This is a genomic window from Pseudarthrobacter sp. efr-133-R2A-89, assembly GCF_030209315.1.
In the GTDB taxonomy this organism is placed as follows: Bacteria; Actinomycetota; Actinomycetes; order Actinomycetales; family Micrococcaceae; genus Arthrobacter.
This window is the reverse complement of the sequence record NZ_JARVSE010000005.1, coordinates 229326-286672: the sequence shown is the minus strand read 5'-3', so window position 1 is coordinate 286672 and position 57347 is coordinate 229326. Positions and strand designations below refer to the sequence as shown.

The 57347-nt window shown below is 63.5% G+C and carries 54 protein-coding genes, 2 pseudogenes and 1 riboswitch (2 of these 57 cut by a window edge); of the genes and pseudogenes, 22 read left to right on the top strand and 34 right to left on the bottom strand.

What is annotated here, in order from left to right; genetic code table 11:
- Positions 1–626 carry the 3' portion of a cation:proton antiporter gene (locus tag QRM95_RS10515; protein ID WP_285247693.1) on the top strand. The gene continues 568 nt to the left of window position 1, outside the view, so 626 of the gene's 1194 nt are visible here — the last part of the coding sequence; its start codon lies off the left edge, out of view; its stop codon occupies positions 624–626.
- Positions 627–865: 239 nt separating this feature from the next.
- On the opposite strand, the pseudogene QRM95_RS10510 reads toward QRM95_RS10515, so the two are convergent.
- From QRM95_RS10510 to QRM95_RS10485, 6 genes and pseudogenes are all read right to left on the bottom strand, one after another.
- Positions 866–1948 (bottom strand): annotated as a pseudogene (locus QRM95_RS10510) (YihY/virulence factor BrkB family protein).
- 133 nt (positions 1949–2081) lie between these two features.
- Positions 2082–2897 (bottom strand): nitroreductase family protein, encoded by an 816-nt coding sequence (locus tag QRM95_RS10505; protein ID WP_285247692.1) that lies wholly within the window; start codon positions 2895–2897, stop codon positions 2082–2084.
- 834 nt (positions 2898–3731) lie between these two features.
- Positions 3732–4601 (bottom strand): S1C family serine protease, encoded by an 870-nt coding sequence (locus QRM95_RS10500; protein ID WP_285247691.1) that lies wholly within the window; start codon positions 4599–4601, stop codon positions 3732–3734.
- Between the two features lie 571 nt (positions 4602–5172).
- Entirely contained in the window at positions 5173–5643 is a 471-nt protein-coding gene (locus QRM95_RS10495) for a hypothetical protein (RefSeq protein ID WP_285247690.1), read from the bottom strand.
- Positions 5644–6007: 364 nt separating this feature from the next.
- Positions 6008–6175, bottom strand: a complete 168-nt coding sequence (locus QRM95_RS10490; protein WP_285247689.1) for a hypothetical protein — start codon at positions 6173–6175, stop codon at positions 6008–6010.
- Between the two features lie 142 nt (positions 6176–6317).
- Positions 6318–6701, bottom strand: a complete 384-nt coding sequence (locus QRM95_RS10485; RefSeq protein WP_285247688.1) for a DUF1622 domain-containing protein — start codon at positions 6699–6701, stop codon at positions 6318–6320.
- A gap of 353 nt (positions 6702–7054) precedes the next feature.
- Between QRM95_RS10485 and QRM95_RS10480 the strand changes: the two genes are divergently transcribed.
- Positions 7055–9163 carry a transglycosylase domain-containing protein gene (locus QRM95_RS10480; protein ID WP_285247687.1) on the top strand — a complete coding sequence of 703 codons (2109 nt, stop codon included), beginning with the start codon at positions 7055–7057 and terminating at the stop codon, positions 9161–9163.
- A 56-nt stretch (positions 9164–9219) separates the two neighbouring features.
- Here the strand turns inward: QRM95_RS10480 and QRM95_RS10475 are convergent, their stop codons facing one another.
- Complete coding sequence (locus tag QRM95_RS10475; protein WP_350223884.1) at positions 9220–9933, bottom strand: DUF6789 family protein; 714 nt, start codon at positions 9931–9933, stop codon at positions 9220–9222.
- Between the two features lie 363 nt (positions 9934–10296).
- Here QRM95_RS10475 and QRM95_RS10470 point away from each other — a divergent pair, with 363 nt between their 5' ends.
- The 7 genes from QRM95_RS10470 (at position 10297) to QRM95_RS10440 (ending at position 15540) form a co-directional block, all read left to right on the top strand.
- On the top strand, positions 10297–10746 hold the full coding sequence (locus tag QRM95_RS10470; RefSeq protein ID WP_285247685.1) for a hypothetical protein: 450 nt from the start codon (positions 10297–10299) through the stop codon (positions 10744–10746).
- Positions 10743–11177 carry a low affinity iron permease family protein gene (locus QRM95_RS10465; RefSeq protein WP_285247684.1) on the top strand — a complete coding sequence of 145 codons (435 nt, stop codon included), beginning with the start codon at positions 10743–10745 and terminating at the stop codon, positions 11175–11177. Before QRM95_RS10470 ends, QRM95_RS10465 begins: the two co-directional genes overlap by 4 nt.
- A gap of 9 nt (positions 11178–11186) precedes the next feature.
- Positions 11187–11486, top strand: coding sequence for a DUF4193 domain-containing protein (locus QRM95_RS10460; RefSeq protein ID WP_285247683.1), 300 nt, complete (start codon positions 11187–11189; stop codon positions 11484–11486).
- Between the two features lie 90 nt (positions 11487–11576).
- Positions 11577–12317: a phosphatase PAP2 family protein gene (locus tag QRM95_RS10455; RefSeq protein WP_285247682.1), complete on the top strand. Its 741-nt coding sequence runs from the start codon at positions 11577–11579 to the stop codon at positions 12315–12317.
- A 276-nt stretch (positions 12318–12593) separates the two neighbouring features.
- Positions 12594–12860, top strand: a complete 267-nt coding sequence (locus tag QRM95_RS10450; RefSeq protein WP_285247681.1) for a hypothetical protein — start codon at positions 12594–12596, stop codon at positions 12858–12860.
- A gap of 648 nt (positions 12861–13508) precedes the next feature.
- Positions 13509–14582 carry a glucose 1-dehydrogenase gene (locus QRM95_RS10445; protein WP_285247680.1) on the top strand — a complete coding sequence of 358 codons (1074 nt, stop codon included), beginning with the start codon at positions 13509–13511 and terminating at the stop codon, positions 14580–14582.
- The gene (locus QRM95_RS10440) at positions 14575–15540 is read left to right on the top strand and encodes an aldose 1-epimerase family protein (protein ID WP_285247679.1); all 966 of its coding nucleotides are present in this window, start codon (positions 14575–14577) and stop codon (positions 15538–15540) included. The genes QRM95_RS10445 and QRM95_RS10440 overlap by 8 nt, the downstream gene beginning before the upstream one ends.
- A 121-nt stretch (positions 15541–15661) precedes the next feature.
- On the opposite strand, the gene QRM95_RS10435 is transcribed toward QRM95_RS10440, so the two are convergent.
- The gene (locus QRM95_RS10435; protein ID WP_285247678.1) at positions 15662–16099 is read right to left on the bottom strand and encodes a MarR family transcriptional regulator; all 438 of its coding nucleotides are present in this window, start codon (positions 16097–16099) and stop codon (positions 15662–15664) included.
- A 502-nt stretch (positions 16100–16601) separates the two neighbouring features.
- Between QRM95_RS10435 and QRM95_RS10430 the strand changes: the two genes are divergently transcribed.
- The 6 genes from QRM95_RS10430 to QRM95_RS10405 all read left to right on the top strand — a co-directional run bounded on the left by QRM95_RS10430 (position 16602) and on the right by QRM95_RS10405 (position 25354).
- A complete protein-coding gene (locus tag QRM95_RS10430) occupies positions 16602–17357 on the top strand; it encodes a ZIP family metal transporter (protein WP_285247677.1) in 756 nt (251 codons plus the stop codon).
- 21 nt (positions 17358–17378) lie between these two features.
- The gene (locus QRM95_RS10425; protein WP_285247676.1) at positions 17379–18002 is read left to right on the top strand and encodes a hypothetical protein; all 624 of its coding nucleotides are present in this window, start codon (positions 17379–17381) and stop codon (positions 18000–18002) included.
- A 2-nt stretch (positions 18003–18004) separates the two neighbouring features.
- Positions 18005–19858, top strand: coding sequence for a glycoside hydrolase family 15 protein (locus tag QRM95_RS10420; protein ID WP_285247675.1), 1854 nt, complete (start codon positions 18005–18007; stop codon positions 19856–19858).
- On the top strand, positions 19855–21351 hold the full coding sequence (locus tag QRM95_RS10415; protein ID WP_285247674.1) for a phytoene desaturase family protein: 1497 nt from the start codon (positions 19855–19857) through the stop codon (positions 21349–21351). Before QRM95_RS10420 ends, QRM95_RS10415 begins: the two co-directional genes overlap by 4 nt.
- 502 nt (positions 21352–21853) lie before the next feature.
- Entirely contained in the window at positions 21854–23689 is a 1836-nt protein-coding gene (locus QRM95_RS10410; protein WP_285247673.1) for a thiamine pyrophosphate-requiring protein, read from the top strand.
- A gap of 330 nt (positions 23690–24019) precedes the next feature.
- The gene (locus QRM95_RS10405) at positions 24020–25354 is read left to right on the top strand and encodes an MFS transporter (protein WP_285247672.1); all 1335 of its coding nucleotides are present in this window, start codon (positions 24020–24022) and stop codon (positions 25352–25354) included.
- A 392-nt stretch (positions 25355–25746) separates the two neighbouring features.
- On the opposite strand, the gene QRM95_RS10400 is transcribed toward QRM95_RS10405, so the two are convergent.
- From QRM95_RS10400 to QRM95_RS21160, 7 genes are all read right to left on the bottom strand, one after another.
- Complete coding sequence (locus QRM95_RS10400) at positions 25747–26868, bottom strand: enolase C-terminal domain-like protein (RefSeq protein ID WP_285247671.1); 1122 nt, start codon at positions 26866–26868, stop codon at positions 25747–25749.
- Positions 26869–27089: 221 nt separating this feature from the next.
- Positions 27090–28727 carry a GMC family oxidoreductase gene (locus QRM95_RS10395; protein ID WP_285247670.1) on the bottom strand — a complete coding sequence of 546 codons (1638 nt, stop codon included), beginning with the start codon at positions 28725–28727 and terminating at the stop codon, positions 27090–27092.
- Positions 28727–29383, bottom strand: coding sequence for a gluconate 2-dehydrogenase subunit 3 family protein (locus QRM95_RS10390; protein ID WP_285247669.1), 657 nt, complete (start codon positions 29381–29383; stop codon positions 28727–28729). Before QRM95_RS10390 ends, QRM95_RS10395 begins: the two co-directional genes overlap by 1 nt.
- Positions 29380–29838, bottom strand: coding sequence for a hypothetical protein (locus QRM95_RS10385; protein ID WP_285247668.1), 459 nt, complete (start codon positions 29836–29838; stop codon positions 29380–29382). The genes QRM95_RS10390 and QRM95_RS10385 overlap by 4 nt, the downstream gene beginning before the upstream one ends.
- Positions 29839–29937: 99 nt before the next feature.
- Complete coding sequence (locus QRM95_RS10380) at positions 29938–30315, bottom strand: hypothetical protein (RefSeq protein WP_285247667.1); 378 nt, start codon at positions 30313–30315, stop codon at positions 29938–29940.
- Complete coding sequence (locus tag QRM95_RS10375; protein ID WP_285247666.1) at positions 30315–31337, bottom strand: SDR family oxidoreductase; 1023 nt, start codon at positions 31335–31337, stop codon at positions 30315–30317. The genes QRM95_RS10380 and QRM95_RS10375 overlap by 1 nt, the downstream gene beginning before the upstream one ends.
- A 60-nt stretch (positions 31338–31397) precedes the next feature.
- Positions 31398–33116 (bottom strand): glycoside hydrolase family 15 protein, encoded by a 1719-nt coding sequence (locus tag QRM95_RS21160; protein WP_502934958.1) that lies wholly within the window; start codon positions 33114–33116, stop codon positions 31398–31400.
- A gap of 430 nt (positions 33117–33546) precedes the next feature.
- Here QRM95_RS21160 and QRM95_RS10365 point away from each other — a divergent pair, with 430 nt between their 5' ends.
- The 4 genes from QRM95_RS10365 (at position 33547) to QRM95_RS10350 (ending at position 38061) form a co-directional block, all read left to right on the top strand.
- Entirely contained in the window at positions 33547–34935 is a 1389-nt protein-coding gene (locus QRM95_RS10365; protein WP_285247664.1) for a sugar porter family MFS transporter, read from the top strand.
- Positions 34936–35044: 109 nt separating this feature from the next.
- The gene (locus tag QRM95_RS10360; RefSeq protein ID WP_285247663.1) at positions 35045–35335 is read left to right on the top strand and encodes a YrhK family protein; all 291 of its coding nucleotides are present in this window, start codon (positions 35045–35047) and stop codon (positions 35333–35335) included.
- Between the two features lie 521 nt (positions 35336–35856).
- Positions 35857–37347 carry a molybdopterin-dependent oxidoreductase gene (locus QRM95_RS10355; protein WP_285247662.1) on the top strand — a complete coding sequence of 497 codons (1491 nt, stop codon included), beginning with the start codon at positions 35857–35859 and terminating at the stop codon, positions 37345–37347.
- 159 nt (positions 37348–37506) lie between these two features.
- Positions 37507–38061: an SDR family oxidoreductase gene (locus QRM95_RS10350; protein WP_285247759.1), complete on the top strand. Its 555-nt coding sequence runs from the start codon at positions 37507–37509 to the stop codon at positions 38059–38061.
- A 105-nt stretch (positions 38062–38166) separates the two neighbouring features.
- Here QRM95_RS10350 and QRM95_RS10345 read toward each other — a convergent pair.
- From QRM95_RS10345 to QRM95_RS10280, 14 genes and pseudogenes are all read right to left on the bottom strand, one after another.
- Positions 38167–38850: pseudogene (locus tag QRM95_RS10345) on the bottom strand (magnesium chelatase domain-containing protein); the annotation flags it as partial.
- Positions 38850–39206 (bottom strand): YraN family protein, encoded by a 357-nt coding sequence (locus tag QRM95_RS10340; protein ID WP_285247661.1) that lies wholly within the window; start codon positions 39204–39206, stop codon positions 38850–38852. The pseudogene QRM95_RS10345 and the gene QRM95_RS10340, both read right to left, overlap by 1 nt.
- Before the next feature lie 102 nt (positions 39207–39308).
- A complete protein-coding gene (locus QRM95_RS10335; RefSeq protein WP_018759992.1) occupies positions 39309–39635 on the bottom strand; it encodes a DUF2469 domain-containing protein in 327 nt (108 codons plus the stop codon).
- A 48-nt stretch (positions 39636–39683) separates the two neighbouring features.
- Positions 39684–40472 (bottom strand): ribonuclease HII, encoded by a 789-nt coding sequence (gene rnhB / locus QRM95_RS10330; protein WP_285247660.1) that lies wholly within the window; start codon positions 40470–40472, stop codon positions 39684–39686.
- Positions 40473–40474: 2 nt separating this feature from the next.
- Positions 40475–41302, bottom strand: a complete 828-nt coding sequence (gene lepB, locus QRM95_RS10325; RefSeq protein WP_285247659.1) for a signal peptidase I — start codon at positions 41300–41302, stop codon at positions 40475–40477.
- On the bottom strand, positions 41303–41980 hold the full coding sequence (lepB, locus tag QRM95_RS10320; RefSeq protein ID WP_285247658.1) for a signal peptidase I: 678 nt from the start codon (positions 41978–41980) through the stop codon (positions 41303–41305).
- A gap of 84 nt (positions 41981–42064) precedes the next feature.
- Positions 42065–42424, bottom strand: a complete 360-nt coding sequence (gene rplS, locus QRM95_RS10315; protein ID WP_018759996.1) for a 50S ribosomal protein L19 — start codon at positions 42422–42424, stop codon at positions 42065–42067.
- A gap of 244 nt (positions 42425–42668) precedes the next feature.
- Positions 42669–43481: a tRNA (guanosine(37)-N1)-methyltransferase TrmD gene (trmD, locus tag QRM95_RS10310; protein ID WP_285247657.1), complete on the bottom strand. Its 813-nt coding sequence runs from the start codon at positions 43479–43481 to the stop codon at positions 42669–42671.
- Positions 43482–44027, bottom strand: a complete 546-nt coding sequence (gene rimM / locus QRM95_RS10305; RefSeq protein ID WP_285247656.1) for a ribosome maturation factor RimM — start codon at positions 44025–44027, stop codon at positions 43482–43484.
- Between the two features lie 119 nt (positions 44028–44146).
- Positions 44147–44389: an RNA-binding protein gene (locus tag QRM95_RS10300; protein WP_018759999.1), complete on the bottom strand. Its 243-nt coding sequence runs from the start codon at positions 44387–44389 to the stop codon at positions 44147–44149.
- Position 44390: 1 nt separating this feature from the next.
- On the bottom strand, positions 44391–44813 hold the full coding sequence (gene rpsP / locus QRM95_RS10295; RefSeq protein WP_018760000.1) for a 30S ribosomal protein S16: 423 nt from the start codon (positions 44811–44813) through the stop codon (positions 44391–44393).
- Between the two features lie 219 nt (positions 44814–45032).
- Positions 45033–45488 (bottom strand): hypothetical protein, encoded by a 456-nt coding sequence (locus QRM95_RS10290; RefSeq protein WP_285247655.1) that lies wholly within the window; start codon positions 45486–45488, stop codon positions 45033–45035.
- Between the two features lie 163 nt (positions 45489–45651).
- A complete protein-coding gene (locus QRM95_RS10285) occupies positions 45652–46527 on the bottom strand; it encodes a VOC family protein (protein WP_133830845.1) in 876 nt (291 codons plus the stop codon).
- Between the two features lie 99 nt (positions 46528–46626).
- Positions 46627–47709 carry an amidohydrolase family protein gene (locus tag QRM95_RS10280; protein ID WP_285247654.1) on the bottom strand — a complete coding sequence of 361 codons (1083 nt, stop codon included), beginning with the start codon at positions 47707–47709 and terminating at the stop codon, positions 46627–46629.
- 80 nt (positions 47710–47789) lie between these two features.
- Positions 47790–47897: riboswitch (TPP riboswitch) on the top strand.
- Between QRM95_RS10280 and thiC the strand changes: the two genes are divergently transcribed.
- Positions 47893–49743, top strand: a complete 1851-nt coding sequence (gene thiC, locus QRM95_RS10275; RefSeq protein WP_285247653.1) for a phosphomethylpyrimidine synthase ThiC — start codon at positions 47893–47895, stop codon at positions 49741–49743. (Overlaps the previous riboswitch by 5 nt.)
- On the opposite strand, the gene QRM95_RS10270 is transcribed toward thiC, so the two are convergent.
- On the bottom strand, positions 49740–50474 hold the full coding sequence (locus QRM95_RS10270) for an alpha/beta hydrolase (protein ID WP_285247652.1): 735 nt from the start codon (positions 50472–50474) through the stop codon (positions 49740–49742). The two genes, thiC and QRM95_RS10270, sit on opposite strands and share 4 nt — an antisense overlap.
- Before the next feature lie 42 nt (positions 50475–50516).
- Entirely contained in the window at positions 50517–52100 is a 1584-nt protein-coding gene (ffh, locus tag QRM95_RS10265) for a signal recognition particle protein (protein ID WP_285247651.1), read from the bottom strand.
- Positions 52101–52184: 84 nt separating this feature from the next.
- Between ffh and QRM95_RS10260 the strand changes: the two genes are divergently transcribed.
- On the top strand, positions 52185–53603 hold the full coding sequence (locus tag QRM95_RS10260; protein ID WP_285247650.1) for a glucose-6-phosphate dehydrogenase: 1419 nt from the start codon (positions 52185–52187) through the stop codon (positions 53601–53603).
- 112 nt (positions 53604–53715) lie between these two features.
- Here QRM95_RS10260 and QRM95_RS10255 read toward each other — a convergent pair whose 3' ends face one another.
- Together QRM95_RS10255 and QRM95_RS10250 are read right to left on the bottom strand one after the other, a co-directional pair.
- Positions 53716–54054 carry a P-II family nitrogen regulator gene (locus tag QRM95_RS10255; RefSeq protein ID WP_018760008.1) on the bottom strand — a complete coding sequence of 113 codons (339 nt, stop codon included), beginning with the start codon at positions 54052–54054 and terminating at the stop codon, positions 53716–53718.
- Positions 54051–55406: an ammonium transporter gene (locus QRM95_RS10250; RefSeq protein WP_285247649.1), complete on the bottom strand. Its 1356-nt coding sequence runs from the start codon at positions 55404–55406 to the stop codon at positions 54051–54053. Before QRM95_RS10250 ends, QRM95_RS10255 begins: the two co-directional genes overlap by 4 nt.
- 225 nt (positions 55407–55631) lie before the next feature.
- On the opposite strand from QRM95_RS10250, the gene QRM95_RS10245 reads away from it, so the two are divergent.
- Complete coding sequence (locus QRM95_RS10245; protein WP_285247648.1) at positions 55632–56873, top strand: MFS transporter; 1242 nt, start codon at positions 55632–55634, stop codon at positions 56871–56873.
- Between the two features lie 64 nt (positions 56874–56937).
- On the opposite strand, the gene ftsY is transcribed toward QRM95_RS10245, so the two are convergent.
- Positions 56938–57347: the 3' portion of a signal recognition particle-docking protein FtsY gene (gene ftsY / locus QRM95_RS10240; RefSeq protein WP_285247647.1), read on the bottom strand. The gene runs 796 nt beyond the window's last position; the window shows 410 of its 1206 coding nt (coding positions 797–1206); the start codon falls outside the window, past its right edge; the stop codon is at positions 56938–56940.

The following is a 57347-nucleotide window of genomic DNA, read 5'->3' as shown; positions in this document are numbered from 1 at the left end:
GCGTCGCGGTTGGAATCGTCGTCCCGATCATCGTGCTTGGACTCGAACGCCTGCCCTTCCTGCAGGCCATCCAGTCCCTGCAGCCCTTGCTCGCGGTATCCATCGGGCTGCTGGTCCTGGCGATCTGCCAGGCGACCCATGCGAACCTCTTTCTGGGCGCTTTCGCCGCCGGCATCACCGTGGCCACCTTTGGCACCGCACTCCGCCACGAGTTTGAGCAGTTCGGAGAACTCGTCACCGAACTGCTCAAACTGGCCGCCATCATGGTTTTCGGGGCCTTGATTACGCCAACCTTCCTGTTCAGCGAGATCTCCTTCGCCGGCTGGGTTTTCGCCCTGCTCGCCCTGATCGTGGCCAGGCCCCTGGCTCTGCTGGTGGCCTTCATCGGCGCCAAACTCAGTCTCGGGGAACAAGTCACTGCGATGTGGTTCGGCCCCAAGGGTTTTGCCTCGGTCGTCTATGGCCTGATCATCCTCGAATCAGGCATCGCACGTGCCGACCAGATCTACCATCTCGTCGCCCTGGTCATCGTCCTTTCCATCTTGTCCCACTCCTCCACCGACGTCCTCATCGCCCGCCGGTTCGCCCGCAATCAAAAGGCAACGCCAGTTGCCGCCAAGGATTGATGAAAGCGGGCCTCATGCTCCGGAACGAACAGTTCCGTCCGGAGCACGGATTCTCTCCCCTGACACTCTTCGCCAGGACGCACTCGATGGGTCCACCCTCGCCGCCGCAGCACCCAAATTTCGCGACTGCGGACAATTTACGCCCTGCCGTGGCAGCCCCCACCAGCGTCAGCGCAACATCGTGTCTATCGAGATGGATGTCCGCTAGAAATTCGGGGCATCATTGCGCGTGAAAGCTGTTATTCGCGTCCGTCCTGCCTTTTGATGGGCATGTGGTTCTCCCGTAGTCTTCGTCCCCGCCGAATGTCCTCTTTCTCCTGCTCATGGAGCTTCTCGCTCTTCTCGGTGTCCCTAGGTGGCAACTGAATGCTCTCCTCGGCTTTGATGCCTGCCTGAAGTTCCCGGCCGCGCTCAATCTCAGCGTCGAACTCTGCTCCAAAAAGCAGCGAGAGGTTAAGGATCCAGAGCTACAGCAGCATAATGATCACACCGCCGATCGCTCCGTAGGTCTTGTTGTAACTACCGAAGTTGGCGACATAAAAGCCGAACGCAAGAGATGCCAGCACGAAGACCATCAGTGCTATGAAGGAGCCGGGGCTCAACCAGCGGAACCTGGGCTGTCGGACGTTGGGGGTGGCGTAGTACAGGACGGCGATCACCACAATGACCAAGATAGTAATGACTGGCCACTTAGCGATGTTCCACACCATCACGAACAGCGCGCCAAGTCCCAGTACCTCGCCTATCCCTTTGGCCAAAGGGCCGGTGATCACCAGCATGGCCGCAAGCAGGGCCACGATCACGATGGCAAGGACCGTCACGCCCAGCATCGTCGCGCGGAACTCGACGAAGCCGCGGCCTTCATCTATTTCGTAAATGCGGTTCATGGCACGGCCAAAGGCGCTGACGTATCCTGAGGCCGTCCAAAGAGCGGTTAGGACACCGATAATGAGGGTAAAGCCTGCCGCCGGTGATGTGGTCAGCTCCTCGAGGGGCTGACGGATCATGTCCCCCGTCGAACCGGGGGCTATGTTCCTCACGACGGCCAGGAGGGCGCCCGTCGTTTTCTCAGCCTGACCAAAGATTCCCAGTAGGGACACCAGGGCGAGCAGCGCCGGGAAGAGAGACAAAACGGAGTAGTAGGTCAAAGCGGCCGCAAGGTCGGGACATTGGTCTTCACTGAACTCCCGAAAGGTTCTCCTGAGGATATATTTCCAAAACAGCCGGGTCAGGTCCGTAGGGCTGTCGGGTTTGCGGTCATCATCCGGAGCCGGCGCGGCCGCCTTTGCTGTGCTCGATTCTGGATGCTCACGAGTTGCCATGCCAATCCTTCCTCGATAAGCAGGTTAATATCAACCCGCAGGGAAACTTCATCAAGAGATCGAACCGTTCGTGCGGCTGCCATCGGGACAGCACGTAATTCGAGCCCCACAACAACGCATCCCGGAAACGCCTTTAGCTGCCGGCACCTGTGCCGGAGGGCCCGTCCCAGCCTGTCTGGGCCGTGGTGCACTTCTCACGAAAGACGTATTGGGAGGGCTCCTTGCGTTCGCGGCTGGACCAGTCGATGACGGGCCGGCGCTGCTCCGGCGGGAGGTAACCCAGCCGATACACGGCCATCAGTTGGAGGTCCTGGGGAACCTGCAGCAATTCCTCGATGCGCTTCCAGTTCTCGGGAACTTCCATCGGGAAGGAAACGAACTGGATGCCCATGCCGAGTTGCACCGTAGCCAGCCACAGATTTTCCACCGCTGCACCCATGCTGAAGACGGAATAGAATGCCGAGAGTTGGCCCACTTGGTATTCGGCCCGCTCCAGCATCACACCCAACAGCAGTGGCGATCCGGCGACCAGTTTGCGGTTCTCCTGGCCTAATGTTTGGGGAACGCGCAGCAGATTCATCAGGGCTTGCCCGGACGAGGTCAGAGCTGTTTTGGCGAACGGGCGCAGCAGGGCTGGTAACTGGTCGAAGAGCATCCCGCTGCGGTGTTCGTCCATTTCTTCGCGACTGAACCGAAAGTACTTTTTGTAGCGTCGGAAGAAGCTCCCCTCGGCCATCACTTTGGTCATGCTGGTGCCGCTGATCCGGGCTATGTGGTCAATTGTGTTCCTGTCCTCGATCAGGACGAATCGCCACGGCTGGCTGTTGAACTGTGATGGCGCTGCCGCGCCGGCTCTAACAAGCAGCTGCTGGTGTTCTTCGCTGACCTTGTCCGGCAGAAACGGCCCGTTTGTAGTTTTTCGGTTGAATACCACATCCAGGAATTCCATAGCTTTACCTCCACGCGTTGAGATACTGATCAAATACAAGAGGGGACGCAGCCAGTGCGATGAGTGCGTGCCGGAGGGTGCTACAGGATCCGGCCACCGGCAGAGCAGCAAGCGGCACGGCCGCCGGAAGCAGAAACCATCCAGCCCGAGAGGAGGACCAGTGGACTGACCGCCACGGCCGCGAGGACACAGGTGGCGATGAACGGAATTGTGATGCACTCGGCGGGCACGGGCAGAACGGCGCCTCGCCGGACAGTCACTACTCCCCACCCGCAGCTCCCCACGTAACTGGCTTCGGCGAGCCCAAAACAGGCTTGAACGCCCGTCACCAGCTTCCCCTCTCGGTTCCAGCGCACCTGAGGCCCTCGGTCCTGTCCCGGGGGTGCCCCGGAAGGGGATAATGCCATGCCAAGGACGCGGCGTCCTGTCCTTCGAAACCACCCGGACTCCGAAATCGGTCCCTGGCCTGAAAATTCCCAGTCAACACCTTCGGTGATGGCAGGGTAGGCAAGGTACGCATCCACCAGCGCCTGGACATCGTCGGGCAGGTATCGGACATGGACCCCGTGCTCCTGATCGGCGGCTGATTCTTCCAGCACCGGCAGGACGGCCTGCCTGAATGTTGGGTCTTTGTCGGTGAGGAACTGGATGTAGGAGTCGGGCAGACGTGACAGGACGCCCTGTCGTTTTTCTGTAACCGAGGAACCGGCCCCTTCCTCAAAATTGTCGGGTCCAAGAGGAGCAGGTGCCAGCCACTCAAACGTCTCGCCGAGTACGCCTCCGTAGAGTTGCTGCCAGGTAAGGTTGCGGCCCGTTGCCGCAGGGAGCAGCTGCTCAGGGTGCGGTGGCCAGGTTCCCGAGGGTGACGTGCAGGGTCTGTGGTGTTGAGTCGCGCTGCACCACGATGTCGACCTGCTGTCCGGGATCCTGCTTCCTGAGGGCCACGAGCAGGTCCGTAACGTTTCCAACCTGGGTTTCGGCGAATTTGGTGATGATGTCACCAGCTTTCATGCCGGCGCTCTCCGCGGGACCGCCTGGGGAAACGTTGACGATCAACGCTCCGGCCGTAGCAGGCAGAGAGAACCGTTGGGCCAGTTGCGGTGTGATATCCGTGGGCACGACACCAAGCGCAGCGTGTTTGACCGCTCCACGGGCCAGGAGTTGGTCGGCAACGACGGTAACCGTGGAAGATGGGGTGACAAACCCGATTGCAACCGCGCCGGAGCTGGGTGGCAGGTACGCCTCGGATAGTCCGATGACCTGTCCGGAGGAGTCTGCTACTGCCCCGCCGGAGTTACCGGGAGAAATGGGGGCATCGGTTTGCAGTAGGTCGATGGCTCCGTGTGGAGATTCCTTGGAAGGCGGCATGTTCCGGTGCAGACTGGACACGATTCCTGCGGTGACTGTTTCCTCCAACCCCAAAGGACTTCCGATCACAACGGTCATTGAGCCCACTTCCGGATCGGAAGAAGCGAATTTGGCTGCCGGAAGGCCATTGCGGTCGACCTTGATGACGCCAACGTCCGTGACATCGTCCACGCCCAGGACGGTGCCTTGGGACTGCGAGCCGTCGGCGAACTGCACCTGAACGTTCTTGAAGGGCTGTTTCTGCTCGTTCTCGACGACGTGGGCGTCGGTGACGATGGATCCGTCGCTGTGGTAGATGACTCCGCTGCCGAGGCCGATATCTGTGCGGATCGTCACGACTGACGGTTCAACTTCCTTGACCACGCCCGGAACCGCAGGCAGTCCCCCACTTGCCGGCGGGGCAGCCGCTGGAACGGAAACCGTCGATGATGCTGCGGAGGAGCTGGATGTTGGCGTGGAATTCCCGGTGCACCCAGCCAAGGCGAGTGCCGCTGCCGTCACTGCAGCTGCCGGGCAAATCCTGAAGCATTTCATGGGGTTACTCCTTCTTGAGAGCCCCCAAGGAAGCGGGCCCCTTGCGCCTCTGAAACTGTTCCGGCAGCACCGTTTTGGCTGGTGAGAAGCATTCGCACCCCGCCCGCCTGGATTTTCCGGGTTGCCAGGAAGAACTAGGTAGTTTTATTCAACCGCACTAATTGCGTAAACGCAACGGTCACTGCCTGGCAGCTCGCTGAAGGCATGACCTCAGGATGAAGACTTCCGCCCCCTCGGGAGGCGGTGGAAGTTGTGCTTTTCTGAGATTCGCATCTTGGTGAGTGGTTGTTCGGGGTGCTCGACGCTCCGCGGCGCCGCGGTGTCGATGGTCCCATGTGCGCTGACTGGTACTGGTCTTCGGGTCCGCTGGACGTCAGCGGGATGGGCTTGGAGATGGAATGTACGGCCGGTACTGGTCAAAGGTTCCGTTCTGGATGGGCACGTTGATTGAGGCCTGTTGCCCTTTCACTGTTACCAGTAGATCGGTACGGGCACCGGGCGGCTCCTGCGTGCTGTTGAAGATCAGACGTGACTGGTCAAACTCGACGTGTCCCAGAGCGGGGATCTTCACTGGATGTTGTTCATCGGAGTCGGCAAGGACCATTTGTATGTCCGTAGCGGTCGTATTGAAGATCGTTCCCAGGACGCGCCCGGGTTCGCTCTGCCCGGACGTCACGATCAGGACGCTCCGCAATTGCAGTCCCGAGAAGTTCAGGTCCGCGCCGAGGGCAATGGGGTCGCGATCTCCTTCAGAGGAGTGGTAGCAGCCGGTCAACACAGCCGCTGATATCGCCAGGGCCGGGATCAGGCGGAAGAACTCTGTGATGCTTCGGGCGGGTTTCATGGGAGGTCCTTATCGTGGTGCTGTGAATTGATTGGCTGATCAAACCTGAAGCCGCAGGCGCAACTGTAGGTGATGACAACGTCGTGGACGGTGCTGGTGCGGCATTCTCCAAGGGGTCCCTGGCGTGATGTCGTCATTGGCTCGCCGCAATGGGTGTGCGTTGTGAGCATCCGAAGAAGCTGGGGATCGATTGACATTGCTTTCAGGCCTTCCGTCCCGCGTTGTTTCATGACTCATCACGGCCTGTTTTGACCTCGGCGCCGGTGGATCTTGTATGCATTGTGGCCTCTCTGGGATATGTCGGTGGTGGGATGGCCGCCCCTCGCCGGCCGGTAGCGCCCCTGCCTGTGAAGGAGTGGATCGTCTAATTACGCCGGGCGGGAAAGCAAGGGCTCGCCCGTTCGCCGGTTAGCTGGCTCATCCTCGAGACGCCAACGCCCGTCCTGGCATCCAGATAGTGCTTGATGCCCGCTGATTCCATGACCAGCCCGTACAGCCGCTGAAAGTCGTCGTCGAGATTCTGGCCGCTCATGCTTCCCACCTAAAAAATGTGGCTGCGGGCGCGCAGTACGCCCGCGGGTCCTGTGCCGGATCGAGGACGGAGCCGCGCCGGCCCCGTGCCGGCAGGTGGTGCCGGCGACGAAAGTAGATATTGCGGACATCGACGCCTCATCTCAGGCTGAGCCGGAGGCGGGAACCGGCTCGGTGTCTTTTTGCCATGGCCACCGTCCGGTGATTTCCAGCTCCAGAGAGAAGCTTAGGAATGTCCGGATGACCACGATCACCGACAGGACGCCGACACTGGTAAAGGTGGGCGTCACGGCCACGGTGCGAATGATGTCTGCGGCGACCAGGAGTTCAAGGCCAAGAAGGATGGACCGCCCCAGCAACTGCCGGTATTCCCGGTAGAGCGACCGGTTTAGGGGACGGCTGCCTTCCTCGAGGTTTCGGCGGCGTACAGCCAGCGGCACGGAGACCACGGCGCCGATGACCATGACGGCCACTCCCGCAAAGTCCAGGTACCGCCCGCTGGTTTCGATAATGAGTCGCAAATCCACGTCTGTCTCCCCGCAAGCTGCGTCTCGCCCGGTCATGCCGACAGGACCCAGCCTGCTCGGCAGCTCCTGGCATGTCCGTCCCCTAATGAAGAGGCCTTAAACAAGTCTGGCCCATCACTTGCGAACAAGCAATCAATTGTCCGCGCCTCGCTCCCTTCCTGCTGCATCGTTGCACTCCTGTAACCACTCACGGCGCCGGCACGGGCAATGGGGCGATAGGGTTATTTGCTAATTGGTAACTATTCGAAAGGTGCGTCCTAAACCGCAGCGGCGTTTCGACCGCCTCTTGGCATGCCCCGGCAGGGCTTAATAGCCTTACCTCTGGCGTGCGATACGAACGAAGGAAGTCTTGCATGCTGATCAAAGACATTCTGTGGAAGAAAGCCGGGGCCTTTATCGCCGCCGCCGTTATCGGCGGCTTCCTGGTCGCCGGACTCCTGGCCCCGGCGGCCGCGTTGAGCTCGACGGCGGCAGGGGCATCCATTAGGTTCTTTGATCAACTCCCCTCGAATCTGGAGCTGGAGCCGCCGGCCAGGAAATCCCGGGTCCTGGCGAAAAACGGGTCGGTCATCGCCACTTTTTACGCCCAGAACCGGGCCCCGGTGGACCTGGAACAGATGTCACCGTTCATCCGGGACGGGATCGTGGCGATCGAAGACGCACGTTTCTACGACCACGGCGGAATTGATCCCACCGGCATCCTTCGCGCGCTCTTCGTGAACGCCCGGGGCGGCAGGCAGGGCGCATCGACAATCACCCAGCAGTACATCAAGAACGTCCTCATCCTGTCATCTGCACCCGGCAGCAGCAGCGCAGACGTCGCTAAGACAGACGCCTCCCGAAGCATCGGCGACAAGCTTCGGGAAATGAAGCTTGCCATCGGGCTTGAGGAGAAATACTCCAAAGACCAGATCCTGCAGGGTTACCTGAATCTCGTCTATTTTGGCAATGGGGCCTACGGAGTTCAGGCGGCAGCGAAAACATATTTCGGAGTGCCCGCCAACGCTCTGACCCTTCCCCAGGCCGCAGCACTGGCCGGGATAGTGAACAGGCCAGCTTACTACGATCCCCTCACACAGCCAGACCACGTGGTGGCCCGGCGGAACGAAGTCCTGGACAAAATGCTTCAGCAGGGAAATATCTCCCCCACGCAGCACGACAAAGCTACGGCATCACCCTTGGCCTTGGACGTCCAACACACCCAACAGGGCTGCGCCGCTGCGACCGCACCCTATTTCTGTGACTACATCCAACGGCTGATCCTCAACGATCCCGCCTTCGGAACAGACGAGGCAGCCCGGCACAGGCTCCTCTACGAAGGCGGACTGACCATCCGCACCACGCTGGACCCGGACCTGCAAAAGACCGCCCAGGAACAGGTCAACGCCTCACTGCCCGCAACAGACCCCCTGCAACGCGGCGCCGCCCTTGTCAGCGTTGAACCCGGCACCGGCAAAATCCTGACCATGGCCCAAAACACCATCTACGACCCGACCCCAGGACCCGGACACTACACAGGCAACCTCACCCTTCCCGAGAAGGACAGCAACGGCAATCCGCTTCACGGAGCGGGCGGCTTCCAGATTGGATCCACCATGAAACCGTTCGTGTTCGCCGAGTGGCTGAACTCCGGCCGGTCCATGGCCACAATACTGGACGGCTCGGTCCGCATCTACAAAGCCGGTTATCCGTGGAAAAACAGCTGCGGCACGACAACCGGCTCCTACGATCCAGCCCTGGGCCAGACTCCCCTGCCCAACGACGACCCCTACCACTACTACCGGATGAGTGTCCTTCAGGGCCTGTACCAATCAATCAACACCATCACGTTCCAGTCAGCGGCCCGGTTGGACTTTTGCAACATCCAAAAAATGGCCACGGCCGCCGGAATCAAGAACGGCCACACCAACAAGCCCTACGACCTCTCCAGCATCGCGAGCCTGATCGGTACCCAGGACGTCGCACCACTGGACATGGCGAACGCTTATGCTACGTTCGCCGCAAACGGAGTCCACTGCAAGCCGGTAGCACTGGAGTCCGCCACCGGCCCCGACGGCCGCAACTATCCGATGCCGGCAGCCGACTGCCGGCGGACCATCAAGTCGGACGTCGCCGCGGGCGTCACATATGCCCTTAAACCCGTGCTCACCAAGGGCTCGGGCTACAACATCCCCGTGGGCAAGGAACAAGATATCTTCGCCAAAACCGGCACCACCGACGGCCACACCCAGACATGGACGGTAGGGGCTACCACGGGCATCTCGACCGCCTCCTGGTTCGGCAGCTACAAGGGATTCGGACCAAAGTGGGCGAACGAGAACATCACCATCAACGGAACGTACTACACCGGACTGGACGGGGCTAACATCGCCGGCACCCAATGGGCCCGCCTCATGAACGCCGCAGCGCCGCAATATCCAGGCCACCGGTTCCCCACACCGCCGCCATCAATGTTGCGCTGAACGCGGCGGTCGGCAGCACCCAGACGGCCGGGACGACAGAACCCGCCGAATTGGTCCTAGTCAACGCCTTCGGTGACCTGAGGATAGGGAACGGCGGGATCTACGAGTGCCTGCACCCCTCCGGGGACGAAACGCACGTGAACGCCATGTTCCTCCGTTGCTGCCGACTGTTCCAGGACCGGCAGCACTGTCGCGGTGAAGGCAGGATCCTTGGCGGCAAGGTAGGAGACGTACGAATCCGGTAGCCGGGACGGAAGGTCAAGGGGGTACACATTGCCTGAAGGCGCGGACGCGCCACCAAGCTCAGCAGGGACACGCTCCGCCAGGACCCGCCTGCCAAGGGCTTTGCCCAGCACGGCGCCGTAAAGCAGATGGGCGGCCAGCATCGTCACCGCCCTGCCGGCCTTGTCCCGGTGCGCAGGGGGCAATATTCCCATCGCCGGCAGCCAACCCTCGTACCCCACCGCCCACACAAGTGCACCATAGGCGAGGCCCGCGCCCGAGGTGGCCTGCTTCCTGCGTACCACGGCATAAAGACATCCACCGGCCGCCCCATACCCAAAATGGGCAAGGACAGCAGCCGCGTCCCTGAGCGGTACTGGAAACCGGGGAAGGAACTTATCGATGATTTTCCGGGGCGGCTCGTAATTCATCATGCCGGTGACATCGGCGGCAACGAGCAGCGCGCTCATCACTCCTGTAGCGACCAGCCCCGCCAAACCGCCGCTGGCAACAGTCTCGGACGTTGGTTCACTGCTATAGATATCCATCCCTTCATGGAACCCGGATATTTGTGTGAGCGCAAGCAAGCTCATGATTAGACGGGCTTTCCCCAATCACGGCAGCCTGACAACATGAGTCCCGTTGGATGCGGCAACTTGAGAAGTCCAACTGCTTGCCCGGGTTACGAAACCCCTGTCCCGGACACCCCCATCAGCGGAATTTTGCCCGAGGGGAGGAGGCGATACAAATAGCCATTGCGGACTGGTAACTATTGCGATACGCTTCCTATCTCTTCCGCATAAAGCGAAAGGAGAGTTACAGATGGAAACAGCAGGCAGGGTTGTCCTCGTAACGGGAGCCACCGGGGGGACCGGCAGGGCCGCGGCGGCCCTGAGTCGAAAGGATGCCCCGTGAGACCTTTGGAAGTGGTCAGAGCAGGATTTGGCAGCGCGGAGCTCCTGGCTCCGGGAGCGGCGGAATGCTCCCTGATCGCCCGCGGCCCCGATGCCCACGCCCGCACGTTCATCCGTGTTCTAGGGGCACGGCACCTAGTACAGGCCACCGCCACTACCATCTTCGGTGGCGGCGCTCCCCTGCACTGGATCAGTGCCGCGGTCGATGCCCTTCATGCCTTGACGATGTTGGGCCAGGCCGCGGTGGACCGGCGACGGCGGCACGCCGCGGTCGCCAATGCGGCCATCGCCCTGGCTTTCGCCGCGGGGGAACTTCGATCAGGGACCCTCAGAGGCCGTCTGCACCTAGACAGAGAGCACCGCGCCGGCATTACGGGGCAGGCGGTGGGCCACGAGCAGGCAGACGCACTGGTCAGCGGTGCGCGTCATACAAGGATCGGACCATGACTACCGATCAAAGCAGTGGCGAAGGGGCCGGCTTCTTCACCAGATTCACCTCCAGGACGGCAAAAGTTCTGGGCCACGCCTGGATCTTCGCCGCGGCCGTCGCCGTTCTGGTGCTGTGGGCCTGCACCGGGCCGCTGCTGGGTTTCTCCAATACCTGGCAGCTGGTGATCAACACTGGCACGACGATCGTGACGTTTTTGATGGTGTTCATCATCCAGAACACGCAGAACCGGGACTCCGCCGCGTTGCACCTCAAACTTGACGCCATAATGCACGAGCTTCGCGTCACCAGCTCCAAACTCTACGAAGCTGAAGACCAGGGCGAAGACGAAATCGAGCGTCAGCGCAAGCACATCGAAGCACAATCCGAAGAGCCTCCGGGCAAAGTAGAGCGGCACGTCAATCAGGCGAACAAGAACGAGGAGAAATGAGTACCCGCCATGGCCAGCGATTACGACGAAGTCCGCCCTGAGGTAAAAGAGTCCCAGGAAAGTTCCCTGGAGGCGCTCCGGACAGAAAACACCCCCGACGCACACAGCGTCGTGAGGGAACTCGAGGAGGCCGACAGCATCGACGGCGTCGACCTGCCCGGCGACTTCATCGCCGAGGAGCTCATCGTAGAAGTTGTGCCCCGAAAGAAGGATGAGTTCGTATGCTCCTCCTGCTTTCTGGTCCACCACCGTTCCCAGGTGGCCAAGGAGAAAGACGGACACGTCTACTGCATTGAATGCGAGGGATGAAGCAGTGACGGTCCTGCCAGCCCCTGACCACAACCATGTGACCTTGAGGGGCGTGGGCCTGCCACCCCAGCAGCTTGGCGGCTCCGTCCAATGAACAGCGGTCGTGCGCGGGTCGAGCAGAACAGGCAGAAGCATTTCCGCTTAGGCGGCGGCTACAGGGTCGCCACCGGCCGGTTCCTGGTTCTTCATGCCGTATCACTGTGCCTGGTCCTGGCAGGCATGTCCTCGTTTGTACTGACCCTTGGCGACGTGCTGAACAGCAGCGGGCTTGCAACCATCGACGGACCCCTGACCGACTGGTTCGTCGATCATCGGACGGATACAGCCACGGTGGTTATGGCCGGATTCGCCTTCGTTTTCGGGCCCGCGGCGCTTCCCGTGATCATTTTGGTGGCCGTCGTTGCGTGGGCTTTGGTGACCCGTCGCCTGTGGCGCCCAATACTGCTGGCCGGGACGATGATCACCGGGGTGGTCCTAACGGAGGTCATCGCTCACGTGGTCGGACGTTCGAGGCCCCCTGCCGAAATAATGATGCTTGGCGCAGACGCGACATCCTCTTTTCCCTCCGGACATGTCGTTGGCGCCTCGAACTTTCTGCTCGTCGGGGCTTACCTGCTCTTTTCGCGATCCTCCCGCAGAACTGCCCTGATCGCTGCCTTCGGTACCGCTGCGCTCGGCATCACAGTGGAAGCAGCAAGCCGTGTCTACCTCGGCTACCACTGGTTCACCGACACGGTGGCCTCCGCTTCCCTCTCCATCGTTCTCCTCGCAGTCGTGATCCTGCTGGATGTTAGCCGCGGTGAGCGGTCAGGTCCTGAACACACAGAGTGATCTCTCCCGGGGACCTGATCCCCCGCTTCCTCCTGCCGGAACGCCTCCGGGGGCGCGCCCCGAGGGTCCGATGGTACAGGGAGCCTCGCCGAGTGACACACGATATCAGGGACCGGGAAACGCTACGGCCAGGAAAATTCAGTCGGCCGGTGGCAACCGGTGAAGGTGCATCGCGCCCGCAAAGCCTGCCCGGAACTCCGACTGCCCCAACTGAAGCCCTTGGGGAGGCAGGCCCGCTTAAGACCTTTCTTCTGCAGCAGGTCCCTGACGTAGGCTGTGTTTTTCCCGGAGCTCGCGTCCGCGCCGGATCTCTTCTTCCTCCTGCCGGTGCAGTTTGTCGCTCTTCTTTGTGTCCCTTGGCGGCAGCTGAACAGTTACTTCGGCTGTGAAGCCGCCGTGGAATTCCCTGCCCCGCTCTGTCTCGGCATCGAACTCGGCTCAGAAAAGCATAGAAACATTCAGAATCCACAGCCACAGCAGCATGATGACTACGCCTCCGATGGTGCCATAAGTCTTGTTGTGATTGCCGAAGTTGCCGTGTAGGCACCGAAACCCACAGATGCCAGCACGAAGGGCCCACCAGCGCGATAAACGTCCGTGGGCTCAACCAGCGGAACCGGGGCTGGCGCAGCTTGGGGGTGACTTAGTAAAGAACCGCGACGCTGACGACTACCGGTAAGATAATGACTGGCCATCTAGCAATACTCCACACGGTCAGGAACAGGCCGCCAAGTCCCAGCAGAGGGCCCACGGCCTCGGCGATGGGGCTCGTGGATACGAGCAGGGCCGCCAGCATCGCAACGAAAACCACGGCAAGAATCGCTACGCCGGTTGGTCAGGCAGGTGGGACCACCGCTGCGCTTCTCGATATGCTGCCCAGCATTGCGCCCCGCTCCACGGTCAACGTGATTCGCGGCCCCATTGAGGAACTGAGGACATCACAGACGGCCGGCGTCGCCCTCACGATCGTCATCGTAGCGGCCTTCTGGACCGCTTCACGAAGGGGCGTAGTGCAGGAAAGAGAGCGGGCTGCCGCAACCTGGTCTGTCACGTTTGCCAGCCGATTTACTGCCGATGCCCCATCCTGGCCCCTTCATATCGCAGACTGTTGCAATATCGCCGACTGTTGCGCAAACGCAACTAGTGCGGGAAGCTTGACAAGGAACGGTTTTAATCTGAGGAGGAGAAGTTATGCGTGCGTTGACAGTTACTCCCGGAAAAAAAGATTCAGTCAAACTGCGCGATGTGCCGGAGCCGGCCAGTGGGGAGGGTGAGGTGCTGGTGGAGGCCCTGGCGGTGGGCCTGTGTGGAACCGACAGCGAAATCATCGCCGCGGAATACGGTAAGGCGCCCCCTGGGCAGGATTATCTGGTGCTGGGGCACGAAAATCTGGGCCGGGTGCTGGATGCTCCCCCGGGCTGCGGCGTGGCCGCCGGCGACCTCGTAGTGGGTATTGTTCGCAGACCCGACCCTGAGCCCTGCAAAGCCTGCACCGCCGGGGAATGGGACATGTGTCTGAACGGCAAGTACACCGAACACGGAATCAAGGGCGTGGATGGCTTCGCAAGGGAACGCTGGCGGGCGGACGCCCACGCGATGGTAAAACTGGACCCCGGCCTGGCGGATGTGGGCGTTCTGCTGGAGCCCACCACCATCGTGGCCAAAGCATGGGAGCAGATCAACCGGATCGGACAGCGCGCATTTTTTGACCCCCACACCGCCGTCGTGACCGGGGCGGGCCCCGTTGGCCTGCTGGCCGCGCTGCTGGGAGTCCAGCAAGGCCTGGACGTCCACGTGTTCGACATCGTCACGGACGGCCCCAAGCCGGACCTTGTCCATGATTTGGGCGCCACCTACCACAGCGAACCCCTGCCGCAGTCAGGCATCAAGCCCAACATCCTGGTCGAATGCACCGGCGTCACCCCCGTGGTCCTGGACGCCCTCAAATGCCGCGCCCAGGACGCCATCACTTGCCTGACCGGCGTTTCCGGAACAGGTAAGCAAACACCTGTCGACGTGGGTGCACTCAACCGCGAGGAGGTACTCATGAACGGCGTGATCTTCGGCAGCGTCAACGCAAACCGCCGCCACTACGACGCCGCCGCTCAAGCACTGGCCAAAGCGGACGGGGTATGGCTGCGCAGCCTCATCAATCGCCGGCTCCCGCTGGATAGCTTTGCTGAGGCCTTCAAACGCCAGACCGACGATGTCAAAGTCGTCCTCGATGTCACCCGCGGCACCGACGAAAGCCTAAGCCATGAGTGAGGGGGCGCAGTGGGACGCCGGGACCGGCCATTGCCTCCCCTCGGGACGTCAATATGAAATTTCCTTTGAACGGCAAAGGGCCCTAGTGACCGAAGTCGGGGGCGCCCTCCGGGATTACCTGCTGGACGGATGGCCCCTGCTGGACGGTTATGGGCCTGATGAGATGTGCACGGGCGCGCGTGGCCAGTCCCTGATTCCCTGGCCCAACCGCATCCAGGGCGGCAGTTACGAGTGGGAGGGCCAGCGGCTGCAGCTCGACCTGAGCGAGCCGGACAAGGGCGGGGCCATCCACGGGCTCACGCGTTGGCGGAACTGGGGGACCCCGGCGGTGGAGCACACTGAGGACTCCATCTCCTTTACCTACACGCTCCACTCCTGCCAGGGCTGGCCCTGGATCCTTGACTGCCTTGTGGAGTACCACCTGGGCCCGGGAGGTCTGACCGTGCGGACCACGGCGATGAACCGAAGTGCGTCACGGTGCCCCTACGGGACAGGGGCGCATCCTTACCTCAGCACCGGAGTCAGCACTCCAGGGGCCATCAATGCCGCGTTGGTCCAGGTGCCAGGTCGCACTTTCCTGCCCGTGGACGGGCGTGGCATACCCACCGGCCGGGAGCGGGTTGAGGGCACCGCGTACGACCTGCGGGAACTCCAACAACTTGGCGGGCGGCACATCGACGTCGCCTACACGGACCTGGTCCGTGACACTGAGGGGCGGGCCCGGGTGAAACTCCTGCGCCCGGATAACTCCGGAGGAGTTGAGCTGTGGGTGGACGGTTCCTATCCGTACCTGGAAATCTTCACCGGGGACACGCTCCCCCAGCCCGGCAGGCATCGGAGCGGGCTGGGGGTTGAACCAATGACGTGCGCCCCGGACGCTTTTAACTCGGGCGAGGGCCTGATCACCCTTGAGCCCGGGCAATCCCACACCGGCGAGTGGGGGATCACGCCGCTCTGACCGGCCCGCTAGGTCCTCGCAGCGGTATTGGCACTGCCATGAGCCGTTCGCCAACTATTGCTTAAACGCAATCATTGGGGTTCAATGAAGACATGGCTTGCGGCACCGGGACTTCGTCATTTCATGTGTTGGCTCCCAGGGTAAAGCGGCCGTCAGTGGTGCCTTGGACACCGGCGGCGGCCGCGAAAGCCTCAAGTGCCGCAGCCAGTGCCGGGCGGCGACCCGATGGCATCCTCAAGATAACCTCCGCGATGGCTTGCCGCCGGTGCTCGAGCACGGAGTTCACCAGAGCTTTTCCTTTTGCGGTCAGTTCGAGGCGGATGTATCGCCGGTCGGCGGGGTCTTCGCGCCGCTCAAGCAGGTCAGCAGCGACGAGCCGGTCGCAGATGCGAGTGGCGTTGGAGGCATGCACGCCCAGTTCCGCGGCCACGCCGCCCAGATTTTGCGGTCCCCGCGTGTGGATGAGGACCAGGACCCGCAATTGCGGGGTGTTCACCACGTCCTCGACCTCTGCCACTGAGCGGGATACGACGCGCAAAAGGGTATCCGCGGCCCGCATTACCGCTTCAACTTCCCGGCTCGAAGGTTCCGGGACTAATTCAGATCCACCAGCTGTATCCATGAGTACCAGTTTCCTCCGGTAGTTGCTTTCCCGCAAAATTTGAAGATTACAGAGCCGCAGTACGGGAAATCCCGGATAAGGAGAAATTGTGGGAACACAACGGGTAAAGGGCGCCTTGGCCGGAACCGTCGATGGGATCGGCCCGTTCACCGGGAAGGTGCTGGCCGGCCGGTTTGAGCGGTCCCGTTCGGCACTGACCTCCGTGAGGATCTTCCCCGAGCCATCAGAGCCAGCAAAGGGAGGTGCGGCCTCCGGCCCCGACCCCTTTTTGAGCAGCGGCGGGGGTGGTGCAAGCCTGCCGCCGCACAGCCAAGAATAGAGCTTCCTGTGAGGTCCATACATATCGGACCCGCTACACGTTGACAACAATGGAAAGGATTCATCCTGTGAAAATCCTGCGAACCGAACCGGCACCTTGCCTCCTGGTGGGGATACTGTGATGCCCGCATGGTTGCTGGCATGGATGTGGGGCACCATCGCCGGCGGCGCGCTAGTCGTGGGGTGCGGCCTGGCGTGGAAGTGGAAGATCCCGTCCAAGGTCGTGTCATCGGTGATGTCCTTTGGCGCGGGCGTCTTGATCTCGGCCCTCGCCTTTGAACTCGTGGAACAAGCTGTCAACGGCGGGGGCCTGTGGCCGACGGTCGGCGGCTTCGCCACCGGCGCTGTGCTCTACGTAGCCGCGAACGCCCTGCTGGCCCGCAAAGGGGCCAAGCACCGGAAGCGGTCAGGCGGGAAACAGCCCTCCGAGCAACAAAAGCCGGGCAGCGGGACGGCTATCGCGATCGGGGCCCTCCTGGACGGTATCCCGGAATCGGTCGTTCTGGGCGTGGGTTTGGTGACCGCCGGTGCAGTCAGCCCCGCCATGCTGGCGGCCGTCTTTATCTCCAACGTCCCGGAAGGCCTCTCCAGCACCGCGGGCATGAAAAAGGCCGGCCGGAGCGCCAAATATGTGTTTGGGGTGTGGGTGGGAATTGCTGTCATTTCCGGTCTCGCAGCCTTGGTTGGCTTCCTGGTCCTGCAGGACGCACCGGCGGAAGTTGTCGCCTTCATCACCGCCGTGGCCGCCGGGGCGATCCTGGCCATGCTCGCCGACACGATGATCCCCGAAGCCTTCGAAGAACACCACCTGCTCACCGGCCTCATCGCGGCCGTCGGATTCCTGGCCGCCTTCACCGTCGATCAGGTAGGCGGCTGAACCACGACTGAAAGGAAACCCATGACCTCCAATCCAGACAAGGCCGGCCGCGCCAACCCTGAGCCACTGAACCCTGACCCCACGGGCCAGGACCCCAGCGCCACAGACCCAGGCGTGGACGCAAAACTGCAGCTCCAGCTCGCTATCTTCGGCGTCACCAAGGACGCCCAGGGCAAAAGCCTGCAAGAGATCCTGCAAAGGCTGCGGTCTGCCTTCGCAGACCACGGCGTTCAAACACCGCCGGGCACTTGGCTCGAGTCCGTGGCTTCCTCGGCGTTCTACGGCGAGCCCTACATTATCGACCTCCCCGCGGCTCTTGCGGCCGACAGTACCCTGCCCGCCCCAAGCACAGACGTGCGTCGCAGGCTTGCCATCCGACGCCGGCTGCGGCAGGAGAAACTACCGGCCGGCACCTTCCCCTCCCCGGCCGCATGGGATGTACCGGCCAACGAGATCACCCACCCCGGCAGATCCGGGCACATCCACCCGGTCACCATCTCCCGGACAGCAAGAGGGACCCGCATGGTCCTGGCGGCTGTCGGGGCGGTAATGGCGGTGCTTATGGCCATCCGGGCTGTCCGGGGGCCCAAAACACACCCCAGCGCTGCCGCTCCAAACACTCGACGGTGCGGGCCGGAAGGATAACAATGCCTGAAATCAGTGATTACGCACTCATCGGTGACCTGCACACAGCCGCACTGATCAGCACCAGCGGGTCAATCGACTGGATGTGCCTGCCAAATTTCGACTCCCCCGCCTGCTTCGCCGCCTTGCTGGATACCACTGCAGCGGGGCGCTGGCTCCTGGCACCTGCCGGGGCCCAGAAGTGCACCCGCCGGCGGTACCGCCCCGGCACACTCATCCTGGAAACCGAATGGGAATCAGCCGACGGAAGAGTCAGGGTCACAGACTTCATGCCGATCCGCGACGACGCCGCCGACCTGGTACGGATCGTCGAAGGGCTCAGCGGCACCGTACAGATGTACGGGGAACTATGTATCCGCTTCGATTACGGCCACATCGTCCCGTGGGTGCGGCGCAAAGACCACGGGCTCAGCGCTGTCGCCGGCCCCGACGCCGCCTACCTCACCACCGAAGCCCCACTCGAAGGCCGGGACATGCGCACGATCAGTGAATTCACGGTCCGGGCCGGCGAAACGGTGCCCTTCGTGCTGACCTGGGTTCCCAGCAGCAAACCAGCCCCGCGCCAAACAGACCCCGACAGGGCACTCCGAGTAACGGAGGACTTCTGGCAGGACTGGCTCAGCCGGAGCAGGATGGAAGGAAAGTACAAGGACGCCGTAGAACGTTCGTTGATCACCCTCAAAGGGCTCATTTACGCTCCAACGGGTGGCATCGTCGCCGCCCCAACCACTTCCCTGCCAGAGGACCCGGGTGGATCCAGGAACTGGGATTACCGGTTCTGCTGGCTTCGCGACGCGACCCTAACGCTGCAGTCACTGCTCGCGGGCGGCTACACAGAAGAAGCAGCCGCCTGGCGGGAATGGCTGCTGCGTGCCGTCGCCGGGGACCCTGCCGACCTGCAAATCATGTACGGTATCGACGGCACCCGCCGGCTCCCCGAGACGGAACTACCTTGGCTGTCAGGATTCGAGAACTCCAAACCTGTCCGGATAGGAAACGCTGCCGCTCCCCAGCTGCAACTGGATGTATGGGGTGAGGTCCTGGATGGTCTCTCCCTGACCCGTTCGGCCTTTCCGGATACTGTTGATGATTCCTGGGACATCCAGGTGGCCCTCATGGAATACCTCGAAGGGGCATGGGACAAACCAGACAACGGGCTCTGGGAGATGCGCGGCCCCCGCCGCCAGAACACCCACTCAAAAGTCATGGCCTGGGTCGCCGCAGACCGCATGGTCAAAGGAATCCACAAATACGGCCCCCCAGGTCCCGAGGCCCGCTGGGCCGCACTTCGCGACACCATCCATAAAGATGTCATGACGCACGGCTTCGACACCGAGTGCAACACCTTTGTCCAGTCTTACGGAAGTAAAGAGCTGGACGCGAGCCTCCTGCTGATTCCCCGCGTCGGTTTCCTGCCCCACGACCATCCCCGCGTCGTCGGCACCGTCGACGCCATCCAGCAGCACCTCACCGAAGACGGCTTCGTGCTCCGCTACCGCCCACAGGCGAGCAATGATGGCCTGCCCGGAACGGAAGGCGTCTTCCTCGCCTGCTCCTTCTGGCTGGTCGACGCCCTGCTGGGGATCAACCGCCGCCCCGAGGCCGAGGAACTTTTCGAGCGCCTCCTCAGCCTCCGCAACGACGTGGGCCTGCTCAGCGAGGAATGGGACCCCAAGAACCAGCGGCAACTGGGCAACACCCCACAGGCATTCAGCCACTTCCCCCTCATCCACTGCGCCCTGCAACTCCACCAGGGGCGTGCCAGGCAGAGCGACACGCCTCTGCCGAGCCCCAAAGACGGCGACCGCGGCCGGCCCGACGGGCACGAGGAACCCGTCAGAGGAAGCGCCACGTGAAGGCTGACGCTGTAGTTGTGGGGGCGGGACCCAACGGGCTCGCTGCTGCCGTAACCTTGGCGCGGGCCGGGCTGAAGGTGCGGATGATTGAGGGAGCACAGACGGTCGGGGGCGGAGCCCGGACGGCAGAGCTGACGTTGCCCGGGTTCCGCCACGACGTGTGTTCAGCCGTCCACCCCATGGCCCTTGCCAGCCCTTTCTTCCGGGCCTTTGAACTTGACAAGCGCATTGAGCTCCGTGTGCCCGAAATCTCCTACGCCCATGCAGTGGACGCAGCCACAGCCGGGATCGCACACCACAGCCTTGCCCGAACCGCTGAGGACCTGGGCCCTGACGGGGAACGGTACCTCCGGCTGTTCCAACCCCTCGTTGAACGGGTCGACGGGATTACTGATCTCACCATGCACCAACTGCTGCGTATCCCCCGCGACCCCCTCGGATCGCTCCTCTACGCGGCCCGGACGTTGGAACAGGGAGGGCCCTGGTGGAACGCACGCTTCAAAGGAGACATCGCCCCAGCCATGATCACTGGCGTCGGCGCCCATTGCATCGGGTCACTGCCCGGGCTTGCGACCAGCGGCACGGCGATGTTGTTGGGCGCGCTCGCCCATGCCGGCGGCTGGCCGCTCCCCGTCGGCGGATCCCAATCGATCGCCAACGCCATGGCAGAGGACCTGCTGAACCATGGCGGTGAGATAGTCCTCGGCTCACCGATCACCGACTTGGCTGAAGTCCGCGACGGTTTCCGGCCCAGGGCCATCCTTGTGGACCTCTCAGCAGCGGGGCTTGCCCAAGTCGCCGGAGCCGAGCTCCCCACAAGCTACCTTCGCAAACTTGCCTCGTTCCGGTACGGAAACGGGGTCAGCAAGGTCGATTTCGCACTCTCAGAGCCCGTACCGTGGGCAAACCCTGCCCTTGGCGCAGCCCCCACCGTGCACTTGGGCGGAACCAGGGCAGAGATGTCACGGGCGGAGGCGGAGGTAGCGTCCGGAGGGTATCCCCGACAACCTTTTATCCTTGTGTGCCAACCATCAACCCTGGACAGCGGCCGTGCCCCCTCCGGGAACCACATCCTGTGGACCTACACTCACGTCCCTGCGGGCTCGGGCGTGGACTCGACCGAATCGATCATCCGGCGGGTCGAACAATTCGCACCGGGCTTCCGGGACGTCATCCTGGGTACGCACTCCATCACAGCCCACCAATACAGCCAGTACAACCCGAACTACGTTGGAGGCGACTTCTCCGCAGGCGCACTGTCCGCCCGTCAACTACTCAAACGGCCGGTTATTTCATCCGACCCCTGGCGGACGCCGGCAAAAGGTGTCTATCTGTGTTCATCCTCAACGCCACCGGGGCCCTCGGTCCATGGCCTATGCGGGTGGTACGCCGCCCAATCCGCCCTTAAACGAGAATTCGGTCTGCCCTCACCGGAACTGACCTACAGGACGGTGCCACGGGGTAAGCAGGCACTGGATGACGGGGCAAGGTAGCCCCAAAGAATCAGGCTCCAGAAGATCGGGGGCGGACTGAGACCTGGGGCCTGGAAGAGGAATAAGCGAATGCTCGAGTGTCCTCGGTAAGGGGACGGTCCGAAAACATTTCATTTGCGTTATCGCAATGGTAGCGTAGTGACAAGGACCTAAGGCCAGCGTCCGGCCGGCACCCCTTCGGAAAGGGAAAATCATGGATCAAGGTTCAACGGCCTTCCTCCAGTGGCTGTGCTGGATAGTTGCCGTGGTCAGCGCCGGCACCGCACTGATACGGGCCGGTGTGGCTTCCACCGCTGGGGTCATTCGGCAGAAAAGCGGACAGATAGGCGCGCTCTGGATCCTGTGCGCCGCTTCTGTTCTCACGGGCTTTATCCTCGCGGCAGCCGCTGTCCGGAGCGGCAGCTGAACAAACGCCACGGTGCGCGAACCGGTGGTCCTCAGTTAGGCCCGAACTGGTCACGATCATCATTCGGTCAACACCAAAAAAGCAGGAGGAAGAACCATGGCAACTGTCAGCGATTTTGTAGTCCAGCGCGTGAGGGATTGGGGGGTCAGCCGCATCTTCGCTTTTCCCGGCGACGGGATCGGCGAGTTCGACGGTGCTTTGGAGAAAGCCCAACGCGCTGCAGCGGGCCTGAAGTATGTGCGCCCCACACATGAGGAGATCTGTTCGCTGATGGCCACGGCCCACGCGAAGTTCACCGGTGAAGTTGGCGTCTGCGTTGCCACGTCCAGCCCGGGTGCTTTCCACATGCTCAACGGACTCTATGACGCGCAGATGGACAATCAGCCGGTCGTGGCAATCGTGGGCCAGCAGGGGCTCAACGCGCTGGGCACCTTCACCCAGCAGGAGAGCAACCTCGAACGCACCCTTGCCGATGTCGCCGTCTATGTCCAGACGATCGTCTCCCCTGAGCAGGCCCAGGCCGTGGTTGACACCGCGTTCCGTACCGCCAAAGTTCGGCTGGGACCTGCCGTGATCATCTTTCCCCACGACGTGCAGGGAATGAAGATGCCCGAGCTTGCCCCCCAGAACTGGGTATCTCGCTCCAGCGCTGTTGCGCCGTCCATCTCAATCGTCCCCCCGCAAAGTGAGATCGAGAAGGCAGCAGCAATCATCAACGCGGGCAGTAAAGTCACGTTCATCGTCGGCCATGGGGCGAACGGGGCCACGGATGAGGTTCTTAGGGCCGCAGAACTCTGCGGAGCGGGCCTGATTACGGCCTTACGCGCGAAACAGGTGATCCCCTCCGACGTGCCGCACCATTCCCAACAGCTCGGTCTCCTGGGTTCCCTGCCAAGCGCGCATCAAATGAGCGGCTGCGACACTCTCGTACTTCTCGGCACCAACTACCCCTACAGCCAATTCCTGCCCAAGAGCGGGCAGGCGCGGGCGATTCAGATCGATCTCAAACCCGAGCAGATGGGGCTGCGCTACCCCACCGAACTCAACCTGTGGGGAGACGTGAGAGCAACCCTCACCGCGCTTATCCCGCATCTGAACTCGAAAACCGACCTCTCCTGGCAGAAGACCGTCGCCGAGGAGATGCTGGAATGGGAAAGGGAGATGGAAGCGCAGGCCATGCTGTCCTACCAAGACGGCGTCAACCCCCGGCGCGTCTATCACGAATTGAACAAGCGCCTGCCCGCGGGCGCCATCGTCACCGCGGACGCCGGTTCAACGGCAGACTGGTACGGCCACCACATCAGGCTCCGCCGCGGCATGCTCGGTGATCTTTCCGGGCGGCTCGCCAGCATGCTCGCCGCCATGCCGTACGCCACCGCAGCCAAGTTCGCCTACTCCGACCGGTCAGTTATCTGCACCATCGGCGACGGCGCCTTCCAGATGCTTGGCATGAACGAACTGATAACCATCAAAAAATACCTGCAGGAATGGGAGAACCCGCAACTGATCATCATGGTCCTGCACAATAACGACCTCACACAAGTGTCCTGGGAGATGCGCACCGAGGACGCTAACCCTGTATGGTCCACCTCCCAGGACGTTCAGTCAGTTGACTACGCTGGGTGGGCGGAATTGCTCGGCTTCAGCGGAATCCGGGTCAAGACCGACGACGAGGTCGCGGGCGCTTGGGACACGGCATTCGCGCACCAGGGGGTCACCGTCATCGATGCCTACACGAGCAAAAACGTACCGCCCCTTCCGCCGCACATCACCCTTGAGTTCGCAAAGCACACTGCGGAGGCGCTACTCAAGAAAGATCCGGACGGGGTGGACGTGGTGCGCGACTCGGCCAAGGCGCTCCTTACCGAAGGAATTGAACGCGTCAAAGGAACACTCCACATCGGCCAGGACCACGACGAGAACGAACACTAACGAGAGCACCAACGGAAGCCGGGAATTGGAAAACTGATCTAGTCGGACCACTGTGGATGACCTGCGGAAGCGTCAATAAGGCTGTACCAGTTGATTAGCGCGAACCGCTGCTTGCGGTAAAGCAACAATTGCGTGAAAATAAGAGCAGGGTTGCATCATGAAGCCTCCTCCTCAGCCGGCTGAGGGGTGCGTTCCATTGTTGGCGGCCCAACATGTAAAAGTCCTGCTCGTTCCGCCCAGGTAGCGGAAAGCGGACCGCCGGGGTCCGCGGGAGAGCAACAGCGTGCTGGGGCGCGGTCCCATCGGCCATATTGCGAAGGAGCAACTCTGATGGCACGCAACGTGACGTCCGCCCCTGCCGTGGGTAATGCCCGGTGGAAGCGGCTGATTCCCGTCGCAATCATCGTCTACATCATTTCGTTCATGGACAGAACCAATATCGGGTTCGCCCTCAACGGACTCCACCAGGACCTGGGCATTGATGCCGCCCAACAGGGACTGGCTGCCGGTATCTTCTTCATCGGCTACCTCGTCCTGCAAATCCCCGGTGGCCATCTGGCCGAACACTGGAGCGCGAAGAAATTCGTCGGCATTATGGTGCTCATCTGGGGTGTGCTGGCTGTCCTTTCCGGATTCATCCAGGATTTCACCCAACTGCTCGTGGTGCGATTCTTCCTCGGCGTCGCCGAAGCCGGGATCTGGCCGGCGATCCTTGTCCTGATCAGCCACTGGTTCCCCGCCGCTGAACGCGCCCGGGCCTACGCGTTCTGGATGATGAACATCGCCATTGCGTCCATCATCACCGCGCCCCTTTCCGGGTGGATCCTGTCGTTCTCAGACTGGCGGTGGCTGTTTATCATCGAAGGTCTTTTCCCGTTCGTGGTCGCGGCACCGCTGTGGTGGGCCCTGATCGCCGACCACCCGCGTGAAGCGAAGTGGTGCTCGGTGCAGGAGCGTGAGTACATCGAGAAGGGACTGGCTGCTGACGCCGCGGCCCATCCCCAGCAGGAAAAGCTGGGCCTGCGCCATGTCCTGTCCAACGCAGTGGTGTGGCGCCTGACCCTGGTGTACTTCCTCATCCAGATCGGCTTCTACGGAATCAACATCTGGCTGCCCCATGTGATCAAGACGATCACCTCCGGATCCTCCATCGAGGTCGGCTTCGTCACGGCGATCCCGTACGTGCTGGCTATGTTCGGCCTCTGGTACAACGCCAAGGCAGCCGACCGCTCCGGCCGTTACTCCACCCACGTGCTGCTGTCCATGGCCGTCGGTGCTGTTGCCCTCGTCATCTCGGTGGCAACCGGGGACAATCTTCCGTTCCTCGCAGTCACCCTCATCAGCATCGCCGTCGCCGGCGCCCTGGCCTACGACGGCCCCTTCTGGGCCTCCGCGTCCCGCGCGATGCCCGTAGCCGTCGCCGGAACCGCCATGGGGCTGATCAACGCGGTGGGCAACCTCGGTGGATTCGTCGGACCCTACGTTGGCGGGTACCTGCAAGACGTGACACATGGCAGCTTCCTCGCGACGTCGGTCTTCCTGGCGGCATGTTTGCTGGCTGCGGGCCTGGTGATGCTGACTCTGCGGCGCGGCGGCGACCGGCCGGTGCACGGCCGGTTGCGGGAGGAACAAGGGCGAACGATACGAACGGAAAAGCACGCCTAGAAGATAAGATGCGGGCACTCAGGTCACCGGCCGTCGGTTTTGGCCGGTGACCTGAGTGCAATTCACGCCCTCTCGGGAGGAGGATCAGGCAGCGAGAAGGGAACGAGGGAGCTGAACCGACTCCGGCAGTTCTTTGAAGGCCTGCTGGCTGGACGGAGGAGCTTGGCCCTTCCCCGGGGGTTGCTTTGGTGTTCAGGTCAAACAACACCGCATCAAACAACCCGACCAATCGTATGACGGCGATTTGTGGTTACCTTTCCGATGGCGGACGCCTGGATCTGATCGGCCACACCGGGAGGCGCTGCCAGGCTCATAATCCTCCCCTGATAACCCTCGACGATGGCGCGGCTGAGTGGGGACCTGGGGTTTGGGCAGGTGTCTGCCACGTTTGTCTAACCCACCCGGTACTTTTCGACGGCCGCGGTGCGAAAGGTCAGACCGTTGCCTGGGGAGTCTGCATCAGGTGCGATCGTGCCGCCGCTGGGGTCCAAGGTCCCGTCAAAGAACATCCCTTCGATCCGGACGTGGTCGTGGAACCACTCCAGATGACGAAAGTTTCCTGTCGCGGCTGCGACGGCAGCGCTCAGGTTCGGCGCACAGTGCCCGGACACCTGAAGTCCATATGCTGCCACCGCAGCGGCTATCCGCAGCCACTGGGTGATGCCGCCGCAGCGTGAGACGTCCAGCTGGACGCAGTCCACGGCCTCGGCTTGACATAACCGCTGGAAGTAAAACAAGTCGGTACCGTATTCCCCCGCGGCGACGTCGGCAGTTATTGCCTCTTTGACGGTCCGCAGTCCGAGCAGGTGATCCGAGGACACGGGCTCTTCAAACCACGCGAGCCGAGATTCCTGAGCCGCTTCGAAAACCCTTATCGCTTGTTTTGCCGTGTAGGCGCCATTGGCGTCGACGAACAGTTCTGCACCGTCCCCGATGATGGTGCGTGCCTCGTGAATGCGCCGCAAATCCCGTGGGATGTCATTTCCGTTGTCCTGACCGATCTTTATTTTCACCCGAGGGATCTGCTGGCCGTGGGCCCAGCCGCCGAGCTGGTCCTCCAGTTGCTGGCGCGAGTAGGTGGTGAACCCGCCGCTGCCATAAATGTTGACCGTGTCGCGCGCCGCTCCCAGGAGGCGGTATAAGGGAAGGCCAAGCAAGCGTGCCTTCAGATCCCATAAGGCACAGTCCACCGCGGAGATGCCGTAGCCGGCGAGCCCGCTCCGGCCGGCATTGCGAACGGCCCCCAGCATCGAAAGGGCAGCGCCTGTGGTGTCCCAGGCAACCCGACCGGAAACAGCCGGTTCGAGCAGTTCTGTGATCAGCTTCGAGCAGGAGGCAGGTGCATACGTCCAGCCGATCCCTTCGCAGTCGCCGGCCCGGGCGCGGACCACAACAACCGTGGTGGAATCCCAGGCGAAAGTGCCGTCTGCCTCCGGGCTGTCGGTGGGAATTGTGTACGTGCCGACGTCCAGACCGATGAGGACCGGATCGGATGTAGTTCGCGTGGCGGCCATGGTCAGCCTTTCTTGTTTGAGAGGTTTCCTGAAATTCTGCTTTGGCTCCACCATGCCGCCGTTAGCACCAACTACTGGAGCCGGAGGCTTCCCCGCAGCTCCTTGGCAACTCTGCAAAGGAGGAAGCATCGGACGTTCGGGTCTCTTTTGCCGTTGTTTGTTCATTTTGCGAGCGGTGGCTGGGCTCATAAGCCGGGGGCTGGACGTGCGGGCCGTGCGGGTTAGGTGGTTTTGCTGGCACCGCCTGCGATCAACCGGTTCGCGGCGCGGGCTGCGACGGCCATGATGGTTAGTGCTGGGTTGGCACTTCCCTGGGTCGGCAATACGCTTCCGTCCGTGATGTAGAGGTTGGGTACGGCGAAGCTGCGGCAATCTGCGTCGACAACGCCGTGCTGTTCGTCGGCGGCCATTCGCGCTCCGCCCACAAGGTGGGCAAAACGTCTAATGGTGATGACTTCCTGGGCGCCTGCAGCCTGCAGGATCTTCTCCATGGCTTCCTGGGCGGCCTGCATCAGTTGGCGGTCATTGTCACATTGGGAGTAGTGGAAATGCGCCACTGGCATTGAATTCCTGTCCTTTTCCGACGCGAGTGTTACTCGGTTGTCGGTCTGGGGCAAGAACTCGCACAGGGCTCCCAGGCAGGCCCAGTGTACGTAGTCGCTCATGTATTCACGCAGTTTCCCTCCCCAATGACCCTGGGCAGCGACGTGTTCTGCCCAGGTGATGGGCAGCGGCGAGACCGTCTGTATGGAGAATCCGCGCTTGTACGGTTTGGATGGGTCGGTTTCGTAGAAGTCCTCGGAGCTGACTTCCGGCGGTGGGGCCTTCCACATCCGTACCTCTGACTCGAACCTACCCGCCGTCTGGGGTGCCCCCTGGACCATCAGGTATCGCCCCACCTGGTCGAAGTCATTGCATAGCCCCTCCGGGAATCGTTTGCAGGCGGAGTTGAGCAGCAGGCGTGGGGTCTCGATGGAATATCCGGCGACGGCGACGATCCGGGCACGTTGGAAGCGGGCCCGTCCGTGCCGGACGTAATGCACCCCGGTGGCCTTGCCCGTTGTGTCGTCTATTTCAATCCTGGTGACCATCGAGTCGGCCCGAACTTCCGCCCCGTGGTGCAGGGCGTCGGGGATATGGGTGATCAGAGGGGAGGCTTTTGCGTTGACCTTGCAGCCCTGAAGGCAGAACCCGCGGTAAATGCAGTGCGGCCGGTTGCCGAAGCGGCCATTGGAGATGGCAACCGGTCCAACTTTGGCCGTAATGCCGGACGCGAGGGCACCCCGCAGGAACAATTCGCCGTTTCCCGATACGGGGTGCGGGCTGTGGGGATATGAGTGTGGGTCGCCCCACGGCCAGTGTTCCCCTGCTACGGGCAGTTCTCCCTCGATGTCTTCGTAGTAGGACTTGAGGTCCCCATACTCCAGCGGCCAGTCGGCGCCCACGCCATCCGTGCTGTAGGTATGAAAGTCGCTGGGATGGAACCTGGGCGTGTAGCCGGCGTAGTGCACCATGGAGCCGCCCACTCCCCTCCCGGAGTTATTCGAACCGAGCGGTACCGGATCGTCCCCGGAAATGATGCGGGGTTCGGTCCAGTACAGATGGTGCGACCCTGCCTCGTCGCTCACCCAGTCGCGTTCCGGGTCCCAAAACGGGCCCGCGTCCAAGGCCACAGCCTTCCAACCTGCTCGGGCTAAGCGCTGCAGCAGGGTCGAGCCGCCCGCACCACAGCCGACGATCGCTACGTCGACCTCTTCCTCGTCGCGAAACTGGGCCATGTCGGTACGCATGGCATGATTTGTTCCAGGCACGGGAGGCAGCAACCACGCAGAGGCGTTGCGATCTTTTACCGAAGCCATCAGCGTTGCCTTCCTGTTCGGGACTTGGCCGTATGTGCTGCAGGATCCTGGGCCGGGCGCGCGTCCGCCACCTCGAAAGGTTCGCGGGCGTTGAGACCGAGATTCTTGTATCCCCGGGGATAGGCGGGCCCGGCGAAACCTATCTCATCCCAGGCCAGGGGGTGCGAGTAGAAGGCCGTGCATGCGTACCGCGTCCACAAGCTCCAGACCCGCGACGCCTGTCGGCCCCGCCACGTTTCCGCTGCCTGGATGTCGGTCAGGAGCAGCGTTTGTTCTTCCCAGGAAAGCTCGACGAATGGCCTTTTCTGGCGTTCACGGGCCTCGGCGTCCAGCTCGGCCAGGGTGCTGCGCCAGGCAGCCGGGTCCGGTTCCATGTCTTCGTAATGCCAGCCGTCAGTCTGTTCCTCCGCCAGCCGGGCATCGACCATGTTCACCACTGGAACCCGGGGCTCGTGGCGCTGGTCAAGCAGCTGATCAAAGAGCGCCCTGGCGGCCGCCTCCTCCGCTACGGTAAAAAACCGCAGGTCTGTGGGCCGTCCCAGGCGGGCCAGCACCACGCCCTGGGTCACCCGGTCCCAATGCGGGGACTGTCGTTGTGCGTCGAAGCCGGGAAAGCGTCCGCCGCCGTCCTTGGGGTCAAGCGGGAGTGCTGTCACTTTTCCCTCCTCAGTACTGCGGCAAGCAAACCCATCCCGCCGACCAGCGTCACCAGAAGCGGTGCCAGTAACGGTGGTCCCATTTCCATGTTGTAGGTCAGGTTGGAGAAACCTCCCGGCTTTTGGGCGATGCCCCGCGCGTGCAGATACGTCCCCTGCAAGCCGTTGGCGACGATCGCCGCGGACGCCAGGGGCAGCGCTGTCTTGGCCATCCTCTTGCTAAAGATTCCGGCGATCCCGGCAGCCGCTCCCACCGGACCGAGGGCGACCGGGAGCCACATGAGTTTGTTGCCGAAGCTTGCCTTGTCGTGTTCAAAATATATTTCCGCAGCCGTAACCAGGGCGCCGACCGCAGTGAGCCCGGAAAGTGAACGCTCAAAGCGTCCGGTTTCCACATTCCGGATAATGCGGTCTATCCCGTGAATGGTTGCCTTTGTTGGAACTGGTGTTTTCATGCCGCTCCCCGTTCTCACGCTGCTTCTCTCTTTATTCCACAAAACTTTCCCTACAACGCAAACCTGGTGCTGATCCCACGTGACCCAATCAGCACCGCATCATCCGCGCCAACGTCGCTCCGGGGCGGGAGAGCCTCTTTTGCGCCGTCCGGCGACCACGAATTCCATGCCTGCGAACAACCCGGCGATCACCGCGTCCAGGGCGGCTGGCCTGCGGCGCCGCCGGTCCGCGATGGCCAGGGCAATCATGCTGACGGAATGCAGTGAGTCCACCACGCCGGCACCCAGATGGAGGGCGGTTGAGGTCGGAACTGCCCCGACGGCTACGGCTTGAATGAGGTGTCTGGCACCCAGAATCCGCATCACTGCCCGGACACGCGAATCCGGTTGCTGGCCTACCGCAACACGGTAAATCGGCGCCGGGAACACCACCTGGCATACGCCAAAGACAGCGCGGGACGCCTCCAGCGCCCTCATCACCGATGCCTCTTTCCCAGCACCATAGGGAAGCACGTCAACAAGCACGCTGCCGCTGCTCCGCTCACCGCGAGAAGGGCACCGTGGTGATGGGATGCCCACAATTGGACGCTTCGGCCTGCTGAGCGGGCATCGAATGCGCCATGGGTGCCGAAGTCCCGCTTTTCGTCGGCCGGTTTCCAGAGGTTGGCTGGCTGTTCGGGGTCGCGCGGTTGCGGCATTTGCTGGGATTTGAATCCTGTCCGGGCAAGGTACCTGTCGAGCAGCCCGGGGGCGACGGCATTGGCCACGAGGGTGCCCATGGTGCTTCCTCCCACCCAGTACTCCCGGCGCTGCGGGTGGGCGGCGGCGTAAAGGACGCCTCGCGCTGCAACTTCGGGCTGGTAGATCGGCGGCACCGGCTGGGCTTTTTTCGGCAGACGGGAAAGCACCCAGCTGAACTGTGGGGTGTTGACAGCCGGCATCTGAACCATCGTTGTCCTGATCGGGATTCGATCGTGCAGCAGTTCGCATCGAAGGGATTCATTGAAGCCCTGGATGGCGTGCTTTGCACCGCAGTAGGCTGACTGGAGCGGGATTCCCCGATAGGCAAGTGCCGAGCCCACCTGGACAATAGTGCCCTGCCCCCGCTTCTTCATCCGATCCAGAGCAATCATTGTTCCGTAGACATACCCGAGATAGCTGACCTCGGTGACGCGCTTGTACTCCTCGGGTTCAATCTCCATAAAGGGCGCGAAGACGGAAGTGAAAGCGACGTTAACCCAGATGTCGATTGGACCGAGTTCCCGCTCAACTTCGGTGGCTGCCGCGTCGAGGGCCTCGTGATCGGAGGTGTCCACCGTGATCGTCAGTGCCCGTCCCCCAGCAGCCTCCACTTCCTTTGCTGCACCAGCCAGCCCTGCTTCTCCCCGTGCCAGCAGAGCGATGGAGGCTCCTTGCTGACCGAAGCCGATCGCCGTAGCCCGACCGATGCCGCCGCTCGCGCCCGTAACGACCACTGTCTTGCCTTTAAAGGTGTTCATGCAATGCTCCTCGTCGTGTCTTGGTTACTTCCCCGAACATGTGGTTGGTGGTGATCGCGGTCAGGAACCCAGGCCTCGCCACGGGGGCGGAGGATCCGCGAGCCGACGCGAGGTTTCGAGCATGGCCGCGTGCACAAAGGCCTGCGGGAAGTTGCCACGAAGTTGGCGCTGCTCGACGTCGTACTCCTCCGTGAAGAGGCCGGGGGAACCACAGGCGGCCCGGTTTCTTTCGAACCAGCGGATCGCTTCGGTGGTCTCTCCGCTCTGATGCAGGGCCATGGCCATGTCAAAACCACAGAGCAGGAAAGCGCCCTCGGACTTGGCCAGGGCCCGTCCATCCTGGCGGAAGCGGTACAAGTACCTGTCCCGGGCCAAGTTGTCCTGCACTGTTTTAAGGGTGGCCACGGACCGGGGGTCATCCGGCGGAAGGGCACCACGGATCACCGGAAGAAGCAGGGAGGCGTCCACGCGGTCATCATCCGGTGCGCGTTGCCACCGCCCGCTGGGGTGCAGGCAGTCGCTGGCCACGTCCGTGATCAACCTGTCAGCCTGTGAGGTCCACTTCGCACCCTGTTGCGATGGGGCGTTGCGCCCAATGGCCCGCAGACCGGCAGCACAAATGAGGCGGGAGTGGGCCCACCGGCGGTTGTCCAGTTCCCACATGCCCGCATCGGGTTCCTGCCACCGCCCCATAATGGCATCTGCGCAAATCTCTGCCGCCTTCCAGTGCTCTAGGTTCAGCCGGTCGTTCTCGGCGGCGGCGGCGAACAGCAGCAGCGACTCCCCGAAGGCGTCCAACTGAAACTGCTTATTGACCCAGTTCCCGGCCCGGCCCGCGCCACCGGGGTATCCTGGCAGCCCAACGTCCCATTCATCCGGGACCTGGCCGCCCTCGGTGGTGTAAGCCGGCCGCATGTCCGGTCCGTCCGCGAGCAGTCTGGAGGCAACAAAACCCACCGCGTCGTCCAGCAGCGGAAACATCTTGCAGGCCGCGACTGCCTGGCCGACATAGCACTGGTCCCGGATCCACGCATAGCGGTAGTCGTAATTCCTCTTCTGCTCCGCCCGCTCCGGCAAGCCCATGGTGGACGCCGCCACCATGGCTCCCCCCACCCCTGTCATTCCGCGGAGAACAGCATATGACTGCCGGCAGTCATCGGCGGATATTGTGTTATCGAACCGCGGGACCACCGAATGCCAGGCATTCTCTGTGGCACTCCAAGTAGGGCCCGGTTCCGCCGGCTCTCCGGGCAATTGCTGGTCGGAGATTTCAAGCACCAGATCGTGGTATTCGCCTTCCGCCAGGTCAAAAACAGCTTCAAGACCGTCGTTCGCGGCCTTGGCCCCCGCCGCACCTACCAGACGTACCCTCAGGTTCCCCGAACGCCCGGTCCAGACACCGCCTTGACAGGAAAGTCTGGTCATTTTGTGCTTGCCGAAGTTCGCCCGTGCGTCCAGAATCATCCGAACGGACGCGGGGCCCAGGGCAGCAGAAATCCGCCGGAGCAGTACGGCACGGGCAGGATCACCTGGATATGCCAGCGCTTCGCGGCACTCTATAATCCCTGTCCCGGTTACCCACCTGCTCACCCAAATCAGGGTGCCGTCCTCGTACTGTCCGCCCCACACATACCGGGAATCAGTCGGACTTACAGCGAAAGTCCCAGGCCCACCCAGCAGGCCCGAGAAGGTGGCATCATCATGCCAGCGTGGGGCACACATCCACACCACATCTCCGCGGGGACCTATCAACGCCGCCCGGGCACCGTCAGCAACCATCGCATACTCGCGTAAGACATGCGGGGGGAAGTCGGTTGACGCGTCAGCCATACGAACGAGCATAGAGACAATAGTTGCTGGACCGCAATAGATATCCCGAAACCCTGGCTGCTGGAATACTCCGATCTCCTGCGTTCAGTCGCAGCTCTTCTTGCGATTCTTTTACCTTCAGCAGTCAGACAGGGTCCGGTACCACCAATATCGCCGAAAGGGTCAGAAGCATCCTTTTCATTGCGCAACCGCAATGGTATGTTGTAGGCAATTACATGTGGGTTTCCTGTTACCGTCCCGGCAGGAACCTGGAAGAGTCAGAATCGGGAAATGCGCTGCACTGCAGGCGGACCTACCCGTCGGGAACGCCCCAGCAATGCTCACTTTCCATTGATCAGACGTCAAGAGGGAAAGACAAGATTACAGGGAGGTGCTGGCGATGGCTGGGTTTGTAGGCGAGATGCGCCGGAGCGGCAACGGCTTGCTGTTGCGTGCCTCGGTTATCGCGGCGGTAGGTGGTTTGCTGTTCGGTTACGACACCGGCGTAATTTCCGGTGCGCTGCTGTTCATCAAGAGTGATCTGAATGCGAGTGCGACCGCCCAGGAATGGATCGTGTCCTCCCTGTTGCTTGGTGCGATGCTTGGTGCCCTGATCTCGGGGTATCTCGCGGACAAAATCAGCCGGAAATGGACGAAGGTCATTTCCGGTTCCATTTATGTCGTCGGCGCTTTGGGATGTGCCCTTTCGATGAGCGTTCCCATGCTGATCGGCTTCAGGTTCCTGCTGGGGGTATCAGTTGGCACAGCCTCCTTTGTGGCCCCGTTATACATTTCCGAGGTAAGTCCGCCACGCGTCCGGGGCGGGCTGGTGTCCTTTAACCAACTCGCGGTCACCGCCGGAATCCTGCTGGCCTATATAGTGAACTTCCTGTTCCAGGGCTTCACTAACAATTGGCGCTGGATGCTCGGCTTCGGTGTCATCCCCGGCGCGGTCCTGGCCATCGGTATGCTGACCGTCCCACACACCCCTCGCTGGCTCGTGCAGCAGGGCCGCAGCGGGGAGGCGCACAAGGTGCTGGAGCGTTTGCGCGAGGGCGTTAAGGGCGCGCAGGTGGAACAGGAAATCCAAGACATAAAAGAGGCCAACGACGCTGAATCCGCCGCGAAGGTCCGGGACCTGCTTAGGCGCGAAATACGTCCGCTGCTGTGGATCGGTTTAGGTTTGGCCGTTTTCCAGCAGTTCGTGGGTATCAACACGGTTATCTACTACGCCCCGACAATCCTCTCCGACACCGGCCTGACCAAGAGCACCTCCATCACTCAGACCCTGTTCGTCGGGCTGACCAACCTGATATTCACTGTAATCGCAGTACTTCTGATCGACCGGCTGGGCCGCCGCAAACTGCTGCTCACCGGGACAGTGGGGCTTACGCTGTCCTTGGTATTGCTTGCCGTCTACTTCAGCTCCGGCGCCCTCCAACAGCACGCAAGCTATCTTGCGCTGGTGGGTCTGCTGCTTTACATCGCTTCTTTCGCGATTGGCCTGGGCCCGGTCTTTTGGTTGATGATCTCCGAGATTTACCCTACGGGGATCCGCAGCAAGGCCATGTCCGTGGCCACTCTCGTGAATTGGGGCGCCAACTTCCTGGTTGCCGCCACGTTCCTGAGCCTGGGACAGATTATCACCCGCCAGGGCACGTTCTACCTCTATGCCGGCCTTGGCATCCTGGCGTTCCTGTTCTTCCTGAAGAAGGTCCCCGAGACGAAAGACCGTTCTCTTGAGAACATCCAGTCCGACCTGCTCGCGAAGAACACCAGCAGAGACTAGCCCCCGCTCCCTCGACAGCGTTTGCCGGGACTTGTGTTGTTTTATGGCGGACTCGCCCCTGTTTTCCCCCACCAGCCGATGCCGAAATAGCAGCAGAAAGAGGACGGAAATGGATCACTTGTTCGACCCCCGGGGTAGCCAGAGATCCTCGGCACACGAACGGTTGTATGCCACTATCGAGTTCATCTACACTGTGGTCGATTTCTCCGCTGCGGGCCTTTTCATTATCGGAAGCGTCCTGTTCTTTTCTCCCGAAGCAACGACCCCGGCGCTATGGAGCTTCCTCATCGGATCCACCTGTTTCGCCCTTAAGCCGACGCTGCGCCTCATCCGGCAATTCCGCTACCTCAAGCTGGACAAGATCGACACACTGGCCCAAAAAGAAAAAAGCCACGGGTGAAGGGCCATCTCGTGCTGGCGTCACCACCGCTTTTTTGTGCAGCGTCTCAAGCTGGACACCTACTGCGCCTCCCCGGGCCCGGGCCACCTGACACCGCGTATTTTTCGGAGCAACCAGTTCGCTAGAAGCGCCACACCGCCAGCCACAGCAATAACCATGGAAAGTCCGCCCCAACCTGGCGGGCTGCCGGATGAACGGAACGCCGCCTCGGTTCGGGCACGCTGTGCTTGATCCGCCACAGATTCCAACGCTACCGGGGTTGGGAGTTTCCCGAGCCACTGGCGGTCCCTCGTGTGCCGGCTAATTTCGCTGGAAGGGGCGCCGGGGCCACGCCCCCTTAGAAGTGCGGCGCGCAGGTGAGCGAGTTCTTGTTGGACGGTGTCGGTGCCGTAACGGGCCATACCCACCAGTCTGAGCCGAGTCGTTCTTTTCCGCCAGTAGAGCGGAGGCGGCCAAGTGCCACACGTTTATTTGTCGCGGCGAGGCGTCCAATCGTCATCGCCGGGTAATGAGGAGGACGTATGCCTGAGTTTTTTCCCGTGTGGGTGGTGGTAACCCATTTTCTGAACCTTGCCCTGATGCTGATGCTCTTCCGGTCCGGCATAGAGGTACTCTCAGCCTTCCCGAAGTTGTACTGGCATGATGACTGCCCGCCAGGACGTCAATGGCTCCGGTTGTCGAAGAAGAATTTCGGGGCCGACTCGCGTAAACCATGGTCGTCTCTTGACGAGGAGGAGTCCTGGTCTCCGGTGGTTGCCCTTCCGGGCAGAAAAAACCTCGGCCTGGGCCGCCACTGGCACTTCATGACCGTCCAGTTCTGGATACTCACTGGCATCGTGTATGTCGTCACCATGTTTGTTACGGGCTATTGGCAGTACATTGTTCCCACCCATTGGTCGATCATCCCCGATTCGCTGAAGGCAGTCGGCACCTATCTGCAATTCGAGTTGCCGGCCAAGATCCCCGGCGAACCCTTCGAACCGGCACAAAAACTGGCCTACTTCGTAGTGATCTTCCTGATGGCACCGCTACAGATTCTGACCGGCGCAGCTATGTCACCTTCAGTGCTTGCCCGCTTCCCCCGCTACGGGAAGCTGTTCGGCGGGAAACAAGGAGCGCGCAGCCTGCACTTCCTGATCATGTGTGCGTTCGCGGCGTTCACCGTCGTACACGTGTTTTTGGTCATCATCCATGGCCTTCCGCAGGAATTCGCTGCCATCGTTCTCGGGAATCCCAACGGGGACCGCCGGCTTGCCACGGGCATCGGCCTGGCAGGGCTCCTGGCGATCGCAATTTTCCATGTGGTTATCACCTGGTTCTCCCTGCGTTACCGTCGCCGTACCCAACGGCTTCTGGGCCGGTTGGTGAATCCATTTGAGCGGGTCATATCCCGGGCCAGCATTTCGCGTCAGCGTTTCTCCCGAAGCGATATTTCTCCCTTTTTCCGTGTCAACGGTTACCCGCCGCCCAGCAAAGCCTACGAGCAGATGGCAGCGAACGGCTTCCGTGACTACCGCCTGACCGTCGGCGGCCTCGTTGCAGAACCAATGACGTTCTCGCTGCCGGAATTGCGTGAGCTCGGCGAACAACGGCAGATCACCAAGCACAACTGCATCCAGGGCTGGACCGCCATTGCCGAATGGGCAGGAATTCCGCTGTCCGACATCATGCGACAGGTGCAACCCCAGCCCGACGCCAAGCACGTGGTTTTCTACGGCATGGACGACAAAGGCTTGACCGAAGGAGACGGGCGGTACGGTTTCTACTACACATCCATCCCGATCTACCTCGCGTGGCAGCCTCAAGCCCTCCTGGCCCTGGAAATGAACGGCGCACCACTGCCCATCGAACACGGAGCACCACTGCGCCTCAGGCTTGAGACCCAACTCGGATACAAAATGATCAAATGGGTCCAGGGCATCGAATTCGTCACCGACGTCAAGGACATCGGAATGGGCATGGGCGGCTGGCGCGAAGACCAACAGTTTTACGCCAACGCCGCAGGGATCTGACACGATCAGCGAAGCATGCTGTCCCGCACCTGTATCCCAGACCGCCCGGAACCCTCTTTCACCGGGCAACGAGGACGCCCTCAAATGGATCTTTCCCCCAACACCGATACTTCGTATCGTAGATGTCTTCCGCCGATCAAGGCATGAGGTAGGCGTGGACTGGACCACGACGATTCCGGACCATGTCTTACATGGCGCAGCGCTCAACCACTATGGGACAGTGCCGACGTCCTCGTCAATAGCGCCGGCATCATGCTCCTCGGCCCATTCAGCCCTGAGCAGCACCAGGACTACAGGGCCATGATCGAGGCCAACCTCCTCGGCGCCATCACCGCCACCGAGGTCTTCCTCGAGCAGCTCAGGGACGGCAGTGCCGGAGATTTGATCAATATCTCCTCTGTCGCCGGCCGCACGGCCCGCGCCGGGAACGGCGTCTACGCCGCCTCCAAGTGGGGCATGAACGGATGGTCGGAGTCCCTGCGCCAGGAGCTCCTGCCCGGCGTCCGCGTCACCCTCATCGAGCCCGGCGGTGGCGACACGGAATTGCCGACCCACATCACACACGTGGCCACCCGCGAGACCGTCCAGAAAGGCTACGACCAGGCCACCGTCAAGCCCGAAGAGGTTGCCGAGATCATCGCCTTCGTCCTCGCCCGGCCCCGGCACCTGGCGATCAACGAGGTCCTGCGCCGCCCCGCCGACCAACTCGGCTGAGCACAGTAAAAAATCGCACAGAAATCCTGCCATATTGAGCACGACTCTGGGGCGAGGTTCTCCTCATCCTCGAGGCATCCACCACCAGCTCACTTAAAGGTGGAGCCCCGGCGGCCCCGTGAGGAGCAGGTGGTGTGCCCCTGCGGCAGCCACTTCCAACGCCTGGCGCGCCTCGGCCTGGCCGGCAACATCGGCCATGTCCGGACACGGGCCGGCCGCCGGGTGTCCATCGTCAACATCGTCGGCGTCGTCCGGTTCGAAGTCCAGGGCGAGCTCCTGCGGATCCGCCCCGAAGTCCAGGGCCAGCCGGGCCAGCGTGCGGTAGCCGCGGACACTTGCGCCGGGCACTAGCGAAGCCTCGGCAAGGTTTGCCTGCGCCACGACGACGTCCGGATAGCCGGCTTGTACCGCGGCCATCACGGCAGGCAGGATTCCCCGGACCGGCCGCAACCGTCCGTCGAGGCCGAGCTCGGCAATGAAGACGGTACGTCCGGTGGCTTTGACGTCGTTCGATGCCCTCAGCACGGCCATGGTGACCGCGAGGTCGAAACCCGAACCACGTTTAGGCAGCGACGCCGGAATGAGGTTGGCGGTGATCTTCCGGCGGCTGAGCGGGATGCCGGAGTTCTTCGCGGCGGAACGGATCCTTTCCTTGGCCTCGTTGAGGGCCGCGTCCGGAAGCCCGAGAATGACGAATGCCGGCAGCGTCTGGCCGATGTCGGCCTCGACTTCGACCACGTAGCCGTTCAGGCCTACCAGGGCGATCGAGTAAGTCCGCCCCAGGGCCATCACCCCACCCCCTTGAGGTGTTCCACTACAGGGTGGCCGCCGCCGTCGTCCACCACGGCGACAACGTCCACGCGGCGCAGGGGCATCCGCAATTCCCGGTCGCGGCACCAGGCGGCGCCGAGCCGGTGCAGGCGTGCCAGCTTCTCCGGCCCCACAGCTTCAAAGGGATGGCCAAAGTCCAGGGAGCGGCGTGTCTTTACTTCAGCGATGACCAGCGCGTCACCGTCAAGGGCCACGATGTCGATCTCGCCCTCGGCGCACCGCCAGTTTCGCTCCACCACCAGCATGCCCAGCGTTTCCAGATACCCGGTGGCGAGGTCTTCCCCGCGCCGGCCCAGCAGGTCCTTCGATTTCATGTCTACCTCCGGAACCAGCTTGGAGGTCAACCGCCGCGGGGCACAGAAAGGCCCTGCCGTATGTGGACAGGGCCTGCCTGTGGAGGGAAAGTCGGAGCGCTACTAGTTGCCCAGGTCCACGTCCTTGGGCAGGGCCAGCTCCTCGTTGCGCGGCAGTTCCTCGACGTTGACGTCCTTGAAGGTCAGGACCCTGACGCTCTTGACGAAGCGGGCCGAGCGGTAAACGTCCCAGACCCAGGCGTCCTGGAGGGTCAGGTCGAAGTAGACCTCGCCGTCGGCGCTGCGGGCCTGCAGGTCCACGTGGTTGGCGAGGTAGAAACGCCGCTCGGTCTCGACAACGTAGGTGAACAGGCCGACGACGTCGCGGTATTCACGGTAGAGCTGAAGCTCCATGTCGGTTTCATAGTTCTCAAGATCCTCGGCACTCATGCTTCCATCTTGCACCATGTCCGGCGGCGCCGGCGCCGGCGGCAGGACTCAGGCTTGGTCCTGCGCTTCTTGGTCGGGGGATTCGATGCCCTGCAGCTCGCCGCCGAGCAGCCGCCAACTGACCCGGTGGTAGGGAGTGGGTCCGGCTGCGCGCAGGACGTCACGGTGGGCTGCGGTGGCGTAACCCTTGTTGATGTCCCAGCCGTAATCCGGGTACTCGAGGTGCAGTTCGCGCATGATCCGGTCACGCTCAACTTTGGCGATGACGCTCGCTGCGGCCACACTCAGGCACTGCATGTCCGCTTTGACCTTGGTGTGGACGGGCGCTTCACAAGCGGCTTCCACCACCGGCTGGTCGAACAAGGAAAGCTGCTCTGCCGGGGAGAGCCAGTTGTGGCTTCCGTCCAGCAGCACCGCTTCCGGAATGACTCCGGCGCCCAGGACGGCCCCCCAGGCACGGGTTCCTGCCAGCCGCAGGGCTGCAATGATGCCGAGCGAATCGATCTCGGCGGCGGTCGCATGGCCAACCGCCGAAGCAACGCTCCAGCGCCGCACCAACGGTTCCAGCCGCTCGCGCTCGGCCGGGCTGAGGAGCTTGCTGTCACGCACGCCCGCCAGCGGCTTTTGGCGCTCCAGGTCCACGACGGCGATTCCCACGCTGACCGGTCCGGCAAGCGCACCGCGGCCCACCTCGTCAACACCGGCCAGGAGCCGCACGCCTTGGGCCTTGAAGGTACGCTCGTGCCGCAAAGTGGGCGCCTTGGTCCCGCGCGCCGGCTTGGCTCCCACGCTTCTGCGCGGTGTTGCTGCGGGGACGGTGCGGGTGGCAGAGGGCATGGTCAGCGGGCCGCCGGGACGTTGCGGAACACGTCCGGGTAGTTGTCCAGGGTCTTGATCCGGTTCAGCGGCCACGCGATGACCGCTGCCTTGCCCTCAAGGTCCTTGAGGTCGATGAAGCCGCCGTCATTGTCCATGTGTGAGCGGGAATCCGCCGAATGGTTGCGGTTATCGCCCATCACCCACACTTTGCCCTCCGGAACGGTAACGTCAAAGTTTCGGACCTGCGGGACTTCGGCGGGGTTGATGTAGGTCTCGTCCACGGCGGTTCCGTTGATGGTCAGTTTACCGCCGGCGTCGCAGCACACCACGTGGTCGCCGGGCAGCCCGATGACCCGCTTAACCAGGTGCTGGTCCGTATTGTCGGGCAGAAGCCCGACAAACGTCAGGCCGTCCTGGACCCAGGTGAACGGCCCCTGGGTTTTTGCTGCTGTGGGCGGCAGCCAGCCCTTGGTGTCGCGGAACACCACCACGTCCCCGCGGCTGAGCGCAAACGGCTCAGGGACCAGGAGGTTGACGAAGATCCGGTCGTCCACATCGAGGGTGTTCACCATGGACTCGGACGGGATGAAGAACGCCCGGAAGAGGAACGTCTTGATAAGGAAGGACAGCACAACGGCGATGACCACGACGGTGGCAATCTCCTTGAGCCACCCGAGCAATGGGTTGCCCGCGGCCTTTCCGGCCGCTTTGGAGCCGGAGCCGCCCTTCCGGTGGGAGGGAGCGTCGACATCGGCACTGTCGCCTGACTCTGCGGGGGTTGGAACGGCCTGGTTCCCTGCGGCGCCGTCATGGCGCGGCTCAGGATTCCGCGCTGGGTTCTCGGGCATTTACCGTCCGTTCTGTGTTGTCGGCCCCACCACTGGCGGCCGTGCTACTGGAGCAAATCTATCAAGGGGCCACAGGATCTGGACCGGCCGGCCGATCACGCGCTCCAGCGGGACCATGCCGCCACCCGGTGCTCCCAGCAGGCTGCGCGAATCGGCGGACACCGACCGGTGGTCCCCCATCAGCCACAGCCTGCCCTCGGGGACCACCGAGTTGAACTTCTGCGTGCTGGGGACCTCCCCGGGAAAGATGTACGGCTCATCCAGCGGCACCCCGTTCACGGTGACTTTGCCGCCCGCGTCACAGCAGACCACGGTATCGCCCGGGAGGCCTATGACCCGCTTGACGTAGGTGGTGTCGCTCCCGGTAAGGCCCAGCCACTGGGTGATGCCGGCAGCCGCGTCCATCAGCGGACCCTTGCCGCTGTTCAGGGGCGCGAACGTACCGCGTCCGTCAAAGACGACGATGTCCCCGCGCCTGATGGGGTCTGACTGGAAATCCGTGCGCGAGACCAGGATCCGGTCGCCGCCTTGGAGCAGCGGCTCCATGGACTCCGAGGGAATGTAGTAGACATCGACCCAGAAGGAGCGCACCACGCCGCTGATGGTGACGGCAAGGACCAGGGCCAGGAACACAAAACGCCAGCCCATGGTGCGGGGCTGGCGTTTTGTCTGGTGCATGGTCCGTATCCTGGCGCTGGTGGATTGCTCCGGCGCTGGCCGGCTACGGCCGCGTCCCAGCCGAGTGGCAAGTCCGAAAGGAACTTACTTGCCGGTGGCGAAGTCGCGCTTTTCCTTGATCTTCGCAGCCTTACCGCGCAGTGCGCGCATGTAGTAAAGCTTGGCGCGACGGACGTCACCCTTGGTAACGACCTCGATCTTTTCGATGATCGGGGAGTGCACCGGGAAGGTACGCTCCACGCCGACACCGAAGGAAACCTTGCGGACGGTGAAGGTTTCGCGGACGCCATCGCCCTGGCGGCCCAGGACGAAACCCTGGAACACCTGGACACGGGAGTTCTTGCCTTCGATGATGTTCACGTGGACCTTGAGGGTGTCGCCCGCGCGGAATTCGGGAACATCGTTGCGCAGCGAAGCTGCATCGAGGGAATCGAGAATATGCATGATTGCACTCCTGGTGAACGCCACAGGTCATTCACTTTGGGTCACGGCAGGCAGGTCCGGCCGCCGAAAAGCGGGCCGGATTGTTGCCGCCGAAGTAAAGTGGTCCGGCCGCTTCAATGGTTGACGGGGCCGGTTGTCCGGCTGTTGGCCGCGCTACCCCCTGTGGCAGGTGCGGACCCAGCAGACACAAAGACCAATTTTGCCACAGCGGAGGGGTTACGCCAATTCGGGGCCGGCGCGGGAGCTATTCCTGCCCCGCCGGCGCGGTATCCGGGCGGCGGGCCAACCTTCCGGCAACGACGTCGTATCCCAGGTTGTGCAGTTCGGTGCGGTCGGCACGCGGAAGATTGCCGGCGTCGAACGCCTCCAGGAGGTCCGGCCGGCGTTCGGCCGTCCTGCGGTATTGCTCGTGCCGGCGCCACTGCGCGATTTTGCCGTGGTTTCCGCTGAGCAGGACCGCGGGGACCTCGCGGTCCCGCCACACGGACGGCTTGGTGTAGACCGGATATTCCAGCAGGCCGTCGGAGTGGGACTCCTCCACCAAGGACTCAGGGTTGCCCACCACACCAGGCAGCAGCCTGCCGATGGCCTCCACCATGGCCAGGACTGCGACTTCCCCGCCGTTGAGCACGTAGTCGCCAAGGCTTACGGGGCGGACGGTGAAGTGCTCCTGCGCCCACTCGATGACGCGCTCGTCGATACCTTCGTAGCGGCCGCAGGCGAAAGCAAGGTGCTCTTCCTCGGCCAGTTCATAGGCCAGGGCCTGCGTGAACCTCTCGCCGGCGGGAGAGGGAACGATCAGGACAGGTTTGCGCTGCGGATCGGGACGGCCGGCGGCCACCGCTGCGAGGGCCTGCGCCCACGGTTCGGGCTTCATGACCATCCCCGCACCTCCGCCGTAGGGAGTGTCGTCCACGGAACGGTGCTTGTCCGTGGTGAAGCTGCGGAGGTCGTGGACATGCAGGTCCAGGATCCCGTCCTGGCGGGCCTTGCCGATCAGCGAGAGCTCCAGCGGGGCAAGGTATTCGGGGAAGATGCTGACGACGTCGATTCGCATCTAATCCCGGCCTTCGGGTTCCGGGGATGCGGCGTCGCCGGCGTTCAGTTCGAAGAGGCCGTCCGGTGGGGTGAGCAGGACGAAGCCCTCCTCAAGGTTGACCTCGGGCACGATCTGCTCCACGAAGGGAACCAAGATCTCTTCGCCGGCCGGGGTGGTCACGGTCAGCAGGTCCTGGACGGGCATGGTGGCCAGGGCAGTCACCTTTCCCACCACCTGTGAGCCGACCCGCGCCTGGAGGCCGACGAGTTCGTGCTCGTACCAGCCTTCGTCGTCATCCTCGTCGAGTTCTTCCGTTTCGATGAACAGCTTCGCGCCGCGGAGGGTTTCGGCCTGGTTGCGGTCCTTCACTTCCGCGAAGCCCAGCAGCAGGATGTCCTTGTTCCAGCGCGCACTGTCCACCGTCAAGGGGCCGGACGCGGCAGGTTCAACGACGAACTCCGTGCCGGGGACAAACCTGTCCTCGGGGGCATCGGTCAGCACCTGGACCGTGACTTCCCCGCGAATGCCGTGCGGCTTGCCGATCCGCGCCACCTGAAGCTGCATCTGTTCCTCTGTTCCGGGTTGTGGTTGGTGTGGGGTGAAAGCACTGTGTTGATCAAAGCAGTCCGGCCCCTCCACCAGGTGGTGGAGGGGCCGGACCAAAACTGAAAGTTGCCGAGCGCTCAGCGGCGGCGGTCGGTATCGACGACGTCGACCCTGACCGGTTCGCCGCCGGCCAGTGCTGCCACCACGGTGCGCAGTGCGCGTGCGGTGCGGCCCTGGCGGCCAATCACCCGTCCGAGGTCATCCTGGTGAACCCGCACCTCGAGGGTGTCCCCGCGGCGGTTGTTCTTCGAACTGACCTTGACGTCGTCCGGGGAATCAACGATTCCACGGACCAGGTGCTCCAGCGCTTCTGCCAGCAATCTACTCAGCCTCGGTGGTCTCAGCTTCGGCGTCGGCCGGGGCCTCGGCAGCGTCAGACTTGGAGGCCTTCTTGGTGATGGCTTCCGGGATGATGACCGAGCCCTTCTCGGGAGCTACGAAAGCGTCCTTCGCGACCTTGGTCTTGAGGGTGCCTTCCTGGCCCGGGAGGCCCTTGAACTTCTGCCAGTCACCGGTGATCTTCAGGATGGCGGCAACCTGCTCGGACGGCTGGGCGCCGACGGACAGCCAGTACTGGGCACGCTCGGAGTTGACCTCGATGAACGAGGGCTCTTCGGTGGGGTGGTACTTGCCGATCTCCTCGATGGCGCGGCCGTCACGCTTGGTGCGTGAGTCCGCGACGACGATGCGGTAGTACGGGGCGCGCATCTTGCCGAAGCGCTTAAGGCGAATCTTTACGGCCACTTTTGTGGTCACTCCTGTTTCAGAAAAGGGGTGAACCCGGCGTTCTGCACCCGTGGGGCGGGCCGTACTTGCGGGTTCGAAGGACAGGATCCGGACGCGGAGAGAGGGGCCACGCAGATCGAGTACCTGTTTATTGTGCCAGATCAGCGAACTTATTTCGACTCGGCGTTGACGCGCTTCGCGCCGGCGCCGGCCGCGGGATCCGCCCTGCGGCGCCGGTCAGGCGGACCAGACGTACAGCCCGGTCCGCTCGGCGTCGTCCAGCCCGGCCGCGAGCCTGGCGAGCTGCTCCACGTAGGTCCGGGCCTGGGCCGCGCCGAAGGGCACGTCGTCCTGGGCGGCCCACTGCCCGGCGACGTCTTCGAGGACGTTGCCCTCGCCCTCGGTCTCGTAGGACAGGAGGTCGGCCAGAGCACGGACCATGGCAGGCGGAACTGCGAGGAGGGAGTCGCTGGCGACGTCCACCATGGTCAGCTCATAGTCGGCACCACCGGCGTGGACAGCAGTCCCGGCGAGGTCGCCGAGCTGTTCGATTTCGAAGTCGCTGACTCCCTCGATCCGCACGGCATGGCTGTCAGGACCGACGTTTGCCGCGGGAGCGCTCCCTGCGTCAAGGAGGCCGGCGCGTTTGAGCGCGGCGTCATGGGTGGCAACAAAGATCTCGGTGAAGCCCATGGCTGTTTGCCCTTCTTCCGTTGGCGGAACTGCGCGCCGGGCACTGCCTGCGTCCCGGCCGTACGGAATCAGCCTAGTAGCTGGGCACCGGCAGGCGCACGCGCCGGGCCGGGGCCGCAGATGGCAGTTCGCGGCACTGGCCCGCCTCCGCCGGCAGCGCAGCTCAGCGGACGGCCACCCGCAGCCGGTTGCGCCATGGATCCTCGAACCGGAGTTCGGCACCGGTGTGGTGCGCGGTCACTCCGGCGACCTTGAGGCGGTCAGCCAAGGCGCCGACGTCGTCCCCTGACGGAACTTCGATGAGGACTTCGCCCAGCCCAAGCGTGTCCTTGCGGGGGCCGGCCCCGCGGCTGTTCCAGACGTTCATGGCCATGTGGTGGTGGTACCGCCCGGCGGAAACGAACAAGGCCTGCCCGTGCCAGCCCGCCGTCTTTTCGAAACCGAGGGTGCCCACGTAGAAGTCGCGCGCCGTCTGGACATCTCCCACCTGGAGGTGGACGTGCCCCACGCCTGCGGCCGTCACGCGCTGGCCTTCGAGCGATTCCTCGGTGAGGTGCTGCTCCAGGTAGCGCTGCGGGGGAAGGGCAAGGCTGTCCATGACCACGTCCGTCCCGTTCCAGGACCAGTTGCTGCGCGGCCGGTCCCAATACAGTTCGATGCCGTTGCCTTCCGGATCGGTGAAGTAGAAGGCTTCGCTGACCAGGTGGTCGGCGCTGCCGGTGAAGGACATCGGCTCGTATTGGGCCGCGGTGGCGATGGTGGCGGCGAGGGAGGCCTGGTCTTCAAACAGCAGCGCGGTGTGGAAGAGTCCGGCCTCTCCCCTGCCGGGCAGGTTCAGCCCGGGGGCCGGAGCCAGGTGGACCAGGGGGCGGCCAAGGCGGCCAAGGTACAGTCCGCCGTCCTGCTCGGCCACCACCTCCAGGCCCAGTGCGCGCTGGTAGTAGTCGGTCATGACCTTCATGTCCCCCACCTTGAGCATCACCGTGCCCATGGCGAGGTCGGCAGGAAGCAGGTCCTGGCTGTTGGCTGATGCGGTCATTGGAGGCTCCTTGGATTGGCGGCCGTCCCGATGGCGGCCTGTCACTTCTTAAAATTACTTGAAGCTTCAATTTATTCCAAGTCCCGGGCGCACTTTTGGTCAGCGGATAATGCTGCCGCCGATCACGACGTGTTCCAACCTGCCGATGGTCTCCGGGACCGCCCGTGGATCCTCACGGCACACGATCACATCGGCGCGTGCGCCTTCTTCCAGGCCGTCCGCTCCGAGCCAACGGCGGGCCGCCCAGCACGCTGCATCCAGTGCGGCAGTCATCGGCAGGCCCGCACCGTGCAGGGCGAGGATTTCGTCCGCGATGCGGCCGTGCCCGATGACGCTGCCGGCGTCTGTTCCGGCGAAGATGCGCACCCCCGCGGCATGGGCCTCGGCCACGCGCTCCAGCCTCCGCTCCCAGAGGGACCGCATGTGGGCTGCGTACCGTGGAAACTTCGGCTCCGCTTGGGCGGCAATGTCCGGGAAGGTGGCGATGTTGATCAGGGTGGGCACGATCGGCACGCCCTGCCCGGCGAACCGGGGCAGGTGCCGTGGCAGCAGCCCGGTGGCGTGCTCGATGCAGTCGATGCCGGCGTCGAGCATCTGGTCCAGGGTGTCTTCGGCGAAGCAGTGGGCTGTCACCCGGGCACCTTCGTCGTGTGCAGCCTGGACCGCGTCGCGGACGACGGCGGCCGGAAAGGACGGCGCCAGGTCACCGGCGCCGCGGTCGATCCAGTCCCCCACCAGTTTGACCCAGCCGTCCCCGTCCCGGGCCTGCTTGCGCACGGCCTCTACCAGGTCCTCGGGTTCGACCTCATGGGCAAAGCCGCGCAGGTAGCGCCGGGTCCGGGCTATGTGCCGGCCTGCGCGGATCAGCACCGGGAAGTCCTTGCCGCCCTGCATCCAGCGGGTATCGGCCGGCGAGCCCGCATCGCGGACCAGGAGGGTTCCGGAATTGAGGTCCGCAAGCGCCTGTTCCTGCGCCACGGCGGCCTCCACCGGACCGGCCGGCCCCAGCCCGATATGGCAATGGGCGTCCACGAAGCCCGGCAGTACCCAGCCGTCAAGTACCCGGTCGGGTGGCTGTGCGGGCCGGCGGAAAGTGAGCGTGCCGCCAACGGACCAGAGTCCCTGCCGCACCCTGTCCGGTGCAGTCAGGACGGGACCGCGAAAGTGAATGATTCCTGCCATCCGGGCATCCTTTCGTTGCCCGGTCAGGCTAGCACCATCGATTGTTACAGCGGGCTTCGGGAGGGCTGTGGTAGCTTCGTTGCTGACCACACGGGTGCCCCTGCAGGGGCTGAGATCGGGCTGACGCAGCCTGCGACCGTTGAACCTGTCCGGGTAATGCCGGCGAAGGAAGTGAGTATTCCCTTGAGTACGCAAAACACCCAGTTGAACCCTGCCCTGGTGCCATCCGGTTCCGATGCGGCCAACGGTCCCGGCACCGGGTCCAGTGCCGAATCCCACGTCCAGGCAACGCAGTCGCTGAAGTCGCATTCACTGGCTTACATCGACGACGCCGGTTCCGGCATCCGGGTCCCGGTCACCGAAATTGCCCTGGAGCCATCCCCCAACGGGCAGCCGAACGCACCTTTCCGCACGTACCGGACCGCCGGACCGGGAAGCGACCCCGTCCGCGGCCTGGAGCCCTTCCGGGCCGAATGGATCGTGGCGCGCGGGGACACCGAGGCCTACACCGGCAGGGAACGCAACCTGCTCGACGACGGCCGCTCGGCCGTGCGCCGTGGCGCCGCCTCCGCGGAGTGGAAGGGCGCCCGGCCCGTGCCCCGCCGCGCCGTCGACGGCCGTACCGTGACGCAGATGCACTACGCCCGGCAAGGCACCATCACGCAGGAAATGCGTTTCGTGGCGCTCCGGGAGAACTGCGACGTGGAACTGGTCAGGAGCGAGGTAGCCGCCGGGCGCGCCATCATCCCGAACAACATCAACCACCCTGAGTCCGAGCCCATGATCATCGGCAAGGCCTTCCTGGTGAAAATCAACGCAAACATCGGTAATTCTGCCGTGACGAGCTCCATCGCCGAGGAAGTGGACAAGCTGCAGTGGGCCACCCAATGGGGTGCCGACACGGTGATGGACCTGTCCACGGGGGACGACATCCACACCACCCGGGAATGGATCATCCGCAACTCCCCTGTCCCGATCGGAACGGTTCCGATCTACCAGGCACTGGAAAAGGTCAACGGCGAGGCCAACGCGCTGACCTGGGAAATCTTCCGGGACACCGTCATTGAGCAGTGCGAGCAAGGTGTGGACTACATGACCATCCACGCCGGCGTCCTGCTGCGGTACGTCCCGCTCACGGCCAACCGGGTGACGGGCATCGTCTCACGCGGTGGCTCCATCATGGCCGGCTGGTGCCTGGCCCACCACCAGGAGAACTTCCTGTACACCCATTTTGACGAACTTTGCGAAATCTTCGCGAAGTACGATGTCGCGTTCTCCCTGGGTGACGGGTTGCGGCCCGGCTCCACGGCGGACGCCAACGACGCGGCGCAGTTCGCTGAGCTGGATACGCTGGCCGAGCTGACGCAGCGTGCCTGGGAGTACGACGTCCAGGTGATGGTCGAAGGCCCCGGCCACGTGCCATTCCACCTGGTCCGGGAAAACGTGGAGCGGCAGCAGGAGCTGTGCAAGGGTGCGCCGTTCTACACCCTCGGTCCGCTGGTGACCGATGTGGCGCCCGGCTATGACCACATCACCTCGGCAATCGGGGCCACCGAAATCGCACGGTACGGCACCGCCATGCTCTGCTACGTCACGCCCAAGGAACACCTGGGCCTGCCCAACAAAGACGACGTGAAGACCGGCGTCATCACGTACAAGATTGCGGCCCATGCAGCGGACCTGGCCAAGGGCCACCCGGGGGCGCGGGAGCGGGACGATGCGTTGTCCAAGGCACGGTTCGAATTCCGCTGGCGCGACCAGTTCGCGCTGTCGCTGGACCCGGTGACGGCGGAATCCTTCCACGATGAGACGTTGCCGGCCGAACCCGCCAAGACAGCGCACTTCTGCTCAATGTGCGGACCCAAGTTCTGCTCGATGCGGATCAGCCAGGACATCAGGAATGAATACGGCTCGGCTGAGGCGCAGGCGGCGCTCACCGAGGCGGCGTCGGGGATGCGGGCGAAGAGCCAGGAGTTCCTGGCTGCCGGCGGCAAGGTCTACCTTCCGGAGTTGCAGGTGCCTGCCGGCGGCTAGGAGGCGCGGGCCGGCTGGCTGCGGCTGACCTCGCTGATGAACTGGCGGATGGTCCGGTCGCCTTCCACCGAGTCGTGGGGCCGGTGCCCGCCCGCGGCTACGCGGTGCAGGGCGCCGGTCTCCCGCAGGTAACCGGCAATTTCCTCGTACAGCGGCTCCCACCCCCCGGTCAGGACCAGGGTGGGGACGCCGGGAACAATATGCAGGGGTGCTTCCCACGACGGGACCTGGAGCCGCAGCCGACGCGCGGACCGTTTCTCCTCCGTGGTGGCAGGTTGCTGCAGGTCCGTGGCATAGACCCGCCGGACGAACTCCCGTTGGAAGTCCTCGTCACTGAGCTGGTGGCGGACCTCGAGGAGCGGCTTCATCAGGCTGATGTGTGCCGCCGTGGCCGGCAGCTCCGCGGTCAGGGAGAGGCACGCCGGTTCCACCAGGGTCAGTGAGTAGACGAGGTCGGGGCGTTCGACGGCCGCCATCATGGCAGGAATGGCTCCCTGGGAGTGCGCCACCACGTGTCCGCCGGCGGCGCCGCGGCCATCATCGGCCAGGGACCGCAGCACAATGGCAGTGTCCTCGGCAAATGATGATTCAACCGGCTCCGCGACGGCGTCATAGCCCTGCCGGCGAAGGAACAGGGCGTCGAAGGACAGCGCCATGCCGTGCTGGCGGGGCCACGCGGCGGCGCCGAAAGCACCGGCGCCGTGCACGAAAACTACCCGCTGCTTGAACATGACCCAACCCTATTCCACGGCACCGACATCCGTGGGGAACTGCTACTTGCCCAGGAACTTGTCGAAGCCCTTGGGGAGGTTCAACTGCGACGGATCGAAGTCGCCGCCCTGCTGCCCGAACGCGGCACCGGTGGGCAGCGCCTTGCCTGCATTGGCGCGCCGGGCCTCGGCATCCTTGCGTTCCTGCGCAGCCTTGGCCGGGTTGCCGGACTTCGCCTTCTTCTTGGGCGCGTTCTTGGCGTTCTTCCGCGCACCCCCACCGGCACCGGGCATACCCGGCATCCCGGGCATTCCCGGCATGCCGCCCTGGGCCATCTTCTTCATCATCTTCTGGGCCTGCGCAAAGCGTTCCAGCAGGCCGTTGACCTCGGAGACGTGGACGCCGGAGCCGCGGGCGATGCGCGCCCGGCGGGATCCGTTGATGATCTTCGGGGCGAGGCGCTCGTGCGGTGTCATGGACCGGACAATTGCCTCGACGCGGTCGATTTCGCGCTCGTCGAACTGCTCCAGCTGCTGCCGGATGTTCTGCGCGCCCGGCATCATCATGAGCATCTTCTTCATGGAGCCCATGTTGCGGATCTGCTGCATTTGGGCGAGGAAGTCCTCGAGTGTGAAGTCTTCCTGGTCGGCGAACTTCTTCGCCATCCGGGCTGCTTCGTCCTTGTCCCAGGACTTCTCGGCCTGCTCGATGAGGGTGAGGATGTCGCCCATGTCCAGGATGCGCGAGGCCATCCGGTCCGGGTGGAAGAGTTCGAAGTCGTCCAGGCCTTCGCCGGTGGAGGCGAACATGACCGGTTTCCCGGTCACCGAGGCGACCGACAGTGCGGCACCGCCGCGGGCATCGCCGTCGAGCTTGGACAGCACGATGCCGGTGAAGTTGACGCCCTCATCGAAGGCGAGGGCCGTGTTGACCGCGTCCTGGCCGATCATGGAGTCGATCACGAAGAGGACTTCGTTCGGGACGATGGCGCGGCGGATCTGGCGGGCCTGCTCCATCATGTCCGCGTCGACGCCCAGGCGGCCGGCGGTGTCCACGATCACGACGTCGTGCAGGGTGCGCTTGGCTTCCTCGACGCCGGCACGGGCGACGGCGACCGGGTCGCCGGCAGGGTGGTCCAGCTCTGTGGACGTGGCGCCGGGGTGCGGGGCGAAGACGGGGACGTTGGCGCGCTGGCCCACCACCTGGAGCTGGGTGACGGCGTTGGGGCGCTGGAGGTCGCAGGCCACCAGCATGGGGCTGTGGCCCTGGGCCTTCAGCCACTTGGAGAGCTTTCCGGCCAGGGTGGTCTTGCCTGCACCCTGGAGGCCGGCCAGCATGATGATGGTGGGTCCGCTCTTGGCCAGCCGGATCCTGCGGGTTTCGCCGCCAAGGATCTCCACGAGTTCCTCGTTGACGATCTTGACGATCTGCTGGCTGGGATTCAGGGCGGCCGAGACCTCGGCGCCGAGCGCACGCTCGCGGACCTTCCCGGTGAACTCGCGGACCACCGGAACGGCGACGTCTGCGTCCAGCAGGGCACGGCGGATCTCGCGGACCGTGGCATCGACATCGGCCTCGGTGAGGCGGCCCTTGCCGCGGAGATTTTTGAAGGTTGCTGTCAACCGGTCAGAGAGTGAATTGAACACGCGCCGTGAACTTCTTTCAAGAGATGATCGGGACTCGACTACCTAGGGTATCAAGTCAGCCGCGTCAGGTGGCATGCTGGCAAAATGACGAGCCAAACATCTGTGCAGACCTTGCTCATCCTCGGCGCCTCGGGCGACCTCACCGGCCGGCTCCTCCTTCCCGGCCTTGCCCGGCTGGCGGCGGCGGGCCGGGCGGAAGGACTCCGGCTGGTAGGTGCCGGATCGGATCCATGGACCAAGGAACAGTGGCAGGAACGGGTCCGCTCGTCGTTCGCGGCCGCAGCCGGTGCGGCGGACGGCCCGGGGAATGAAGCCCTCGAAGCACTGCAGAAGGAAACGGCCTACCACCAGGTGGATGTCACGGCCAAGGGTGCCCTGGCGTCCCTGCTCGCAGGGCTCAAGGGCCCGGTGGCCGTCTATTTTGCGCTTCCGCCCCGCATCAGCCAGCAGGCCTGCGAGACACTCCAGCCGGAGGAGGTTCCCGAGGGCACCCGGCTGGTCATGGAGAAGCCGTTCGGTTCCAGTGAGGAGTCGGCGCGCTCCTTGAACCGTACGCTGGCCCGCCTGGTTCCGGAGGACCACATCCACCGCGTGGACCACTTCCTGGGCAAGGCGACGGTGCTTAACATCCTGGGCCTGCGGTTTGCCAACAACTTCCTGGAGCCGGTCTGGAACCGGCAGCACGTGGAGAAAGTGGAGATCTTCTTCGACGAGGACCTGGCCCTTGAGGGCAGGGCCCGCTACTACGACAGTGCCGGCGCACTCCGCGACATGATCCAGAGCCACTTGCTGGAGGTCATGGCCCTCATGGCCATCGAACCGCCGGCCACCATCGGCGAGCGCGACCTCCGCGACGCGGTATCCAGCGTGCTCCGGGCCAGCAGCGTCCATGCACCGTTCACCGGCACTACCCGCCGGGCGCGCTACACGGCGGGATCGATTGCGGGGAAGGCCGTCCCCGACTACGCAAAGGAGGAGGGGGTGGATGCCGCCCGCGGAACGGAGACTCTCGCGGAGATCCAGGTGGATATCGACAACTGGCGCTGGCGGGGAGTGCCGTTCATCCTGCGGTCCGGGAAGGCGCTGGGCGACAAGCGCAAGGAAGCGGTGGTCACCTTCCTTCCCGTGCCCCACCTGCCGCGGGGATTCACGGGGGTGGACTCCCCCAACCAGCTGCGGATCGGGTTTGGTCCGGACACGCTGGAGTTCGACGTCGACGTCAACGGCCCGGGGAACATTTTCAGCCTGGGCCGGGTCACCTTGGAGGCGGAGTTGAGTGCCTCCGACCTGCTGCCGTACGGGGAGGTGCTGGAGGGCGTCCTGACCGGAGACCCGTTGCTGTCTGTCCGCGGCGATACCGCGGAGGACTGCTGGCGGATTGTGGAGCCGGTGCTCACGGCGTGGGCAAAGGATGAAGTCCCGTTGGAGGAGTACGACGCCGGTTCGGCCGGCCCGGCTTCGTGGCCCACCAACCGCGAAACCGGCGCGGGCGGCGGCGACTGATCAGGGAAGGGCACCAGCGCAGGAAACAGCACAGCGGGCGGGAACCTTTCGGTTCCCGCCCGCTGTGCTGTTGCGTTCTGTCGTTCCTGGCCCCAGGACCGGTGTGTCCCGCCTAGATGGCGGCTACTCCGCGTTCCCCGGTCCGGACGCGCACTGCTTCATGGACGTCGATGGTCCAGACCTTGCCGTCCCCGGCCCGGCCGGTGTTGGAGCTGGCGATGATCACGTCCAGGATGTCGTCTGACTGTTCGTCGGTGGCCAGGACCTCAACGCGGATCTTGGGGAGCAGGTCCACGTTGTATTCGGCTCCGCGGTACACCTCGGTGTAGCCGCGCTGGCGTCCGTAGCCGCTGGCCGCGCTGACGGTGAGTCCTTGGACGCCGTAGGCTTCCAGCCCTTCCCGGATTGTTTCGAGCTTTTCCGGCCTGACGATTGCAGTGATCAGTTTCATGCCCCCACGCTTTCCTTGCCTGCTGCCGGCTGTGCCTGCTGTGCTCCGGTTGCGGATTCCCGGTTTTCCGCCTGGGTCTTGCCGGTCACCATGTCGTGCAGCGGCTGGAAGCTGCCACCGTGGCCGCCGACGCCGAACTCGTAGGCGGTCTCGGCGTGCAGGCTGAGGTCCGCGCCGGCGATTTCCTGGTGCTCGGAGATGCGGAAGCCCATGGTCTTGTGGATCGGGTAGGCGATGATCAGGGTCATCACCGCGGTGAAGGCGATGGAGAGCAGCGCTGCCAATACCTGTGCCACCAGCTGGGTGGCGCCGCCGCCGTAAAACAGGCCGGCAGCACCCTGGTCCGGGGTGGCGAGGAAGCCGATGGCGACGGTGCCGATGACACCTGCGACAAGGTGGACGCCCACAACATCCAGGGAGTCGTCATAACCGAGCTTGAACTTCAGGCCGACTGCCAGGGCAGAGGCGATACCGGCGACGACGCCCAGGGCAATCGCGCCGAGCGGGGAGACGTTGGCGCAGGCCGGGGTGATGGCTACGAGGCCGGCCACCACGCCTGAAGCGGCGCCGAGCGAGGTGGGGTGTCCGTCCCGGATACGTTCCACAGCGAGCCAGCCCAGCATCGCGGCGGCCGGGGCTGCCAGGGTGTTGATCCAGATCAGGCCGGCCTGTTCCACGGTGGCGGCGGCGCCGGCGTTGAAGCCGAACCAGCCGAACCACAGGATGGCTGCGCCGAGCATGACGAACGGGATGTTGTGCGGGCGGTGGTTCGGGTCCTTGCCGAAGCCCTTGCGGTTACCAATGATCAGCACCAGCACCAGGCCGGCAACACCGGCGTTGATGTGCACCACGGTGCCTCCGGCGAAGTCGATGACCGGAGCGAAGGTCTGGCCGAACCAGCCGTCCTTGGAGAACAGGCCGCCACCCCACACCATGAAGGCCAGGGGCGCGTACACCAGCGTGGCCCAGATCGGGGTGAAGATCACCCAGGCCGAGAACTTCGCGCGGTCCGCGACGGCACCGGAGATCAAAGCGACGGTGATGATCGCGAACGTTGCCGCATAGCCCACCTTCAGCAGGTCCGCCGGATCCGTAAAGTTGTGCAGGCCGAAGTGGCTGAACGGGTTGGCGAAGATCTGGAAGAAGTTGTCCTCGTTGCTCGTGGACATCGAGGCGCCCCACAGCACCCACGTAATGCCGACCGTTCCGATGGCGACGAAGCTCATCATCATCATGTTCAGTGCCGACTTGGCGCGCGTCATGCCGCCATAAAAGAATGCCAGGCCCGGGGTCATGAACAGCACGAGTGCTGCCGCAACCAGGAGCCAAACGAGACCTGCGGTGAGTTCCATGGCCTACGTCCTCTCTTGCTTTCGGTGCGGACTTGTCCGCCTGCCAACGCCTTTTTGCGTCCTGTAATGAGTTTGTGGGTGGCGTGTTTCGGCCGCGGAGGATTTAGATTGCGGGCCTGTTACAACAACCTCTAGGAAGTAAATGGTGCATATCCGCCTTGTTACGGTTATGTTTCCGCACTCGCGCAGCCACCCGGCTCCCTTTCCAGCAAGGACTTCAGCACCATGACGGCACCACCCCCGGTAAACGGCGCCACCGCACGGATTTTGGCCCGTCTGAGGCCGCAACGGGAGAAGCTTCCGCGGGACATCAAGGTGATGCTGGCCGCAGCGTTCCTCATCGCCCTTGGATTCGGCCTTGTTGCCCCCGTATTGCCGCAATTCGCAACAACCTTTGGCGTGGGAAACACCGAGGCCGCCGTCATCGTGGCGATCTTCGCGTTCATGCGCCTTGCGTTCGCCCCTGCCGGGGGCGCGCTGATCGGTAAACGTGGGGAACGCCCCGTTTACGTTGCGGGCCTGTTGATCGTGGCGCTGTCCACGGCGGCGTGCGCGTTCGCCCAGGACTACTGGCAGCTCCTGCTGTTCCGCGGCCTGGGCGGCGCCGGCTCGGTAATGTTCACCGTTGCCTCGATGGCCCTGGTGATCCGGTTGGCGCCCCCGGAAAGCAGGGGCCGGGTGTCCGGCGCCTACGCGTCGGCGTTCCTGATCGGGAACGTCTGCGGCCCGATCGTGGGAGGACTGCTGGCGGGGCTGGGCCTGCGGGTCCCGTTCCTGGCGTACGCGGGGGCCCTGCTCGTGGCAGCCTTCGTGGTGCAGACCCAGTTGAGCCATCAGCGCCGCGGCACCGGCGAGGCGCGGGAACGCGCACCGGACATGCGATTCGGCGATGCCCTGTCAACCGGAACCTACCGGTCGGCGCTCCTGTCCAGCTTCGCGAATGGTTGGGCAACCTTCGGCGTCCGGATGGCAACGGTGCCGTTGTTCGCCGCGGCCGCCTTTGGGGCGGGGCCGCAGGCGGCAGGCTTGGCGCTGGCGGTGTTCGCGGCCGGGAACGCGGCCGCCCTGGCCTTCTCGGGCCGGCTGGCGGATTCCCTGGGGCGCAAGCCCATGATGATTTCCGGGCTGGTGGTGGCTGGCCTGTCAACCGCGTCGATCGGCATTACCCACGATCTGCCCTGGTTCCTCGCGGCATCGACGCTGGCCGGCGTCGGATCCGGTCTTTTCGGTCCTGCGCAGCAGGCTGCCGTCGCGGACGTGATCGGCAACGGGCGCTCCGGCGGCAAGGTGCTGGCCGCCTACCAGATGACGTCCGACGTCGGGGCGATCGTGGGACCGGTCGTGGCGGGCCTGCTCGCCGACGGCCTGGGGTTCGGCTGGGCGTTCGCGGTCACCGGCGCCATGATGCTGCTGGCGGCCGGCGGCTGGTTGCCCACCCGGGAAACCCTCCGGGTTAAACCCAACTAGCTCGCATTTGTTGTCGTTTTGAGGGCTCAAAACGACAACAAGTGCGAGCCAGTGGGGCGGGCAGCTAGTTCAGCAGCGCGTCAACGAAGCTTTCGGTATCGAACGGGGCGAGGTCGTCGGCGCCTTCCCCCAGGCCCACGAGTTTGACGGGCACGCCAAGCGCCCGCTGGATGGCGACGACGATGCCGCCTTTGGCGGTTCCATCCAGTTTGGTCAACACGATGCCGGTGATGTTGACCACCTCGGAGAAGACCCTCGCCTGGTTCAGGCCGTTCTGGCCGGTGGTGGCGTCCAGCACCAGCAGGACCTCGTCCACCTCGGCCAGCTTCTCCACCACGCGCTTGACCTTGCCCAGTTCATCCATCAGGCCCACCTTGTTCTGCAGGCGCCCGGCGGTGTCGATCATGACGACGTCGACTTCCTGCTCAATGCCTGCCTTCACCGCTTCGTAGGCGACCGACGCAGGATCCGCGC

Bases quoted from the DNA above. Each gene is read 5' to 3' on its own strand.
- QRM95_RS10495 (WP_285247690.1), bottom strand. From the start codon at position 5,643: ATGAAACCCGCCCGAAGCATCACAGAGTTCTTCCGCCTGATCCCGGCC.
- QRM95_RS10465 (WP_285247684.1), top strand. From the start codon at position 10,743: ATGACTACCGATCAAAGCAGTGGCGAAGGGGCCGGCTTCTTCACCAGA.
- QRM95_RS10455 (WP_285247682.1), top strand. From the start codon at position 11,577: ATGAACAGCGGTCGTGCGCGGGTCGAGCAGAACAGGCAGAAGCATTTC.
- QRM95_RS10375 (WP_285247666.1), bottom strand. From the start codon at position 31,337: ATGAACACCTTTAAAGGCAAGACAGTGGTCGTTACGGGCGCGAGCGGC.
- QRM95_RS10260 (WP_285247650.1), top strand. From the start codon at position 52,185: ATGACGAGCCAAACATCTGTGCAGACCTTGCTCATCCTCGGCGCCTCG.
- rnhB (WP_285247660.1), bottom strand. From the start codon at position 40,472: ATGCCCTCTGCCACCCGCACCGTCCCCGCAGCAACACCGCGCAGAAGC.
- QRM95_RS10360 (WP_285247663.1), top strand. From the start codon at position 35,045: ATGGATCACTTGTTCGACCCCCGGGGTAGCCAGAGATCCTCGGCACAC.
- rplS (WP_018759996.1), bottom strand. From the start codon at position 42,424: ATGCATATTCTCGATTCCCTCGATGCAGCTTCGCTGCGCAACGATGTT.
- QRM95_RS10490 (WP_285247689.1), bottom strand. From the start codon at position 6,175: ATGAGCGGCCAGAATCTCGACGACGACTTTCAGCGGCTGTACGGGCTG.
- QRM95_RS10365 (WP_285247664.1), top strand. From the start codon at position 33,547: ATGGCTGGGTTTGTAGGCGAGATGCGCCGGAGCGGCAACGGCTTGCTG.
- QRM95_RS10400 (WP_285247671.1), bottom strand. From the start codon at position 26,868: ATGGCCGCCACGCGAACTACATCCGATCCGGTCCTCATCGGTCTGGAC.
- QRM95_RS10385 (WP_285247668.1), bottom strand. From the start codon at position 29,838: ATGAAAACACCAGTTCCAACAAAGGCAACCATTCACGGGATAGACCGC.
- QRM95_RS10440 (WP_285247679.1), top strand. From the start codon at position 14,575: ATGAGTGAGGGGGCGCAGTGGGACGCCGGGACCGGCCATTGCCTCCCC.
- QRM95_RS10505 (WP_285247692.1), bottom strand. From the start codon at position 2,897: ATGGAATTCCTGGATGTGGTATTCAACCGAAAAACTACAAACGGGCCG.
- QRM95_RS10460 (WP_285247683.1), top strand. From the start codon at position 11,187: ATGGCCAGCGATTACGACGAAGTCCGCCCTGAGGTAAAAGAGTCCCAG.
- QRM95_RS10430 (WP_285247677.1), top strand. From the start codon at position 16,602: ATGCCCGCATGGTTGCTGGCATGGATGTGGGGCACCATCGCCGGCGGC.
- lepB (WP_285247658.1), bottom strand. From the start codon at position 41,980: ATGCACCAGACAAAACGCCAGCCCCGCACCATGGGCTGGCGTTTTGTG.
- QRM95_RS10355 (WP_285247662.1), top strand. From the start codon at position 35,857: ATGCCTGAGTTTTTTCCCGTGTGGGTGGTGGTAACCCATTTTCTGAAC.
- QRM95_RS21160 (WP_502934958.1), bottom strand. From the start codon at position 33,116: ATGGTTGCTGACGGTGCCCGGGCGGCGTTGATAGGTCCCCGCGGAGAT.
- QRM95_RS10280 (WP_285247654.1), bottom strand. From the start codon at position 47,709: ATGGCAGGAATCATTCACTTTCGCGGTCCCGTCCTGACTGCACCGGAC.
- QRM95_RS10475 (WP_350223884.1), bottom strand. From the start codon at position 9,933: ATGGATATCTATAGCAGTGAACCAACGTCCGAGACTGTTGCCAGCGGC.
- QRM95_RS10405 (WP_285247672.1), top strand. From the start codon at position 24,020: ATGGCACGCAACGTGACGTCCGCCCCTGCCGTGGGTAATGCCCGGTGG.
- QRM95_RS10425 (WP_285247676.1), top strand. From the start codon at position 17,379: ATGACCTCCAATCCAGACAAGGCCGGCCGCGCCAACCCTGAGCCACTG.
- QRM95_RS10290 (WP_285247655.1), bottom strand. From the start codon at position 45,488: ATGGGCTTCACCGAGATCTTTGTTGCCACCCATGACGCCGCGCTCAAA.
- QRM95_RS10395 (WP_285247670.1), bottom strand. From the start codon at position 28,727: ATGGCTTCGGTAAAAGATCGCAACGCCTCTGCGTGGTTGCTGCCTCCC.
- QRM95_RS10445 (WP_285247680.1), top strand. From the start codon at position 13,509: ATGCGTGCGTTGACAGTTACTCCCGGAAAAAAAGATTCAGTCAAACTG.
- QRM95_RS10435 (WP_285247678.1), bottom strand. From the start codon at position 16,099: ATGCGGGCCGCGGATACCCTTTTGCGCGTCGTATCCCGCTCAGTGGCA.
- QRM95_RS10245 (WP_285247648.1), top strand. From the start codon at position 55,632: ATGACGGCACCACCCCCGGTAAACGGCGCCACCGCACGGATTTTGGCC.
- QRM95_RS10255 (WP_018760008.1), bottom strand. From the start codon at position 54,054: ATGAAACTGATCACTGCAATCGTCAGGCCGGAAAAGCTCGAAACAATC.
- QRM95_RS10410 (WP_285247673.1), top strand. From the start codon at position 21,854: ATGGCAACTGTCAGCGATTTTGTAGTCCAGCGCGTGAGGGATTGGGGG.
- QRM95_RS10250 (WP_285247649.1), bottom strand. From the start codon at position 55,406: ATGGAACTCACCGCAGGTCTCGTTTGGCTCCTGGTTGCGGCAGCACTC.
- lepB (WP_285247659.1), bottom strand. From the start codon at position 41,302: ATGCCCGAGAACCCAGCGCGGAATCCTGAGCCGCGCCATGACGGCGCC.
- QRM95_RS10420 (WP_285247675.1), top strand. From the start codon at position 18,005: ATGCCTGAAATCAGTGATTACGCACTCATCGGTGACCTGCACACAGCC.
- trmD (WP_285247657.1), bottom strand. From the start codon at position 43,481: ATGCGAATCGACGTCGTCAGCATCTTCCCCGAATACCTTGCCCCGCTG.
- QRM95_RS10480 (WP_285247687.1), top strand. From the start codon at position 7,055: ATGCTGATCAAAGACATTCTGTGGAAGAAAGCCGGGGCCTTTATCGCC.
- QRM95_RS10380 (WP_285247667.1), bottom strand. From the start codon at position 30,315: ATGAGGGCGCTGGAGGCGTCCCGCGCTGTCTTTGGCGTATGCCAGGTG.
- QRM95_RS10285 (WP_133830845.1), bottom strand. From the start codon at position 46,527: ATGACCGCATCAGCCAACAGCCAGGACCTGCTTCCTGCCGACCTCGCC.
- QRM95_RS10340 (WP_285247661.1), bottom strand. From the start codon at position 39,206: ATGAAATCGAAGGACCTGCTGGGCCGGCGCGGGGAAGACCTCGCCACC.
- QRM95_RS10270 (WP_285247652.1), bottom strand. From the start codon at position 50,474: ATGTTCAAGCAGCGGGTAGTTTTCGTGCACGGCGCCGGTGCTTTCGGC.
- rimM (WP_285247656.1), bottom strand. From the start codon at position 44,027: ATGCAGCTTCAGGTGGCGCGGATCGGCAAGCCGCACGGCATTCGCGGG.
- QRM95_RS10335 (WP_018759992.1), bottom strand. From the start codon at position 39,635: ATGAGTGCCGAGGATCTTGAGAACTATGAAACCGACATGGAGCTTCAG.